The sequence below is a fragment of the Gemmata algarum genome, from assembly GCF_034097035.1.
Lineage (GTDB): Bacteria > Planctomycetota > Planctomycetia > Gemmatales > Gemmataceae > Gemmata > Gemmata algarum.
On sequence record NZ_JAXBLV010000174.1, the window covers coordinates 1 to 56,568 of the forward strand.

The window sequence follows — 56,568 nt, forward strand, 5'->3', positions numbered from 1 at the left end:
TCCTTCCCCCGGTCGCTCTGGTAGAACGGTTTGAACCAGCCCCCGATCTTCACGTCGGCGTCCGGACCCGTACTCCACGCGGCCCAGACCTCTTTGCCGCTTCCTGCATCGAGGGCCTTGACCCACCCGCGGACGCCGAACTCGCTCCCGCTGTTGCCGACCAGCACCTTGCCGCGCACGACGAGCGGCGACATCGTGAGCGTTTCGGCGATCTGGATGTTCGCGAACCGGGTTTTCCACAACTCATTGCCGGTTCCGGCGTCGCCCCCGCACACGTGACCGTAGAGGGTGGTGATGAACACGCGCCCGTCGGCGAACACGGCCCCGCGGTTGACGAGATCGCAGCACGCGCCCCCCTTCGCGAACGGCACTGGCTTCGGCTCGTACTTCCACTTCACCGCCGGGCCGGGCTTCGTCAGGTCGAAGGCGTACGGCACGTTGGGCCACGGGGTGACGACGAACATCGTGTCGCCGGCGACGATCGGGGCCGCCTCTGACCGCGGTGAATGCCCGTGTCGAATGTCCACGCAAGCTTCAGCGTTCCAGCGTTTCGGGTGCTGATCTGGTCGAGCTCACTGTACCGGGTGTTCGCGAAGTCCTTCGCAGCCATCGGCCAATCGGCCCCAACGGCGCGGGCCGCGAGCTTCTCTGGTGCATGCCGTGACGAGAGCGGGGCGTGCGGCACGACAAGTGCGCAAGCGAGCGCGGCTGTGACACAGCGGGCCAAGCGCATGGCCCCTGTTGCACGAGCGGCGTTGGAGACGGCCACTGCGCCCCCTTGACGTACGAACGTACACATGCGGCGACACGCAACATGCCGCAATTCGCTGCAACCGAAATGCCGCTTTCGGGTCGGGCACGTAAATATAATCGTTAGTCGCCTAAGTAACACTGTTTGCTTATTTATTTTCTTCGTGAACACACATCTTGTTAGATATTTGATGCATGACGAAACCATGAACGTGACAAACGTGCCATCCGTGCAAACCGGCCGGGAGCGCAAACGGACCGGCACAAGCACCCCGAAGCCGCGCAGCCGGACGCGCAAAAAGACACCGGCACAACTGGCGGCAGAGATCGAAGCGGTTGCCGCACATCGCGTCGAACTGGCAACCGCACGGGACGAGTTGGGCGCCGCGCGGAGAGAGGCCGCGGAAGCCGTTGAGCGGTGCCGCGAGGCCGAGACGCGGGTCGCCGCCGCGCGAGCCGACGCCGACGCGACCCGGCGGGTGATCGCGAAACTCGACGCTTCAACCAGCGCGACCCGCGGGCTCGCTGATGCGGTCCGGATGGAGCTCAACCGCTCGCGCGAAGGGACCGAGGAGATCGAGCGGCGCGCGGCCCGGTTGCGCGATTGGCTGTCCAACACACGCAGCGAGTTTGCCGCCATTGCGGTTGAAGCCGAGACCACACTGGACCAATTTCGCATAACCGTAAGCGAGCTGCGAACGTCCCGGCTGGCGCCGGAACACACCGAACCCGAAGTCGATCCGGAGGCGCCGCCTACGCCGGCGTTCGAGCTGCCAACGCGGCCCGCGTTGGCGCCCGACGAGCGCGCCGCCGACCTTCGCGTGCGGTTGATCCACCTGCTGAACAACACGTGGGCAGTCGAGAAGGAGTTGATCGGACTGTTTCAAACACTGGCCGACGAGTGCGGCGACCGCGGTGTGCGGGAACTGTTGGAGACCCAACGGGGTGACGCCGAGGCACGCCAGGAGACACTCGGCCGCCAACTGGAGGGACTCGGCGAGCGCCCAACCGGGGGACGTGGGATGTTGGGCCAACTCGTCACGCGCATCTGGGACGCGGTGCAGGCGCCTCGCGATCAACCAGACCGCGCCGCCCTCGCTCTACTAAAAGGGCTGTAACGCTTCATCCTTATGAACAACGGCCAAAATGTGCCGCAGTAATCTGCCATCACTGGACAGATTGAGCCACAAAATGGCTACGCGGACCCGTGGCTTGAGGCTTTCGACGCCGATCGTGGCTACCTTTGGCGAGTTAGTTCAGAACGCTGAAGCGTTACAAAGGGCTGAGTGCGACCGAATTTCTGGCCGGTTTGTATGACGCGGCGAACGCTTGCGCGGGCTCCCTCGGCAGCTCTCCAATCACCGAACATGCGGCCACAAGCTTTCGTGAACATGTGCTCCAGGATCACCCATTGATCGACCGTCAGATCAAATATATAAAACTTGCGTTTTTATGAACTATCGTTATGAATAAACACTATCTAGATTTCTCACCTACAGCACATTATGATAATTCAGATTTGCCGTACAGCCTCTCATGCTTTCCGCTTACCGGGAATTGCTGAGACACGAAGAAGGCGCGAAGCGGGCGAAGTGACACACCCGCTAGGTACCTGTCCGCAACAGGAAGCCAAGTCGTCCTGAGCGGTCCGCTCGCGCCTCACAGACCGATTAAACACAACAATAATTTATTAAAATTATAAAACATACATTAGAAAAAATAGTTGAAGAACGTCATCGCCTCAAATGCCCACGGGCGCGGGCCGGCTATGGGGACGCACATCGACGCGCTGAGCGTCGCCCGGTTGAAGCGGAAGTGCAGCCCACTGGTGATGTTCACTTGGTCCTGAAGGTACACCATGCCGGACGGGTTGCGGCCCGACAGCGGCGTGCGGACGTGGAATTCGACCATTGGCACGATGCTCGTCAGCAACGCCTCCGGCGCGCGGTAGACGTAGTACCCCATACCGACACTGTTGTTGAAGAGCGTCGGGTCGCGTCCGTCCGTCGGCACAACGAGGCTCGTGATACCCTGGAAGAACGCGCGGTCCATCACCCGGACGAACCCGAGCCAGGGTTGGAACAGCACCGAGTGCGGGGCCTTCGATCCGTCCGCCAGGATCACGTCGCCGCTCCCGGTCGGAACCGTCAGCGCCAGCCCGGCCGACACCACGTTCCCGATCTGCGCGTCGTTCACGAACGCGTACTTGAAGAGGAGCGTCAGGTCCCCAATGGTGTGTGAACTGCCTAACTCAGACGGGCCGTACTGCTGCTGGAACGGGAGCCGCATACCGAACGAAGCGTCCCCTCCCAGGAACACCTTTTCGAACCCCACGAGTTGGCGCTGCAGGTCGACCTGCCCCAGTCCGGGGTTCAGCTTTCCGCCGATGTCGTCGTAGAAGTTGAACCCGCCGTAGAACCGGTCCTGCGGACGCGGGTTGTCATTATCCGTGATCAGGACGCCGCTGTAGCGCGAGGCCAGCGTGAGCCGCACGAGGCGTGTCTGCGCCACACGGTCACTTACGATCACCGGGTCGTTCACGATCACCGGGGTGAGTGTCGTGGTGTTCGTGATGGTGGTCGTTGTGGTGCGCCCGCCCTGGGGGTCGGTTGTGGTTCCCGTGGTGGTGGTGCTTGTTGTCGTCGGGGTGAACCCGGTGACCCGCTGGGTGAACCCAACGACCCGGGGAACGGTGGTGAACCCGGTAGTGATACGGCGCGAGTAGTACACACCGCCGAAGTCGCCGTCGAAGTTCTCGTTGAACGTGCGCGGCGCGAGCCCCCCCGCCTCGGTCGCCTGCGCGAACGGGTCTACGAGCCGCCGTTCCAGCGGGTTCGGCGGCGACGGGTACGGCATCACCGGAGGGCGGTCGGGTGGCAGGCTCGGCATCCCCCCGGGCGGTGCGACCGGCGGGTCCATCTGCGGCACCGGCTCGGACGGTGCGGTCGGGATACTCGGGACGCCGGGCGTCAGCGGCCCGACGCCCGGAGGCGGGCACGGCACCGTCGCCGGGCGCGAGTGTTTGAACGGACCGCCGGCCGGGATCACCGAAGGGACGACGCGCTCCTGGGCGAGCGACGATGCAGTCGCAACCCCGATCCCGGCAAGAGCGGAGAGAAACACCCGGCGCATGGGAACGCTCCGTGACCGAGGGACGATGGAACCCCGAGAACGCGACGCGCCTGCTTTATCGGCACGGCACATATTCCCGGTTCAATCGTTCCTTCTCGCGTCTGCGAATACGCCGGTCCCTTCCTATTCCCGCGCGACGTGGATCGGGACCACCTTTCGAACGACCTTGTTCGGCTCGAACGGGAACCGCTCGGTCGGCTCCATACTGAAACGCCAGACGTAGCGAGACCCGTGCTTACTGCGTACGATCGTTGGAGCAGGGAGTTCCGTTTCCGAAACGAAAAGAACGAAGTGTTCAACCGCCGTCTTACCGCCACCGTTGATCCCCCCAATGACGAAGGACTTTCCATTGGGTTGCAACAGCCTCTGCGCCTGTCCGGGTTTAAGGACATTCCCGCCCAGCACCTCCTGAACGCGCACTTCGCCGTCGGCCTGTACCATGAGCAGCGTGAAATACACCTTCTGCTCGCACCACACCTCCAGCGTAAACGGCTCGTCGACCTTGACCTGCGTGACCGGCTTCGCGCCGACGATGAGATCGACCTTGAGTTTGAGCGGCGATTCTCGGGGCACCACGTCACCCGCGTACCAAGCCGACAGAGGCGGGATCGGCATGCGCCCCGGACCCGCACTCGGAACAGAAACCGGCTTCAACCCGGCAAACGGCCGTGCCACTGGCCCGCCCGGTGCCACGTCTGTGGGGTTCAAGCGCTGCAACGCGCTCAACGCAAACAGATCCGCGGCAAGCGGCGAGCGCGGCCCCCAACCGAATACGGCCTTCGGCGCCCAAGCCGGCGCCAGGAGAGACGACGAAAGCCAGTCGCCCCGCAGGTACGGGACCGCGGCCACCGCCACCCGGAGACCTAGGAGTTCCTTTAATCGCGCCGCCGGTAGTTCGTTCGGCCGAAGCGCGGTGGCGTATGGGTTCTCTCGTTCGATCAATACGTCGAGATGGGTCGGGTCAGCGTTCCGGGTCGGCTTGCGCCCTTCCATCAACTCGAACACGTAACCGCCCCGCCATTGCTGCTCGACGAGATCGAACCGGAACACGGTGCCCGCCTCGTCAACCGGTTCGAGCGCGGCGCCGGTTCGTGCGGACGAACTGAGCGCCAGCGCGATACGGAGATTGCGCTCCGCCGCGCCGAGGTCCGGGTGGGGTTCTCCGTCCCGCACGAGGTGCGCGAACGAGACGTACTGCTTCGTCTTCGACAGGTCGGGTTTGTTCTTGAGTTCGTCGGCGATAGTGCCGAGAATGTAATCCTCGTCGAACGCAAGCGGGTACCCCGGCGCCTTCGCGTCGATCCATTTCTTGAGGACCGCAACTTCCGCCGGCGTGGGCGCCGGCCGGTTGCCGGGCGGCATCGAGCCATCCGCGAGTAACTCGAGGAGCAGCGAGCGTTCCCCCGCCGCAGCGAGCGGGATCGGCTTCTTCTTCTCGCCGGCCACCTGCGCGTGGTCGAGCAGATTCGTGCGGCTCTTCCCGGGGTCTGTGCTGCCGGTGTGGCACTCGGCACAGTGCCGCTTGAGGATGTCCCTCGCCTTGATCGCAAGATCGCCGCGCCCCCGGTGGTCAAGCGGTTCAGTCGCGCGCACGCCTGCGGAAGCGAGAAGTGCCAACGCGACAGCACCTGCAATCGAGCGCATCGGATCACCTCGCTAGGTTCAGCGCTTGATGAGCGGGTCTTTCGGCAGGTCGCGCGGGAACGACGCGGGCGTTTGCGGCCCGCTCAGTCCCGCTCCCCGGAGCAGCGCGGGCAGTTCCGCGGAGACGTAATCGAACAGTTCGTCGGCCGACACGACCCCGTTGTTGTCGAAGTCCGCCTTGCGGTAGTCCTTGTCCTTGTCGAGCGCGTTGAGTACGGCACGCGTGAACAACCCGTGCTGGTACTTCGCGTGTTCGTAGGACCGCTGGCCCTCGTCGCAAGCGGCGATAATGAGCGGCCCCTGCCCGTTCGGCACGCATCGGCGGATCATGTTTGTGGTCGTGAGGCGGCCCGAGTGACAGGCGTCGAGCAGCACCACCTTCCGACAGTTGACCTTGGCGAGCGCCGCGAACAGCTCTTCCGCCGCGACCGCCGTTTCTGCCGGTTTCGCGGGCGAGTAGTTCGGCGCGCACAACACGAAGGCTCCCTTGTCGCCCGGCAACCCCGGTCCCGCTTTCGGAACCGGACCGTCGTTCGGCATGAGGATGTCGCCGTGGCCCGCAAAGAATACCACCAGCGTGTCGTCCGGTTGGGCTTGGTCGGCGATCGCACCCAGGGCGTCGAGGAACGTACCCCGCTTGGGGTCCAGGTACGTGTCGGCACTGGCCGTTTCGTACAGCAGGTTACCACCGGCGCATTGTTTCAGCAGCTTGCCGAGTTCGGCCGCGTCGTCGCGGGCGTGAAGTAGGTCGCCGAAGTTGCGCGCGCCCGCCACCTTCTGGCGGGTGCCGGAGTAGTCGTTCACACCGACGAGTACCGCGAACAGTCGCGCCGCCCGCGCGGGCCGGGGGTTAGGCACCCACTGCACCTCTTCGACCCGCCCGCCGGCCGAATTGACCGCCACCACCGTTAAACGATTCGGGCCGGCACGGAACCGGTTCGCCGGAATCGGGTACCGCTCCTCGAATGGCTTCCGCGGGTCCAGTTGCCGCCCCGCACGGGGCCATTCTTCGATGAGGAAGTCGTTGAGCCACAGCTCGACGCGCTCGGGCAATAGGTCGGGGTTGGTGCCGCGCGCCCGGACGGTGATCGTGACGGGCAGCCCGGCGTTCGTGACCTCGTGGTGCCCCAGGCCCAATCGCACCGGCGCGGGCTCGGACTTGTTGAACAGGTCGCGGGTCGGGTGCTCATTGCGGGCGGTTAGAAGCGCCGCCGCCACACCGGCATCCACCAGGGTCTCCATCACGTCGGGCCGGTGGAACAGCCGTTCAAACTGCTGGAGTTGGTAGAACTCCGGGCGCCCGCCCGGGTCCGGGGCGTTGACGTGCCACCCTACGAGCCGGTCCCCGTTGACCGTTTTGGTGTGGTAGTACGACCCGTGCCACATCCATACGACCCAGTCGTTCATGCGGCCGGCGCTGTCGAACGCCGGAAACCACTTCCAGGTCGGGCGCTGCCGGACGGTGGTGAGCGTCTCGCGGCGCGGCGTCTTCTCTCCGGCCGCAATTCCGAAATACAGCTCGATTCTGGGTTTGGGGGCCTTGAGCGCCGCGAGGGCGTCTTGCGGGGTGCCGACCGCCTTCAGCATCGTCCGGTCGAACACTCGGACCCGGTCCACGGCCAGGAGGTCGAGCACGTCACCCTTCCGCAGGCCGGCCTCCCACGCGGGCGAGCCGGTTTCGAGGGTCACAACCCGCACCGCCCCGTTGTGCTCCTCGAACGTCGCGCCGAGGTTCGGCGCGTCCTTCCAATCTTCCAGGGACCACGCCGCGACCGTCTGGTCGGTCCCCCCGGTGACGAACCAGGTCTGACTCCTCGCCGCCACGACCGATGTCACCTCGCCCGCGTGGCCGGTGTACACCTTCGTTCCGACGAACCCGCCACGGACCGCGCGCTCGGGAACCAGTTCGAACAGCGTGCAGCCGTAATAGTGCCCCATGATCACGCGGGTGGGCCGCTTCTCGGACGCGGGGAGGAACGTGTAGCAAGTCGGGGCCAGATCGCGGAACCGGTCGAGTTCGAGTCGGAACCTCTGCCTCTCGCCCATCTGGGTGCGTTCGACGAACCACTCGTACCGGTTATCCGAGTTCGGCACCACTTCCCACCCGTCGGCACTCCGGACCGGTCCGACCCACTTTTGGCCCTCGTCGGAACTCTCCTTCAGGCGCGACAGATCGAACCGGCTCCACGGGCCGCTGCCCCGCTTATTGGGGTCGAGCGAGCGGGCGTCCCGCGCGGTTTGAATGCCGACCATCTTTCCGTTTTCGGACAGATTAACCGCCCACGGGCGCCGCCCGCCGCCGCGCACCACCTGCGGTTTCTCGTCGGGTTTGTCGAGTTTCCGCAGCGTCACTTCATCGGCGTCGCCGCCCGCGATCGCGAGGCGCACGTCCGTCGGGTGAAAAGCGAGCGCCTCGGCCCGCCCGGTGTGGGTGATGATGTCCGGCTCCGCACCGGGCTTCGCGAGCGGGTCGGCGTAGATCCGAACCTCGTCGTTCCCCTCGGCGAAGAAGCGCGGCCCCTCCCCCTCCGGCGCGAGGGCGCGGCCCACCCCCACCGCTAGCGCGCGTGTCTTCGGGTGCCACGCCAAGCTGCGCGGGAACCGGTCCTTACCGAGTGCGAGGGGCACCGTCTGTTTGCCGTCGGCGCGGCACAGCAGCACCTTGGAGTCCGCACTGGCGACGGCGAGCCACCGCCCGCCGTCGATCCGCTCGACCCGGTACACCCGCGCGTCCACGGATTCGGCGGCGTTCACATTGAACAGTTCTTTCCCAGGCGGCGGCCGTTCCGGGGTGTCGGCAGCGGCGGCGTCGAACGCGCAAGCATACACCTGACCGCTTTGAGCGACCGAAACCAGGGTGCCGTTCTCGGAGAACCAGATCAGGCGCGGCCGATTGAACGGTTCCGACCCGACCGCTCGCATCGGCAGATCGTGCTTGCCGACGCGAACCGGCGGCGCCGCGGTGCGCCCGTCCTGATCCGGCTCGGGAAGTGGCTTCGGGTTCCAGAGCCAGAGGCTGCCGTCCGCGGTACCGAACCCGACCCGACCGTCCGCATGAAAGGCGACCGCCGTAACGATGTTAAAGTTCGCGTCCCCTTTGCGCACGAGCGGCCACGTCAGTGCGACCGTTTCGCCGGTCGCCCGGTCAAGCACCGCGACCGTACTGGGCTTCATCCCGTACCCGCCCACCACGACGTTCTTGCCGTCGGAGGAAATGTCGAGGGCCTGGATGCCGCCGCGCTGCTCGCGCCACGCCCGCCAGCGCAAGACCTGCGCCTTCGCGCGCTCCGTTTCCAGGCCGCTGCCGGTGTACGGCCAGACCCGCACCACCTTGTCGTCACCCGCGGCGACCAGTAACCGCCCGTCGCCCGAGAAGCGCAGAACGTCACAGGCGCCGAACCGCCCGCCCGCCTCGACCACGATTTCGGGCTCTTCGCGGGACCGCCGGTCGAACTGCTGAGCGCCCGCCTCGGGTGCAACCAAAAGAAGAGCGGAACAGACCAGTGTGGTAAGCAGGTTGGCCATAGAGCCCCCGGAGCCACAAACGGAACCAGGATACCATACGCGGGCGGGCGGGGGGAGCTTCGTGTACACTGGCGGAACAACTCCTGACCGGGACCGGGCCGATGTCCGACACGCTACCTAGCGACGACTGGAACCGACTCACCGCTCGCGCCGACCGGTTCCAGCACGCGCTTGTAAACGGCGGTGTGACCGACTTCGCGGAATTTCTGGACGGGTTGGTTGGCGTGGAGCGATTGAAGCTGCTAACCGAACTGGTCGCGCGCGAGCTGCGGCACCGCTGGGCCGGCGGAGAACGGCCGCGGATCGAGGAGTACCTCACCCGGTTTCCCGAACTCGCGCCTGGCGGGGCGGCACCGCCTGCGCTGATCATTGAAGAGTACCGCTGTCGAATCCAGGCAGGCGAGCACCCCGACCCGCTCCAGTTCCTCGACCGGTTCCCGGATCAGTTCGACGAGGTTCAGGCTGACCTCGTCGCCGCGGCAGCCTCTGGCACTGTTAAGGCGACATCCGCGCCGCAACTACCTCCGACCGCTCGCGGTATGGTGGAGGTGGCGCAGCAGTACGAACTGATCCGCGAGTTGGGCCGCGGGATGTTCGGCGAGGTGTGGCTCGCGCGGAAAAAGCCGAGCGGCATCGAGCGCGCGATCAAGATCCTCCACCAAGCTGCGGACCGCGAGGCCGGGCAGCGCGAGCTGGTGTCGCTCGAACTGATCAAGAACCTGCAGCACCCGTACATCCTGGCGACCGAAGACTTCTGGGTGACGGAGAACCGGCTCCACATCGTCATGGAACTGGCCGAGGGCACGCTCCGCGGGCGGCTGAAGCAGTGCCTCATCGAGGGCCACCCCGGGGTGCCCGCTGGGGAACTGTTCCGGTACGTCGCGGAGGCCGCTGAGGGGCTGGACTTCCTACACGCGCAGCACGTCGTTCACCGCGATGTGAAGCCGGACAACATCCTCATTCTGCACGGCCACGCGAAGGTCGCGGATTTTGGGCTGGCCCGCGCGCAGGCGCAAGGGGTCGAGTCCATGAGCCTCGCGGGGACGCCCGCGTACATGGCCCCGGAAATCTGGGGCGGCGAGGGCGGCGCGGCCAGCGACCTTTACAGCCTCGCCTTTGCCTACGTCGAACTGCGACAGGGGTGCTCGCCGCTCAAGCCGTGTCCGTTCGGCGAGCTGATGCTCGCTCACTACGAGGGCCGGTACGAGTTCAGCGAGGTAGTGACCGAGCCCGAGCGCGCGGTGTTGCGCCAGGCGCTGGCCGCGAAGCCACACGAGCGCTACCGGTGCTGCACGGATTTCGTCGCCGCGCTGTCGGTCGCACTCGGTATCCCGTTTGCCGCCACGGGCGGGCAACCCGCGGCCGTGCCACCGCTTCCGTCCCCGCCACTGAGCGGCGGTTCGGTGGCGGCGTTCGCCAGCAGTAGCCGGCCCGCCATCGACACCGCCACGGTGGGCGGCACCGTCGTCATTGATTCGCTGCCAAAGAAACCGCGCCCCAAACCGGTTCCCGAGCCCGCTGAACCGGAAGCTCTGGAGCCCGAACTCTTCGCAGAGCCGGAACCCTTTCCCCGCCGGCGCGGACCGCTGGTCGTGGCCGCCACTCTGGCGCTGGTCGCACTGGTGACGGTCGGTGCCTGGGCACTGTTCAACCGCCCGGGTGGCGTGCCAACATCCATCACACTAGCCCCACCGACACATCAGCCCCTCACACCTACTGATGGCACCATCGCACCGGCACCCAGGCCGGTCAACCCGCGCCCGCCGGCGCCGCAAGGTCCGAAATGGGTGTTCCCGGCGGGCACAACGCCCGATGCCGGAACGAAAGAAATCCCGCTCGTCGGGAAAACGGTCCCGGAGTGGGTCACTGCCCAGCACCACGGCAAAGCGGTGCGGTTCCGACTCATTAGCGGACCGCCAGGGCCGCCGGTCGCGTTTTACATCTCCGAAACGAAGGTCACGAACGCCGAGTATCGGGCGGGCGGCGACGACACTCCTGTCGTGAACGTCACCGCGACCGACGCGCAGGCATTTGCCCGGTCCGCCTTCAACGGCTCGCTACCGACCGCCGAGGAGTGGGACCACGCGGCCGGCTTCTATGAGCAGCAGGGGCAGGAAGGCCCGACCCGACGATCGGGCACCCCGTGGGTGAACCGGGCGACGGCCGGTCCCGTCCGGCGGCCGGGCGGCGCGGACATCAGCTACTCCGAGTTGCTCGATATGGCAGGTAACGGACGTGAGTGGACGCGCACGGTTCTCAACGACGGAAGCGGAAACGACGTGCGGGACGTGGCATCACCCACAGGCACCGAAAAGGTGGTGCTACGCGGGCGTAACTTCGCACTCGACCGCCCGCTCACGTTCAAAATGCTGGAAGCAGAACGAACCATCCAGCCCCTGACAGCGCCCGCGAACCGTCCGAGCCCGTTCACGAGCTTCCGTGTGGTACTCAAAGTGCCCTGACCGGGGCCCTCACGCCCGGTTCTTGCGCTCACGCCACCGGTTCAGGCTCACGTTCGCGACCAGCAGCGCCCCGATGAGCACATACTGCATTTCGACCGGAACGTTGAACAGGCTCACGCCGTTCTTGATAAGGATGAGGATCGCGACCCCGAGCATCGCCCCGACCACCCCGCCCTTCCCGCCCGACAGGCTCGCTCCGCCGATCACAACCGCGGTAATCACGTCGAGTTCGAGTTGCTCGCCCAGCGTCGGGTTGCCGCTGTTGCTATGGGCAAACATGATGACTCCGGCCCAGCCGGTGAGCAGCCCCGCGAGGGTGTAAACGAGCACCTTGGTACGGGCGACGTTCACCCCGCACAGACGTGCCGTCGCCTCGTTCGATCCGACGGCGTACAGGTGGCGCCCGAACACCGTGAGCCGCAACAGCACGACCGTCAGGAGTGCGAGTGCAACAAGCGACCACAGCCCCGGGTTGGTGAGCGACACACGACCGACGGTGTTCACCCATTCGGGAGTGCCGTTGAGCGGAAACGGCAGGGTCGCGCGTCCGGCGAGCCACACCGCGGCGCCGCGGGCGATCCCGAGCATCCCCAGCGTGGCCACGAACGGCGGTAGCTGGAGCTTCGTCACGAGCAACCCGTTTACGAAACCCACGAGCCCGCCCGCGAGCACCCCGCACACGCACGCCACAATCGAACTCGTGGGTGACGGGTCGGACGCGGTGTACATCGCGGTGTAGACGCGCATCGTGACGACGGTCACAAGGGCGACGGTCGCACCGACGGACAGGTCGATGCCGCCGCTGATGAGTACGAGTAGCATCCCCAGCGCGACAACCGCCGGTATCGTCCCCTCGTGCAGCAGCACGCGCAGGTTCCCGAGGCTCAGGAACGTGCCCAGGTCGCCCTTGATGCCGATGAGCGCGGTGAACAGCGCCAGCACAGCGGCGAAGCCGATCCACGGTCCCGCCGGGAGCTTGAACGCGGTGGAAGCAGGCGCAGGAGAGGTTGCCATCGGTACTTCGTTTGAGAGAACGCGTTACGGGTTCCCGGTCGCGGTCGCGATGACCGCTTCCGGGGTCCATTCGGAAACGGGGCGCACGGCCGAGAGCCGACCGCGGGTCATCACCGCGAGGGTGTCGCACACGCCGAACAACTCTGGCAAGTAGCTGCTCACCACCAGAACCGCCTTGCCACTCGCTGCGGCCTCGCCGATGAGGCGGTAAATGTCCGACTTGCTGCCGACGTCCACGCCCTTCGTTGGCTCGTCGAGCAGCAGTACGTCGGCACGCTGGTGGAACAGCCGAGCCAGCGCGACCTTCTGCTGGTTTCCGCCACTCAACTCACCGACCGGCTGCCCCGCGTCGCGAAACTTCACCCCGAACCGGTTCAGTACCTCGGCGACCGCCGCACTCAGGCGCGACCGCGACAGAAACCCGGCGGTCGCGCCTTCGTCGAGCCGGCTGAGGGCGACGTTGTCCGCGATCGGCAGTTCGAGCGCCAACCCCTCCGTCTTGCGGTCCTCGCTGACGAGCCCGAGCCCCTGCCGAATACGGTCGCGCGGCGTCGCTTGCTCTCCGCCGAAGGCACCAATTTTGACGCGCCCGGAGCGAACCGGATCGAGGCCGTACACCGCCCGAAGGAGTTCCGTGCGGCCCGATCCGATGATCCCGGCCACACCGAGAATCTCCCCACGACGCAGCTGGAGCGAAACGCCGGCGGGCAGTTGCTCGCCCGCCAGATCGGTGAGTTCCAGCATGGGTCCGCCGATTTCGTGCGAGGTGCGCGGGTACTGCTCCGCAACCGCTCGCCCGACCATCAGTTCCACGATCCGCTCGCGCGTGACTTCGCCCACCCGGCCGCTGCCGACGGCCTCGCCGTCGCGGAGCACCGTGAACCGGTCCGCAACCGCTTCGATCTCTTCGAGGAAGTGGCTGATGTAAACGACCGTTACGCCCTTCCCCTTCAGCGCCCGGACCAGCTCGAACAGGTGTTTGGCGTCTTCCTGGGTGAGGGCGCTGGTCGGCTCGTCGAGCACGAGCACCTTGACATCCGACAGCAGGGCGCGAGCGATCTCGACTACTTGCCGCCCGGCGGGCGAAAGCGTTGCGACGGGCGCGTCCGGGCGAATTTCCGGGTGACCGAGCTGCGCGAGCGCGGCGGCGACCCGCGTGCGGTTCGCCTCGCCCGACAGAAACCCGAAACAGTTTCGCTCCTGCCCGAGCGTGACGTTGGCCTCGACTGTTAGGTCCGGGCAGATCGCGAGTTCCTGGTAGATCATCACGACGCCGCGCTCGCGTGCGGCGTGCGGCCCGGTGGGAAGGTACGCCGTGCCGTCCAGTTCCATCGCGCCAGCGTCGGGCTGTTCGGCCCCGCTAAGCACCTTCATGAGCGTGGACTTACCGGCCCCGTTCTCACCGACGAGCGCGTGAACCTCACCCGGCAGCAGTTCGAGGTCCACCCCGCGGAGCGCGGCGGTGGGACCGTAGCTCTTGCGGATGCCGGTGAGCCGGAAGCGCGGCGCCATACGAAGAACCCCTCTTCCCCCCTTCCCATGAAACAGGGAAAGGCATCCAACCAAGAACGAGCCCGGCGCGAGCTCTGGAAACACGACAGCACAGCAACTAACCGGAGCGGGTACGAGGAAAAGCTCTTCGCACCCTTACTTCTTCGGCCCCTTCCGCAGTTCTCCCGTTGTCCGGCGCGCCTGGGCCTCCGGGTCGTACAGCCCGAGCGTGAACGCTGAGGTGACATTCTCCGCCGTGATGAGGTACTCGCCGGTCCCCTCGCTCATCTCCCGGCGTCCGTTGTTGATGTCTTCGCCGCGCAGGTGCCGCACACAGTACCACGCCGACAGGTACCCCATCCGGTACGGGTCTTGAAGAATGCTGCCGATGACGTCGCCCTGCTGGATCGACTGGAGCAGCGGCTTGCTCCCGTCGAACGCCATCAGCGCCACCTTCTGGTTGAGCCCCTGTGCCCGCAGAACGTCGGCGGTGCCCGACGCCGACGATTCGTTCGGCGCGAAGATGCCGTCCACTTGGTTCCCGAACTGGAGGATCAGTGGCCCGGCCTCGCGCATCGCGGAATCGCGAGTGGCCCCGGCGTACTTGTCGGTGGAGAGCCACTCCGCCCCGGGGCAACGTTCCTTCACCTCGTCCTCGAAGCCCCGCTCGCGGTCTTCCGTGGCCTGTGATCCGACCGCGTACCGGAAGAGGATGAGTTTCGGCTTATCCTTGCCGCGCCGCTGGAGTTCGCGGATCAGGTGCCGGCCCGCCAGTCGGCCGCCGTTGTAGTTGTCGGTGGCGACGTACTTGACAAAGTGGTTCGGGTCGTCCAGCCCCGAATCGATGATGACCACCGGCACGCTGGCGTCCGCCGCCCGCTTCACACACGCGGTCATGGTCGCACTGTGCTGCGGGGCGAGCACCAGCGCGCTCGCCCCCGTCGCCACGCGGCGGTCCACGATCCGGATCTGTTCGAGGGCGTCGCGCTCGCGCAGCGGGCCGTCGAAGATCACGCGGACCCGCGTGCCGTCCTCGGCCTCCAGGTCGGCGGCGCAGCGTTCGGCGCCCCGTCGCACCGACTGCCAGTGTTCGTGCGACAGGCCCTTCGGGATCACGACGATCGTGTACTCCTCCGCCGGCCGGGCGCAGCCGGACGCGATCGGAAGCACGGCCGCCAGCAGGAGATAGAGGTGAACACGCGCCATCGGGTATCCAGGGAGAGGGTGCGACGAGCGTAAACGCCCGGTGAGCCCGGGTCAAGTTGCGATCGCCGTGGAGTCGATAGAACTGCGTTAGCGCCACCGCGAGAACCGAAACCGTGCCGCCCGAGCAGCCGCCGATCAACCTGATTCGCGTGTTCGACTTCTACGTCACGCTGATGTTCGTCATCAGCCTCGTGCGCCGCTGGGACGTGTACCTCAACGCGGTCCGCATCCTGATCGGCGTGCAGGGCCGGTGGCCCAAACTCATCGCGCGGCTGTCCGAGCACAGCAGCCTCATCCTGAACTGGTCCTTCTTCCGGCCCGCCCTCCTGGCCCTGGTGCTGACCCTCGTTCAGCTCCTCTTCTCGCGGCTCATTTTCCCCCTGGCGGTGCTCACCGGCCCGCAGCTCCAGCGGGAGTGGTGGTGGGTGCCGGTCGTCCTCGTCCCGCTCCTGCCGATGCTGGCGGTGGACATCTACTTCGTGGTGCGGGTGAGCAAGTTCGACCACGACGAGACGGTCAAGTACCTGGACCAGGCCGAAACGTGGCTCGGCTGGAAAGGTCCGCTGGTGCGGGCCGTCACCCTGGGCTTCGTCGATCCCCACAAGATGGTCGACGAGGAGGTGAAAAAGAGCCTGGAGGGCTACCGCACCACGATCAACGCCTCGCTGTGGTGGGTCGCAGTGCAGATCGGGCTGCGGCTGCTGTTCGGCCTCACCCTCTGGACCGTGTGGGCGATTCACACCTACTAAGCTAAACGGGAGTCGCCCCGGGAGTTCCCTCATGGCCGAAGACCTCCGCACCGCGCTGAACCGCGCCCTCTGCGACGAACTCGACGCCGCCTCATCCCGAATCCATCACTGCGTCGGTCAGCTCACCGACGCCCAGGTGTGGTGGCGCCCGCCCGAAGGCACCAACGCCATCGGCAACCTGATCCTGCACCTGGCGGGCAACATCCGGCAAATGATCCACGCCAACCTCACGGGGGCGGCAGACACCCGCGACCGGCCGGCGGAGTTCGCGGCCCGCGACGCGGCCCCGAAAGACGCCCTTCTGGCAACGCTCGCCTCGGCCGTCGCCCTGGCCCGCGACGCCATCACCGCCGCGACCGACGAGCGGCTGACCGAGCGGCGGCGGGTGAACAACTTCGACTGGACCGGCATCGAGGCCGCGGTGCGCAGTGTCGCCCACTTCCGCGGGCACACGCAGGAAATCATCCACATCACCCGCACCGTCCTCGGCGACGCCTACCAGTTCGCCGGGGCGCGCTGAAAGGATGTCGCCGATGGGTGAGACACGGGAAGGACCGCCGCCGGCCCACCCCGACGAGGTGAACCGGCTCTGGGCGCACGGGATGCACGAGGAGCGCCTGTTCCACGACCGGCTCAACTACTTCTCGTTTCTGGAGATGGGCCTCCTGACCATTTGCGGGATCATGTACAACAAGGAGTCGGCGATCGGGTTCTTCCTGCCCATCACCGTCGTCGGGATGCTGTTCACGTTCCTCTGGTTCGTGATCCAGCGGCGGCACTGGGCCTACTGCGTCCACGTCAACGACCGCATCAAGCAGCTCGTGCCCGAGTACAAGGCCACGCTGGAGGCCTGTGCCGGGAAGCGCGGCGGGCTGTCGATCTCGGCCCCGCTCGCGCTGTCGGTCCCGGCCCTGTTCGCGCTGACGTGGGTCGCGTTCCTCACGTGGATCCTGTTCCGCGACCGACCGGCCCCGACCGCCGACGGCCTGACCGTCGAACGGGTCATACTGGTGCTGCTCGCGGGCGCGGTCGGGTGGCTCGTGTACCGCATCCGTCATTTGGAGCGCGCGGTGCGGTCGCTCCGACAAACGCGGAAGTAAGCGCATCCGGCACATCCTGACAAGCCCACATAACCCCGACATTTACCACCACCCATCTGGGAACGTGGCATTGGCGAACACCGCCTGGGCGTCGCGCAACAACTCGCGACGGCCGGCCGCGTCGTAGCGGTCCGAGAAGTGGAACAGGATCAGCCGACCGATCTCGGCCCGCGCCGCCATCGATGCGACCTCTTCACTCGTCGAATGCTTCACCGCGTCGGCGAGGTCCGCGTCGGTCGCGCGGTACTGGCTCTCGCACACCACCGTCGTCACCCCGCGGAGCCACGGCACGAGCATATCGGCGGTCGCCGGCGTGAGCCGGAAATCCGTTAAGTACGCGATCGACGCCCCCCGCGTCGTCACCAGCACTTCGCGTTGCAGTTCGGCGAGATCGTGAACCGCCCCGTTCACCTCAACGGTTTCGCCCGGTCCGGCCGTTGTCCCTCGTAATCGCTTCAGCCACGGACCGGGCGCCAGCCCCTTGGCGGCCAGCACCGCGGTGTCCACGTTCACCCGGTCGTGTTCACGCACCAAGTAGCCCACCGACGGCGTCCCGTGGTCGAGGAGCACGGCTTCGAGCGTGAACCCGTCCCCCTCGAAGATAGCGCGACCGTCCCGCGCCACTTCCGACAGCGGGTGTGCCGCGCGGAACGCCTCCTTGGTGAGGTAGCGCGTCGTGCGGACCGTCTCCGGCGCCACCTCCGTCACGAGCCATTCACCTAGTTGCTTCTCGTCCACGAGGTTCCACATGAACCCGCGGAACCGGTTCTGGATCACCTCCGCGCTGCCGTGCGGCACCCAGATGCGGTTCTCCTTCGACGTGCGGTCGAAGTTGACGCGGAAGAACAGGTCGAACCCCGCCACGTGGTCCATGTGCAGGTGCGAGAAGCACAGGTGATCGACCTCGCGCAGCTCGGACGGCCCGAGCTGGTGCGGGCACCCGTCGCCGCAGTCGAACAGCAGCCGCGTCTGGGACTGGCCGGTATCGACCTTCACGAACAGGGCGTTGTCCCGCTGCGGCCCGCCCAGCACTTCAAACGTCAGGGGCATGACCTTGACTCAATGCGCCAGAGAAAGAGCCAGTAAGAAGAAAGGCCGGGTTCACCGCAGAGAGCACGAGAGGGCGCAGAGAAAACAGGAGATACTTGGTAAGACAAGGCTTTTCACTTGTTCTTCTGATTTCATCTCTGTGCCCTCTGCGGTGAACTCGGCCTTATTTGGGGGAGCGTCCCGTCAGCCCGGGCGCTCCTCGAACCGCAGGTGCCGCACGGAGGTGCCGAAGTCGCGCAGCTCCATCAGGGCCGTGATCCCGAGGTCCAAGTGCTTGCGGACGTACATCTCCGTTACGGTCGCGTCGCTTTTCGAGGTCTTCACGCCCTCCGGCGTCATCGGGTTGTCGGACACCAACAGGAGGGCGCCTTTCGGGATGCGGTTCACGAACCCGACCACGTAAATCGTGGCGGTCTCCATGTCGATGGCGCTAGCCCGGATGTCGCGGAGGTACTGTTTGAACCGCTCGTCGTGCTCCCACACCCGGCGGTTGGTGGTGTACACGGTGCCGGACCAGTAATCGACGTCGTGCTTGCTGCTGGCCGCGGCCACCGCCGCCTGGAGCCGGAACGACGGCAGCGCGGGCACCTCCGCGGGCAGGTAGTCGTGGCTCGTCCCCTCGCCGCGGATCGCCGCGATGGGGAGGATGAAGTCGCCGACCTTCGTGCTCTTCAGCCCGCCGCACTTGCCGAGGAACAGCACCCCTTTGGGCTCGATGGCGGAGAGCAGATCCATGACCGTGGCCGCCATCGCGCTCCCCATGCCGAAGTTGAGGATGGTGATGTTCTCGGCCGTCGCGGAGGTCATGGGCCGGTCGCGGCCGACCACCTCCACGCCGTACCGGGCGGCGAACAGGTCCACGTAGTGGGCGAAGTTGGTGAGCAGGATGTACTTCCCGAACTGCTCGACCGGGCGCCCGGTGTACCGCGGCAGCCAGTCCAGCACGATCTCCGCTTTGGTCTTCATGACGCGAGCCTCCGGGAACCAAATTCGGCGAGCGGGCCGCCGGGCGCTGTCTCATCCCGTCTACCGTCGTTTCCAGTGAACCGCGAACCGAGGAGCGGCTTCCGACCCGCCCCGCTGATCGCTCGGACGCCCGCCCCAAATGCCACTGAAACCGACCGCCGTGTGCTGATCTGTATGCCCGTCTTCCGTGCCCGCGGCCACTCAAAACGGCCGCTCTTTCCGCAGCCGGGACCGCCGTCCGGTTGCCGTCCGCTCCCATTTGTTCCGTCGACTGATGCCATTTTGCCGTCCTGTATGCTCGTCGCGGGCGGCGATTGCCATCCCCGACGCGACCGAATTCGCCACAAACAATGACCCCAAATAAACTTGCGACATCCGACCCCGTAAGGCTTCGCCGTGTCCTGAGTGCCGCGCGTTCCGCATGTGCGGATTGTGCGACCGCATCGAGCGGTAGCGGGCGGGTCGTTCTCGGGTAGCGAACCGCCATCGTTCCGCCCGCAATTGGCCCGCTGATACCCCATCGCTTCCGCTCCCATCCCGCTCCCTCCCGTGCCCCCGAAGACCGACCAGCGAGGGCCGTTCGTCACGCCGACCGGTCATCGGGCTGCTGTACCCCCCGTTACACCTCGTGCCCCGCATCCCGACCGGCCCGTGCGCGAGCAGCGGTCGGGAAGTTGGAAGGGAGCCCGCGGGTAGCGACCGGCCATCGTTCCGACCCGGCGGACTACTGCTGCGGAAGCTCGGGGCAGTGCGCGGGTAGCGAATGGCATCGAATCGCACGCGTGCCTCCCGCCGCCGTTCCCGCATCGCCCATGAGGTTCGTCACCGGGTCGCCCGCCGGGAAGCCAGACCGGGGCTGTGTGGATCGCGGGTTGGCGTCACTCGACACCAACCCACAACCGACGCGCCAAGCACCGTTCCTCAATTACGGCTGATGGCAGGAGGCGCGCCGGCAGCGCGGATGAAGGGCACCCGATCCGGTTGAAGAGTAACGGTGCGCCGTGAAGGCGGCAGCACATGAGTTGTGTCACACTGGCATCACACAGGCCAGCTACAGAAGGAGACGGGTGGATATCGATCAGTGGGATTTCAGTAGCTTCAAGTTTGCGTGGCTTTGGCGATTGGGGAGACACGAACATGCCGAGGTCACACCCGCCTACGTCAGCAGGTGGGAGGCGGGGCCGTTAATCCGACAGTCGCCGGTCACCCTTTCCCGATCACCATATCCACCACCCAGCACCCACGCACGTGCAACTCCGCCGCCCGGCAGTGCGTCAGGATTGCTTCGTTGGTGCAGCCCGCATCCTGAAGCGCGTCGGCCAAGATCGGCATCGCGGAGAAGTCTCGGGAATCGTACATATGCGACGCCAGCGCCACGACCGTTGACGCCCGCCACGACGGATCGGCGGTTACGGTCCGAAACGGGTTGCCGAAGATGTCGCGGACGAGTTGAGCTTGAAGACGTCTCTCGGAAGTGCCGTTGCCGCAGGCGCTGGCGGCATGAATAGCCGACACTTCGGCGCTACCAATCAGCGTGTCGTCATCCTCGAATGTCCTGCCGGCCCCTGCCGCTACCCATACCGCACAAGCCGCGGAGCAGATCGGATCGCTCTCGGCTTTGGCGACTGCCTGCACTGCCGTGGCCTCATCGATAAGCCCCCAGATCCCGTCATCGGCGGCTTGCTGGGCCAACTCGGCGCTAACAAATGAAGCGTATAGGTGTGTGAGTCGTTCTTTCCGAACTGCTCGCACGTCGTCCGCTGCCGCTCGGCAACATGTGTCATCTCGGCTACGCCCGACGTTCTCTTCAATTGACTCGAGGGCTCGTAGGCAACGCGGATCGATCAGGTGCTCGCAGACACGACGGCAGCACTCTACGGCAAACCGCCGCAACCTCCGGTCGCTTGTCTTGCCGAGCAGGGTTTCCAGCATCGGACCTGGGTCATCGCACACCAGCCATTCCGCCTCAGTCATGGGCCGCCCTCTCCAACACCTTCCCAGATTTGAGCCCTGTCTTTCACCGATTTCTCCGGCTGCTAAACCGCAGTAACGTTTGGCTGACGCGATACATGACCGAGGGGGCCTGGCGTCGTCAGGTCTCGAACACCGAAATCAACACGCCCTGCACCTTCGCGCCTTCGGCCGTGCGGTTCCGGCCCGACACCGTGCAGTTCGCCCCGGCCGGGCAGATCGCCGTCTCGGCCCTCCAGTTGGTGGGCTCGATTTGCGGTTCAAAGACAGCAGTCTGGATGTCGGGGCGTCTTGACTGGCCGCCGCCCCCAAGGCGTCGGATGTTTGGAGCAGGTGCCGACCTCGAGCCCGCTTGCCGCACGACTCGCAGTGGCAGATGTAGACGCGGAACTTGCGGATCATTGGCTGGCGGGGATCTCGGTCTGGAACTGGTCCGCCGTACCGCTCTCAACGAGCCGGCCCCGACAGTGCGGGCACGCGTCCGGCAGGTGAGACTCATGGCACTCAGCGACCGTGTTTCGGCGGTGGTAGACGGTGGCCGTGCTTGTCGTGGGCGCCACCGGACTTGCGGCCCGGTGGCTTCGGGTGGGGCCTGGTTAGACCTTTACGAAAAGGGGCCACTTTACGCCGGCCCGCACAAACGCCTCGTCCAGCCGCCGGGTTATTCGGCAACTCGGGCCGTGAGTTCGGCGACCTGCTTGGACAGTTCCCGACAACCGGGACACGCGGGCTCGTCCATACCAGCATGTTACCAGCTCGGCCCCGTTCAACTGTACCGGCCGCCGGCTGAGGCGCTGAACGAGTACCTTTACTTTCCCTTCACCCGAACCATCGGCCACTTCACGCCGTCTTTTTTGATGAGCACAAGATCCGTGTCGGTCAGTTCCGAAATGACCAGAGTCAGGGGCTGCGATCCTCCCGGCCGATCAAACGTTTCGGTCAGTTCATCCTTCTCGACTTTGTAAACTCCATCCGACCTGTGTGTCTCGCCGTTCAGCGGGTACTCCATCACGATCTTCCCGTCCCGGGTGAACTCCAAGGTGCCAAGCTCGGGCTTCTCTTTTGGGGTCCACTTGCCCACCAACTTGGTGGGGTCGATCTGCCGGTTCTTCATCAAGTGCTTGGGGACCGGTGCGGCCTCGGCAGTTGAAAAAGCCAGAACGAGCCCGGCCAGTGGAATCCACCGCATGGGAACCTCCTGAAGAACGTCCGCAGCGTACCCGAGCCGCCGTTCGACCACCACCGAAATCGCCGATGCAACCCCGCCCCACTATTATATCAAACAATTAATTGCATATCGACACCCTACACCGGCCCTCGGCAGTACCCATCAGCCCTCAACACATCGGTAGTCCGACCCGAACCGTCTCTACAGAACTGAGTGAGTAGACGGGAGTCGAGGACTGAGGAACGAGGGTCTCGATACGCCAGTCTTACGCATTCCGTGCCTCTTTCCGTGCCAAACGGAGGGGGTAGAGGCTTTTCGAGTCACCGCTTGATCCCGTTGAGCGTCTCCAGAGCCACGAGCAGAGCCTGCGTCCCTTTTCTCGCAAACCCTTGAGCCCGAACGGCTTCGTAGAGCTGCTTCGCCAGCCCCAGGCCCGGCAGGCTCAGGTTCATCTTCTCGGCTTCCGCCAGGGCGATGCCCATGTCTTTAATGAAGTGCTCGACGTAGAACCCCGGCTCGAAGTTGCGGGCCAGCATCCGCGGCCCCAGCACCTCCAGCGCCTTGCTCCCGGCCGCCCCCACGCTCACGCTCTTGAACACCGTCTCCAGGTCCAGCCCCGCCTTGTACCCGTACAGCAGCCCCTCGCACACCGCGATCATGTTCGACGAGATCAGGATCTGGTTCACCATCTTGGTGTGCTGGCCGGCCCCCGCCGCGCCCTGGTGAACGATCGTCTTCCCCATGCAGGCGAACACCGGCTGAACGGCCTCCACGACCTCCTTATCCCCGCCGATCATGATCGACAGGGCCGCGTTCTTCGCGCCCACGTCGCCGCCGCTCACCGGGGCGTCCAGCGCCGCCACGCCCTTCGCCTTCGCCGCCTCGTAAATCTCCTTCGCCAGCGACGGCTCCGACGTGGTCATGTCCACCAGCACGGTGCCCGGCTTCGCGCCCGCGAGCGCCCCGTCGGCACCCAGGAACACCTCCCGCACGTCCTTCGGGAACCCGACGATCGCGAACACGATGTCCGCTTGCTCCGCCACCGCCTTCGGGCTATCAGCCAGCTTCGCGCCGGCGTCCACCAGCGGCTGCGCCTTGTCCGCCGAGCGGTTGTACACCGTGGCCGAATAGCCGCTCGTCATGGCGTGCTGGCACATCCACCGGCCCATCACGCCGGTGCCGATCCAGCCGATGCGGGTTTTTCCGGGTTGCGCGACTGGAATTTGCATTGCGTAAGTCCCGTGAAGGAAGTATGTATATCTGCTGCAACTTTCGCGATGGCCGAATTGCCAGGGCCGGTCTCACCCCCAGGCACGATGCCGGCGACTGGCGTTCATGTTAGTGAACCCACCGCTCTGCTGACACAACCGCACGCGAACGGAACACTCATTCCCTTTTCCCCTCGTAATGAGGTAGGAAAGGGGCGTTGCATACGTTAAAGGACCGCGCGCCGTGACCGCAAACGACATTCCGCAACTCGGTGCGCCGATCGTGCTCGTCCACGGGCTGTGCGGCTACGACCGCGTGACGGCGTTCGGCCGCCCGCTGAAGGACTACTTCCCCGGCATCCGCCCGCAGCTCGAAGCCAGCGGCAACCGCGTTCTGATGCCGCGCCTGAGCTGCACCCGCGGCGTCGCGGCGCGGGCGGGCGAGCTGAAGCGGTACCTGCTGGCGAACGTCCCGAACGGGCCAGTCCACCTCATCGGGCACAGCATGGGCGGGCTGGACGCCCGGTACATGATTAGTCAGCTCGGAATGGCCGACCGGGTGCGGACCCTCACCACCGTCGGCACCCCGCACCGCGGCAGCCCGTTCGCGGACTGGGGGATGAAGCGGTTCGCCGGCCTCCTCGCCCCGTTCTTCCAGTTCCTCGGACTCTCCACGCAGGCGTTTTTCGATCTCACCTCCGCGGCGTGCGCCCACTTCAACGCCGCCGTGCGCGACGTACCGGGGGTGCGCTACTTTTCCGTGGCCGGCGTGTGCGACGGCCCGCTGCTCGGGTCAGGGTGGCGGGTGCCGCACGAGATCGTCCGCCGGGCGGAAGGGGCGAACGACGGGGTCGTATCGGTCGCGTCGGCGACGTGGGGGGAGCACACCGACGTGTGGGACGGCGACCACCTCAATCTGGTGAACTGGCCCAACCGCGAGGCGCGGAAGCGCGGCGTCTGGGACTCGCTCGCCCCGGACTACGGCCGCATCATCCGGCGCATCGTGGCGTTTGAGTAGGAACCGCTCCGCCCCGACGACCGCTACACCTTCTTCTGCCGGGCGACTCGCCCGAACTGGCCGGCGCGCCACGACCGCGCCAGCACGAGCGCCGGCCGCGATTCCTTTCACACGCCGGCCGCTTTCCCCGCGGTCGGCGGCGAAGCCCCTCCGATTACGAACCTGCCGCCACGGAAGCGGCGCTTCCTCGGAAGGGTTTCCAACATGCGTTCACTGCTCCTCGCGGCCATCGGCGCGTTCGCCGTGTCCGGCACCGCCGCCGCACAACAGCCGCAGTACCAGCCGGCCCGCAACCCATCGCCGGCCGCCGCCGCCGCGACCCCGCTCCCGCCGTCCTCCGGCGCCACCGTCATCAGCGGCGGGGCCGGGTGCAGCAACTGCGGCACCACCACCGGCCCGGTTCGCGGGTTCGTGATGTCCGCCGTGTCGGCCCCCGGGTGCCAGCTCGGCTCCACCTGCAACAGCGGGTGCGGCAGCATCAAGAGCGACCTGGCGTTCCAGTTCGGCTCGTGCAAGAACTTCTTCTCGCCGTGCGGCCCGACCTGGGGCGGCTTCGGCCACAAGTGCCCGACCGGCCCGATGAACCAGCCCTGGGGCACCGGCTACGGCTGCCCGCGGGCCTACGACAGCCACGCGAACCACTAATCCGGTTCCGGGCCGCGCCCAGGAAGTCGGTCCAGGGGGCCTGATCCGCGGACCAACTTCCTGGGGCGTCGCTTTTGTAGGTGAGGCGCGACGGCCCGAAGGGGACACGTGTCCCGCTCCCGGGCGGTCGCGGTCGGTCAAGAACGCGCAGCACGCCCCCCGCCGCCTGCTTCGTTTGCCCAGCGCTCGGTGACGTGAGAGACGAGGGGAATTCGGTGTGCGGTTTGTTTGGCTTGCCGGTGAACCTCGGCGCGGTAGAATCTCTCTCAGACACAGCGGCCGTTACTCGAAAACGGTTGTGGTGATTCACCACCGGAGTTTCAGTCAGGGTCGGTCAGATTCAAGAACAGCGGGTGTAAAAGGGGTGTGGCCGGCAGTACACCACCCAACACCCTTGATTCAAGGGTTGACGCCACCTTAGCACAGCGGTAGTGCACCGCTTTCGTAAAGCGGGGGTCGTGGGTTCAAATCCCACAGGTGGCTCTTAAGTCCGATGGGCGCAACGCCCTGCAAATCACTGCGAACTGCTTCATTTTCAGCCTCGCCACCGTTCCCAGCGGTCGCGGGGCTGGTTGCATTTCCCGGCGCCGTCGCCCACTCAGAACGGTGCCCGCTCTTCCTGCGACTGCTTGACGGAGGGCATGGTTGCTCTCGGTTGGGTGGTGGTGAATCCGAACGACACGTGCCCCGAAGTGTCGAAGGTTCCCGCCGGCTGGGTAGCGGCCCTCCCGAACAACGGTCAGCAATGGTCGTGAGCGGTGCCCGGTATGCCCGTTGGACACCGCCCACGGCCGGCGGCGGGGTGAACGAACGCCGCGGTCGCTGGGTACCGCCGCGTTGCTCCGCACCTTCGAGCAATGGTCGTCGGGTCGATGGGGAAACGCGAGCTTGTGAAGCGGGCCGCGGGTTAGCTATCCTGATGCGGTGAGGAGTGATTGTCCTCACACGAACGCGGAGTTCTACCGTGGCAAATGCACACGAAACGCGCCCCCTCAACGAGCCGGAACCGGCGCCCGTCGGCGAGACCGATGCGGATATGGTTCGGCAGATCCGATCACAGCCGGGACCGGTGCGGACCGTTCCGGCCGCGGCCGTGAGTGAAGCCCTGCGGAAGCTCGACGCCCTCGCCGCGAACGGCCCGCCTGCGCCCGGGGACGTGGCGGCTGTTATCGCGGAAACCTTGAAGTGAGCGATATGGACGAACAGCCGGCGGCCGAACTCTACCGCGTCGTTTGGGATGAGCCCGCCGCACTGGCCTGCCTGAACGCTTGGAACGCACTACTTCCGCACCACTCCCTCGCGGTCACTCGTGCCGAGAACGTCATCAACATCTTGCTCAAGCACGCGCCGCTTCGGTACGCCGACCCGTTAACAGAGGGGTTGCTCAAGCTCGAAGTGAAGCCGCTCATCGCGTACTTCGAAATCGAACCCGCGCACGTTGTACGCATCAAAGCGGTCCGGTTGGTTCCCGCAAAGGATCAGCCCCACAACGTCTGAAAGACACGGTAGGTGTCTAACGCTTCGATCCGCTTCACGGCGTCGAACCAGTCCTGCCCCGTAGCCCGCACGCCGGGCAGAAACACTTCTTCGCAACCGACCCCTCGCCCCGCTTGCGATCCCCAAGCCGATGACCAGCCGGCTCTCGGCCCCTACCGTCCGTCCCACAGCGTCACACGTCGGGGCCGCTGTCAACCGCGCAGACGGGAAAACACCACCGGCACGAAAATTGTTACAAATTCGGACCACTGACTGGAGTCAGGACGGGCGCATAAACGGCCTCGTTTCGCGCCTCGTGCTAATCCTCAAAAGCTACCGCAGTAAATGTTGCCCGATTTTGGTTGGCATGTGAATTCCGGTTGACACATCCCATCCGTCGGGTACGTTTAGAAACACCCGTTCATCCCCGAGGATCGCGATAAACGCGATCGGCCAGGACGGCCGCGGATGCTTGGCTCCAGCCGCCCCCCACTATTGGCTGTGAGGCACCGCAGATGTCGAATTCAGTAAACGTTCCGCAACCCGCGGCCGCTGAACCTACAAACGGTTCCAAGTCCGGAACCACGCCCTTCCCCGCCGACCGCCGCAAGCGCAACATTCCCGTTGCGACGGACCGGCGGCGCGCGGAGAACGCCGCGGCCAAACGGAAGAGTAGTGAGCGGCGCCGGTTGATCGATCCGACGACGTGCGAGCGCGACTACTCCGACGACGAGACCGAGTTCATGAAGGCGATGGACCGGTACAAGCGCGAGAACCGGCGCCCGTTCCCGACGTGGAGCGAAGTGCTTGAAGTTCTTCGCTCGCTCGGGTACCGTCGCGTCGCGGAGACCACCGAGCTGCCCGGGCGCGGGGCCGGAAACGCTGTGGCGGGGGTGGATGCGTCCGTAACGACGCCGCCTCCCGCCAAGGGGTGAGCGCACGCCCGTCCGGTCAACTGCTTGCTGGCAAGGATGCCGCATCATGAAGGTTTTCGTCAGCGCCGGTGAGCCGAGCGGGGATTTGCACGGCGCGAACCTCGTTCGTGCCCTTCACGCCCAGGCCCCAGACACGCACGTCACCGCCTTCGGTGGCGACGGGATGCAGGCCGCCGGTGCGGACATTCTGTTCCCGCTCCCGAAGTTCGCAGTCATGGGACTGCGGGGCGTCGTCCAAGCGTTGCCCGCGCTGTTTCGCATCGGCAACCTCGCGATTCACCACATCCGCACGCAGCGGCCCGACGCGGTCGTCATGATTGACTACCCGGGCTTCCACCTGGAACTCGCCAAACGCATCCGCGATTTCGGTGTCCCCACCTACTTCTTCGTTCCCCCGCAGATCTGGGCGTGGCGGTCCGGGCGCGTCCGCACCGTGCGGAAGTGCTTCACGGGCGTTCTCACGGCGCTGCCGTTCGAGGACGAATGGTACCGGAAGCGCGGGGTGCAAACGCACTACATCGGCCACCCGTACTTCGACGAACTCGCGCGACAGCGCCTCGACCCCGATTTCCTGGCTCAGGAGCGGGCAAAGCCAGGGGCGCGGGTGACGCTGCTGCCCGGTTCGCGGAACAGCGAGATTGCCGCCAACGCGCGCACGATGCTCGCCACCGCGCAGAAGATCCACGTGGCCCGCCCGGACGTGCGGTTCCTCGTCGGGGCGTTCAACGCCACCCAGGCCGAAGCGGTCCGCGCGCTGCTGCCCGCCGGGTTGCCGGTCGAGATCCACGTCGGGCGCACGCCAGAAGTGATCGAACTCGCGGACGCGTGCCTCGCCGTTTCGGGTTCGGTCAGCCTCGAACTGATGTACCGCGCCAAGCCGACCGTCGTGATGTACTGCGTCGGACGGGTCGAGGGGTGGGTGCTGAAGCAGCTCATTAACGTTAAGTACATGTCTCTCGTCAACTTACTCCTCAACGAGCCGCTGTACCCCGAGTACCCCACTTGGCACGACCGCTCGGCCGAAATGGCGGGCGATATCGTGGGCTGGCTCAACGCCCCCGCGCGGCGTCAGGCGGTCGTCGATCGCCTGATCGCGCTACGGTCCCGGGCCGCGGTCCCGGGCGCGTGCGACCGCGCCGCCGCGTTCCTCGTGGGGAACACACCGCAGGCAGCGCTCCGCGCCGCGTGAACCGGCCCGATTCACGAACTCATCACCGCCTTTCCGTGTCCGTTCGTTATGATGAGCGGTGGCACACCTCACGGATTCGGAGCCCCCGGCATGGCCGAACAATTGTCGCCAGCCGTTCAAGACTATCTGAAAGCCATCCACATGCTCGGCGGCACCGATGAGGGGGTGCCGTCCGGGAAGATCGCCAGCGCGCTGGGGGTGAAGGCGCCCTCCGTCACCGGGATGCTGAAGCGGCTCGCGGACGCCGGCTGGATCGAGTACTCGGCCGGCGAGGGCGCGAAGCTGTCGCCGGGCGGGCGGACCGAAGCGCTGCGGGTGATCCGGCGGCACCGGCTCGTGGAGCTGTTCCTCACCAAGGCGCTGAAGCTCGACTGGAGCGAGGTGGACGCCGAAGCGGAAGCGCTGGAGCACGCCATTTCGCCGCGGCTCGAGCAGGCGATCGCCGATTACCTCGGCGAACCGCACGAGGACCCGCACGGGCACCCGATTCCGTCCAGCTCCGGGGTGCTCCAGGCGCGGAACTTGAAGCGGCTGTCCGAGTTCCGGGCGGGCGACATGGTGGTCGTGCGCGAGGCCCAGGACGACAACCCCGACCGGCTCCGCCGCTGGCAGCAGCAGGGGCTCACGCCCGGGGCCAGCGTTCACGTGCTCTCGTACCAGGAACTCGACGACCTGTTCGAGGTCGAAGTGGGCGGGCGCGTCATCCGCCTCGGCAGCGAGGGTCTGGACGGGTTGCGCGGCGAGGTCATTGTGACCCCGGCTGAAGCCCCCTAGCGCGCCGTCAACTTCCCTGAACACCCGACCGGTCCGGCGGTGCCGGTTTCAGCGGTCGCGTTAACAGTGCAGAAAAACCCTTCACTTCCGGGCTTTTCACGCATCGGTTTTTCCCCCCGCGCCGGTTGCCCCGGTCGGCAAGTGACCTACGGTTCTGGCACCTCCGGGCCGCTCGCCCGCGAACGCCCCGCACCTTAAAGTCGCTTTCCGTTCGATTGGGGAGACCACCCGTGTTCCAGTTACTCGCGTGCAACATCGCCTGCCTGACCATCGCCTGTCTGTATTACGGGTACCGCGACGTTTACCTCCAGCACCGCAAGCGCCAGCAGCTCAACGACCGCGTCGCCTACATGCTCTGGGTCGCCGCCAACCGGATCGACTGACCGGCCCCGCCGCGGGGCGTCTGCCCCGGTTCGTGTTGCGGTGTGCGCGGGGGCCGATTGACCGCACGGGCGCCGCCCGGTACGATCACATCAGACTCTTCTCAACCCGCCCACGCGACGAAACCAAAGGTTCGATGTTCACCAAGCGCATCATTCCGTGCCTCGATGTGGATCGCGGGCGCGTGGTGAAGGGTACGAATTTCGTCGGACTCCGCGACGCCGGCGACCCGGTCGAGGTGGCCCGGCGGTACGACGAACAGGGCGCCGACGAGCTCGTGTTCCTCGACATCTCGGCCAGTCACGAGGGCCGGGCGATCATGCTGGAGATGGTGCGCCGCGTCGCGGAGCAGATCTTCATGCCCTTCACCGTCGGCGGCGGCATCCGCACCCTCGACGACGCGACCCAACTCATCCAGGCCGGCGCGGAAAAGGTGAGCCTGAACTCCGCGGCCGTTCGCACCCCCGAGCTGATCGAGCAGGTGAGCCGGAAGTTCGGCAACTGCGCCACGGTGGTGAACATCGACCCGAAGCGCGTCCCGCGCGCGGAATTCCGCGCGCGGAATGAGAAGCTCGGAGCGGCGTTTACTCCGGTGACCGCGGACGCGGCCGACGGAGCGGTCTGGGAGGTTCACGTCAACGGCGGCCGGGTCCCCACGGGCCTGGAGGCCGTGTGGTGGGCGCGGCGGGTGGTCGAGCTGGGCGCCGGCGAAATCGTCCTCACGTCGATGGACGCCGACGGCACCAAGAACGGGTACGACCTCCCGATGCTGGCCGCGGTGAGCCGCGCGGTGAACGTGCCGGTGGTCGCCAGCGGCGGGGCCGGGAGCCCCGAGCACCTGCGGCTCGCGTTCGAGGCCGGTGCGGACGCGGCGCTGGCCGCCAGCATCTTCCACTACAACGAGTACTCGATTCCGGACACCAAGGCGTACCTCGCCTCGAAGGGCGTGCCCGTGCGCGTGTAAGCCCGCCGCGCGGCCGCGGAACTGATCGTGTCATCTCATTCTCGTTCGCCGAGGAGCCACCGATGCCCCCCGCTTCGCCGCCCCCGCCCCCCGCGCCGTACGTGCCGATCCCGATCAACTCGCCGGAGCCGGGGCTGAAGGTCGCCACCAGCGTGCCCGGCGAGCCGCAGATCAACCAGTTGTTCCGCACGGTGATGCTGCACAAGGGCTCGGACCTCCACCTGAAGGCCGGGCTGCCCGGGATGATGCGGCTCCGCGGCGTCATCCAGAAGATGAACACGCCGGTGCTGACGCAGGAGACGCTCGAAAAGCTGATCTACCCGATCCTCCGCGAGAAGGACAAGAAGATCCTCGACGAGACCGGCGGCGCGGACTTCGCGCACGTCATCGGGAACGACGAGGCCCGGTACCGCGTGAACCTGCTGAAGCAGCGCGGCAAGTTCGCGATGGTGGCGCGGCTGGTGAACCAGTCGATCCCGTCGTTCGAGAAGCTCGGCCTTCCGGCGACCATCGAGAAGCTGTGCCACTTCGAGCAGGGGATGGTGCTGCTGGCGGGCGTGACCGGGTCCGGCAAGTCGACGACGATCGCGTCGATGCTGGACTACATGAACATGAACGAGGCGCTGCACATCCTCACCATCGAGGACCCCATCGAGTTCGTGTTCACGGACAAGATGAGCGTGGTGAACCAGCGCGAGGTGTACCTGGACGTGTGCGACTGGCACACGGCGCTGAAGCACGCGGTGCGCGAAGACCCGGACGTGATCCTCGTGGGCGAGATGCGCGACTCGGAGACGTTCGAGGCCGCGGTCCACGCCGCGGAAACCGGGCACGTCGTGTTCGGGACGATCCACGCCTCGAACGCGTACAGCACCGTCGACCGCATCCTGGGGCTGTTCCCGCCCAGCCAGCACGGGGCGGTCCGCCAGTCGCTGGTGTTCAACCTGCGCGCCGTGGTGGCGCAGAAGCTGGTGCCGTCGTGCATCCCGGGCGTGCAGCGGGTGCCGACGAACGAGATCATGATCGTCAACCCGACGATCCGGGACATCATCCTGAAGGGCCAGGACGCGAAGCTGCTGGACGCGATCCGGGCGTTTTACAACGAAGGGATGATGGACTTCAACAAGAACCTGGAAGACCTGTGCCTCGGCGGGCGCATCGATAAGGCGACCGCGCTGGAGTTCTCCCCGAACCCCGAACAGCTCCGGATGGCCCTGAAGGGCATCAAGGTCGCGGCCAGCGGCCTCGTGTGATGTCGTTCGCGTGTGGGGGCGGGTCGATCGGCGATCCGCCCCCCACACGGTTCACGTGCTGACGGCGTCTTCACTTCTGCGCCCTGCACCACCGCGGACTCAAATCCTTTCTGAAGGGGCGGCGCGGTGACGCGCCAGTTGCCCCGATGGTGCCCTTTCACACTCAGCAGGAAAACGCGCTCTAGGGTTCGGTCGGACCCCTGGAGGCACGCACATGACAGACAGACAGGTTACGATGATCGCCGTCTTCATGGCCTGCATCCTCGTGGGCGGGGCGGTCCTTGTCACCCGGTTTGAAGCCGAGTTTCAAGCGCTGCTGGGCGGGAGCGGACAAAGCCGGGGCGGTGAACGCGACGCACCGAACGCGCCCGAGAAGCCGGGCTCAGGGGAGAAGTCGGACGGTGATGCCGGCCCGAGCAAGGGGGGCGGCGCGGGTGGAGGCAGCTCTGCGAGTGGCGGTGGCAGCGCCGCCGCAGCCGCTCCGGCCACGGCCTCTGGCGAACTCAAAAAAGACGCGAAATCCGATCCGAGCGCCAAGGCGAAGGCCGACAAGCCACGCGACGCGAAGGTGAATGCGCCCCCTGTGCGTAAAGGGCCTCTGCTCGCCCTGTGGGGGGTGCGCGTGTCGGCCGACGCGAACGCAGAGCGGACCGGCGATCTGCCCGAGAGCGTGGCGGTCGATAACGCCGGCTTCCGCGTACTGGTGCAGACCGCCCGCGCGGTTGACGTGTGGACGCTGGGCGACCCGGCGGCCGTGCGGGTCCGGCCGAAGGACGCGCGGGCGGCGTTAGTCGCTCCGAACGGGGCGCGGATGTACTTCGTTCGCGACGGCAAGCCCGGGTGGAGCCTGGAGACCTGCGAGGCAACCGGCAAGCGCGTCGGCGTGTGGGAGCCGGGCGCCGAACGGGCGCGGGCGTTTGGACCCGCTGGGTTTCACTCCACAACGCACGAACTGACGGTTGGCATCGGGACGGAGGACGGCTGCTCGTTCGACACCATTTCACCCACGACCGGCCAGCCAGAACCAAACCGGCGCCTCGTCCGGGGGACGGACGTGCTCCGTGCCGATCTCCTGTTCCCGCGCAAGAATAAAATGTTGCTCCACTTCCCGACCGCGGCGGGGAGCGACCGCCCGCCGGGACTGTACTCGCTCCTCACGGACGGCACCCTGAAACCAGTCGCGGCGGCTCCGGCGGACCCGGCGGCCCCCACTGCACCGTCGCGACCGGTCGTTTCCAACGACGGTCACCGGGCCGCGGTGCTGGACGGGGCTTCCGTTAAAGTCTGGGACCTCGACAACGATCGGCGGCTGTTCTCCTGGGAACTCCCCTCTTACCGACCGAAGGCGTGCTGGCTCACCGGCGGGCGGCTTGTGGTCGCCGCGACCGGCGGGCTCGAAGCCGGTGCGCCGCCGCGGACCATCCTCCAGATGTACGACCTCGACTCGTTCAAACGGGTGGGGCAGTTCCTGCCGAGCGACTACGCGCTGCCCGAAGCGGTCTTCGCGTTCAGCCCGGACGGCACCAAGCTCGCACTCGCCGACCGGGACGAGGCGGCTCTGGTGGACGCAAGCGTTGCGTTCGGCCCGTCGCGGTGACGGCCCGAACCGCCGCGGGCTCACCGTCTGCTACTCTTTCGCGAGCGAGTAGCAGATCAGCTCCTTGTCGTTCCGCACGAACACGCACTTGTTGGCGAACGCCGGATGCATCCACACTACCAGCCGGCCGCGGCCGGCCATCGTGTTGGTCGGGTCGATGAGGTGCGCCCGGTCCAACTCCTCGTACCCCTTCGGGGTGAGTTTCGCAATGATGAGGTCGCCCTGCTCGTTGAACAGGAAGTAGCGGTCCCCCTGCGGGATCAGGAACGCGAGCCCCCAGCGCTCCTTGTCGCTCGGCTCGTCGCTTTCGGCGATCGCTTTCGGGGTGCGGGCGCCGCGGGTCGCCTTCATGGACTCCCACACCCGTTTGCCGGTGTCGGTCTCGATGCACCGGAGCTGCCCGTAGCTGCACACGCCGTAAATGTGCTCGCCAACCACGACGGGCGTCGCCATGATCGAACTCAGGTCGGTGGTGAGGTCCGGGGTTTCGCCGCGGGCCTTGCTCTTCCACACCACGCTGGCCTTGTCCGCACCGACCTTGAGCAGCAGCGAGCCGTTATAGAACGAGGTCACGAACAGCTTGTCCGCGCCCACCTTGCGCGGCGTCGGGGCGGTGAGCGCGTACTTCACCTCGAACGGCACCCGCCACAGGAGCTTGCCGGTGTCGGGCTCCAACCCGACCACCGCCCGGGTGTGCCAGACGATGAGCTGGCGCTTGCCGCCGAACTCGTAGATCATCGGCGGGCTGTAGCCGAAATCGCCCTGGCAGTTCTGTGAGGCCCAGAGTTCCTTGCCGGTCTTCTTGTCGAACGCAACCACCAGGCGGTCGTTCGTCCCGCCGACGAGGCAGATCAGCTTGTCCCCATCGACGAGCGGGTGCGACGAGAAGCCCCACACCGGGAGGCCGGCGTCGTAGTCCTTCATGAAGTTCTTCGACCAGACCACTTTGCCGTCGGCGACCGTGACGGCTTTCAGGTCCCCCATCGCGCCGAGCGTGTACACCATGTCCCCGTCAACGGTGGGCGTACAGCGCGGCCCGGCGGCGTAGCTGATCGTGTAATCGACCGGGTAGTCCGTGGACCACACCGGTTTGCCGGTGGCGGCATCGAGGCACTGCACGCGCTCCTTGCCCGGCACCCGCGCCCCCTTCGCGAACCCGTCGCTGGGCACTTTCGCCTTTTCGGCCGGCACGAGGTCGATGACGAACACCTTACCGTTCGCGACCGCCGGCCCGGCGTACCCGACGCCGATGTCGGTTTTCCACGCGACCTTGGGGCCGCGGGCCGGGAACTTCTCGACCAGCCCGTCCTCGCGCCAGGTGCCGTCGCGCTGCGGCCCGAGCCACTGCGGCCAGTCCTCGGCGCCCACCGCCCCGGCACACACACCGAACGCGACAACGGTCAGCAACACACGCATAACGTCTCCGGTGCGAAAGCGGGATACCGGCGGCCACGGGCGAACGCGGAAGGCACGGACCAGTGACCGCTCACGTTCGACCGGAGCGGGGCGGTCCGGTGTCGGCCCTGCGGTCCGGACGTGAACCGTTCCGGTTCTGATCTGTGTTTTCTGTAACAACCTGTGGCCGCATTCGAGTCTTTATACCCGCGAGAACGGCCCGGCTTTCGGTCCCGTTGAAGCCGACTCGGCGTTGTCTTAAAGTAAGCTGTCGGCCCCGCGGCCGCCAGCACACTTACGAGCCCCGTCAGGCAGAACCACATGTTCGAAGGCATCACCAAATCGCTCGGCGACGCGCTCAAGAAGCTCCGCGGGCGCGGGCGGTTGACCGCCGAGAACGTGAAGGACGGCCTCCGCGAGGTCCGCCGCGCGTTCCTCGAGGCGGACGTCAACTTTACCGTCGCGACCGACTTCATCGCGCGCGTGGAGGCGAAGTCGCTGGGGCAGGACGTGCTGGCCCGGGTGGACCCGTCCGAGCAGATCGTTAAGAACGTTTACGAAGAACTCGTCGCCCTCATGGGGCCGGTGGACCACAAGATCCCCCAGCGCGCCGACCGGCCCGTCGTGCTGATGCTCTGCGGGCTCCAGGGGGCCGGTAAGACCACGACTGCGGCCAAACTGGCCCTCACCCTCAAGGGCCAGAACCGCAAGCCGATGCTCGCGGCAGCCGACCTCCAGCGGCCCGGGGCGGTCGAGCAGCTCCGCACCCTGGGCGAACAGATCGGCGTGCCCGTTTACAGCGAGGCGACCAACCCGGTCGACGTGTGCCGCAACGCCGTGGCCCAGGCGAAGAAGACGCTGTGCGACTGCGTCATCCTCGACACCGCGGGGCGGTTGCAGATCGACGACGCGCTGATGGACGAGCTGAAGCGCATCGACAAGCTCGTGAAGCCCGACGAGTGCTACCTCGTCGTGGACGCGATGATCGGGCAGGAGGCGGCCAACGTCGCCAAGACGTTCAACGACGCCCTGGAGCTGAACGCCTGCATCCTGACCAAGCTCGACGGCGACGCCCGCGGCGGCGCGGCCCTGTCGATCAAGGGCGTCACCGGGGTGCCGATCAAGTTCGTCGGGATGGGGGAGAAGGTCGACAAGCTCGAGGACTTCGTCCCCGAGCGCATGGCGGGGCGCATCCTCGGCCAGGGCGACATGATGGGCGTGGTCGAAAAGATCGCGAGCATCCAGCAGCAGATGTCGCAGGAGGAGCTCGCCGCCCAGCAGGAGAAGATCAAAAAGGGCGAGTTCACGATCGACGACTTCCGCAAGCAGTTCGAGCAGATCGCCAAGATGGGCATGAAGGACATGATCTCCCGGATGCCGGGGATGTCCGAGATGATCCCCGAGGGCGAGGACCCCGAGGTCGCGCTGAAGCGCGTCCAGGGGATGATCGACTCGATGACCAAGAAGGAGCGTGCCGACCCCGACATCATCGACACCCCGCGGCGGCGCCGCATCGCGAAGGGGGCCGGCGTCGAGCCGCACGAGGTGAACCAGTTCCTCAAGCAGTTCGGACAGGTCCGGGTGCTGATGAAGCAGATGGCGTCGATGTCGCTCTGGCAGCGGCTGAAGATGGTCACCGGGATGGGCAAAATGGGCGCCTTCCTGCCCGGCGGGATGGACCAGATCAAGACCAAGGGCGACACCGGGCACCGCAAGAGCGCCAAGGAGCGGGCCGAAGACCGGAAGAAGAAAAAGAAGCGAAAATAGCTCGCGGCACCGAAAGCCGTCCGTCCCAAGTCGTAAAGTCGATCCCAGGGGCCGCTCCGGCCTTCGACTTTACGACTTGGGACTTTACGACTTTCGACGACTTACTAAGATTCCTGTTCTGGGCAGAATGACGGCATCGTAGGGGATATCGACAGTGGCAGTTCGCATCCGGATGAAGCAGATGGGCCGTACCCACCGGCACTACTACCGCATCGTGGCCATCGACCACCGCCAGCCGCGCGACGGCAAGGTGATCGAGGAGCTGGGCACCTACGACCCGCACGTCAAGGAGAAGGGCGACCGCGTGACGCTGAAGCCCGCCCGCATCAAGTACTGGCAGAGCGTGGGCGCGCAGGCGTCCGAGCACTGCGCCGCGATCTTCAAGAACTTCATGAAGAAGTGGGAAGAGATCGAGGCCTCGGCGGCCGCCAAGGCGGCGGAAGACGCCGCCAAGAAGGCCGCGGAAGCCAGCGCGCCGACCGGCTGAGCTGAGTCCCGATGAACCGCACCATCAGGTTTGACGTTCTGACGCTGTTCCCCGGCATATTTGACGGGTACGTGCGTCAGAGCCTCCTTGAGGATGCGATTCAGGCCGGGATCGTTCAGGTCCATGCCTGGAACATCCGCGACTGGACCCAGAACAAGCACCAGCGTGTGGACGACCGACCGTTCGGCGGCGGCCCCGGGATGGTGCTGAGCGTGCAACCGGTCGTGGACTGTGTGGCGGCCGTGCGGGCCAAGGCGGAGCCGCCCGGCAAAGTGGTGATGCTCACCCCCGCGGGCGAGCGCCTCACGCAGCGGGTGGTCGAGCGGTTGGCCGGAGAGCCGCGGTTGCTGTTGCTGTGCGGGCGCTACGAAGGGTTCGACGACCGCATCCGACAGTTGTTGAACCCGATCGAAATTTCGGTCGGCGACTTCGTGTGCAACGGCGGCGAAGTCCCCGCGATGGTCCTGATCGACACCGTCATCAGGCTGTTGCCCGGGGTGCTGGGCGACGAACAGAGCGCCGCGGACGAGTCGCACAGCGAAGACGGAAGGTTGGAGTACCCGCAATACACGCGACCGCGGGTGTACGAAGGACTGGCCGTTCCCGACATCTTGCTGAGCGGGAACCATCAAGCGGTCGCAAAGTGGCGGCGCGAGCAGAGCGAACTGCGGAGCCGCGAGCGAAACAAACCGGGCGACGCCATTGCGCCGCCCGGGTCCGACAGCTAAGTTCAATGTGACGCGCGGCCGGCACGCGCCGCGGAAAGGGAAAGGTGGGGTATGATCTCGCCCCTCATGCAACTGATCGAAACCGGGACCGTTAAAAACGACATCCCGACGTTCCAGGTCGGCGACCGCATCGAAGTTCACCAGAAGATCCTGGACGGCGCCAAAGAGCGCGTCCAGGTGTTCGAGGGGGACGTGATCGGCCTGAACCACGGCGGCGCGCGGGAGAGCGTGACCGTTCGCCGGTTGGTCCAGGGCGAGGGCGTCGAGCGCATCTTCCCGATCCACTCGCCGCGCATCGCCAAGATCGTGGTCATCAAGGCCGGCTTGGTCCGTCGCGCCAAACTGTACTACCTCCGCGACCGCGTGGGCAAGGCGACCAAGATCCGCGACGACGTCAAGCGGCAGGCGAAGATCGACCAGGACCTGAAGGTCGCGGCGGAAGTCGCGGCGAAGGCGGCCCGCGAGGCGGCCGAGGCCCAGAAGGCCACCGGCGGCGAGAGCAAGTCGGCCGCGAAGAAGCGCGCCCGCAAGGAAGCCGAGGCCGCCAAGAAGAAGTAAGCCGTGCCCGGCACCGCACCCGCACCTGCCGACGACGAAAAGCCGCCCCCGGGCGGCTTTTCGCGCTGGCGGTGGTGGAAACGGTGGTTCGGCCGTCGCAGCGAGCGTGCCGCCGCGAAGTACCTCCGCGGGCTCCGCTATCGTTTGCTGGCTGCGAACGTGAACGATCGGGACGGTGAGCTCGATTTACTGGCGATTGACGGCGAAACGCTCGTCATCGTGGAGGTCCGCTCAACTTCCAGTGCCCGCCCCGACGCGATCGAACAAACCGCCGCCTCGGTGGGCCTCCGCAAGCAGCGGAAGATCACCGAGGCGACGTCGCGTTTCCTGGGCCGCCGACGCCTGCTGGGGCAGATCGCCGTTCGGTACGACGTGCTTGTGATCGCTTGGCCGGAGCACGCCCGCGAACCCGCCGTCCGGCACATCCGTCATGCTTTCGAGTCCACCGGCCGCTTCCAATTCTTTACTTAAACAAATCGATTTCACCGCAGAGGGCACGAGAGAACGCAGAGAAGAAGAGAAGAGAGAGTATTGCTCATTCTTTCTCTCTGTGCCCTCTCGTGCCCTCTGCGGTGAAATCGGTTTTGCGGAGTTAGTGATGTCGTTCCCCCCGGTTGACGAGCAACTTGCAGTCCTGACGCGCGGCGCGGCGCAGTTCGATGGGTCGATGCGCGAGGAGCTGAAGAAGAAGCTCGAAAAGAGCTTCACCAGCGGTAAGCCCCTCCGGGTGAAGTACGGCATCGACCCCACCGGGTTCGACGTTCACCTCGGGCACACCGTGCCGCTCCGCAAGTTGCGCCAATTTCAGGAGTTCGGTCACACCGCCGTTCTCATCATCGGCACCGCGACCGCGGCGGTGGGTGACCCCTCCGGGCGCGACGCGAGCCGGCAGGGCTTAACGACCGAGCAGATCGACAAGAACGCTCAGACGTACCTTACGCAGATCGCGAAGGTGGTCGATGTCAGCAAGGCCGAGGTGCGGCCCAACGGCGAATGGTTCTCGAAGTTCACCTTCGCCGACATGCTGAAGTTGCTCGGGCACACGACGATGCAGCGGATGATCGAGCGTGACGACTTCACGAAGCGCATCAAAGCCGGGGCCGCGATCTACCTGCACGAGTGCCTGTACCCGCTGATGCAGGGGCACGATTCCGTCGAGATCCGCGCGGACGTGGAACTCGGTGGCACCGAACAGCTTTACAACCTGATGGTGGGCCGCGACCTTCAGCGGGCCGCCGGCCAGGAGCCGCAGATTTGCCTCACAATGCCGATCCTTCGCGGCACGGACGGCGAGAAGAAGATGGGCAAGAGCGTCGGGAACTACATCGGGCTGAACGAACCGGCCAAGGACATGTTCGGCAAGACGATGCGGATTCCAGACGCTCTGTTAAAAGAGTGGTTCGAGCTACTTACCGATCGTCCGGAGGCGGAGATCGCGAGCATCGTCGCTGGCCATCCGAACGAAGCGAAAAAAATGCTCGCGTCGGACATTGTGACGTTCTACCACGGTCCCGGTGCCGCAGGTGAAACGGTTGCCGACTGGAACAAGCAGTTCAGCAACAGCGGAGCAAAACAGGACCCTGACAACATTGATGATGTCCGCATCCCAGCCGACAAGATCAAGGACGGTGCGATGCTGGCCGTTGACCTGATTGCCGAAACGAAGTTGACCGCGAGTAAAGGCGAGGCGCGGCGGAAGATCGAGGAAGGGGCGTTCAACTACGGCCCCGACCGCACCAAGCCCGCCGACGTGAAGGCGACGGTCCCGGTCGCTGACGGGCTGGTCGTGCGGTTGGGGCGGAAGATCCTGCGGGTGCGGCTCAACTGAGCCGCACGCGGGCCGTTCGACCGTATCCCGTTACTTCTCTTTCGGCAGCAGTTTCATGGCCGCGAGGCTCATCGTCCGCACACCCGTGCGGATGCTGGGCTCCGGCACCGGCGCGTAAGCGTCGGTGTGCATTCCTGGCAGGCGCGGCGCTTCGGGCTTCTGGGCCGCGTCGTACTTCTCCTGTGAAATGGTGCCGATGAAGTAAATGAAGATCGGCGTTTTGCCCTCCGAATACCGGCTGAAGTCTTCCGCCCCCATCACCGGCTTGCGGTTCCCGCGAACGCTCTCCGCACCCAGAATCTCGCGGAACAGCCCGCCGCACTTCTTCGCCAAATCGATGTCGTTGTAAGTCGCGGGCGTGAACTCATCGAGGCTCACCTTCACTTCCGGTGCGGGCGCGTTCGCGCCAAGAGCGGCGGCTTTGGTGATGCGGTCGATCGCCTTCAACACGCGGTTCCGCGTGGCGGTGGTCGTGGTGCGCACGGTTAGCTGAAGCTTCACCTCGTTGGGGATGATGTTGTGCTTGGTGCCGCCGTGGATCGAACCCACGGTCACCACAACGGGATCGAGCGGGTCGGTTTCACGACTCACAATCGTCTGCAAATCCAAAACAATTCGCGCGGCAAGAACAATCGGATCAATCGTCACATGTGGGGACGCACCGTGCCCCCCCTTCCCTTTCACCAGGATGTCGACGGTATCGGAGTTGGCCATCGCGAGTCCCTCGGAGAAACCAAGGGTGCCTACCGGATAAAGCGGGTCGGAGTGCAGCGCGAGGGCGTAATCGGGTTTCGGGAACTTGCTGTAGAGTCCGGCGTCGAGCATCTGCTTCGCGCCGGCGACGATCTCCTCCGCCGGCTGGCCGATGAACACCACGGTGCCGCTCCACTGGTCTTTCAACGCCGCAAGGACGCGAGCCGTTCCGACCCAGCTCGCCATGTGGATGTCGTGCCCGCAAGCGTGCATCACCCCCACCTCGACGCCGTCGCGGTTTTTCACGCGGACCTTGCTGGCGTAGGGCAACCCCGTTTGTTCGGCGATCGGTAAAGCGTCCATGTCCGTGCGAATCAGTACCACCGGCCCGGGGCCGTTCTTCAGCACCGCGACCACGCCGTTTCCGCCTACCTTTTCGGTGACATCGCAGCCGGTTTTCCGCATCTCGTCTGCGAGCCGCTTGGCGGTATTCACCTCCATGAGCGATAGTTCAGGGTGCGTGTGAATGTGCTGGTAAAGGGCCACGAGGTCCCTGATCTCGCCGGCCAGTTTCTTGTCCACGGCGGCGAGCCGGCTTTGAACCCACTCCGGTTCTGCGGGGTGTGGTTTCGGAACCGGTTGCGCCGGTTGTGGGATGGAGGTCGGCTGTGGTTCGAGGCCGGAAACGGTCAGCACCGAGAGCAGAACGGCGAGCGTGGCGAGCGGGCGGTGGGGCATGGTGGGGCCTTTCGGGTCGGGAGTGAGTCGGGCCGTCGGGGACGTGCGAAACCGGCGGATTTCGGGGTTCGAGGCCACTTGGCGAACGTAAAGTGGATGAGACACTCTGTGTTTGGGTCAATGGGAGAGGAGCATCATGATGTCCGCCAAAACGCTCACAGTCCAGCAGCGCAAGTCGATTTTCCACGCGCTCGTTGAAGTACAGGACTCCAAGACCTTGACGATTGCCGAGTCCAAAAAGCAGGTGGCGTCGCAGTACCACATCACGAAGGAACAACTGGAACTGATCGAGCGGGAAGGGGTTGCGAAGGATTGGCCGCCGCTGGCGTGAGTTAGGCGGCGTGTGGAATCCAGAGGGCCGGGGGCCGCGAAAGCGATTGGTGGCTTTCGCGGCCCCCGGCCCTCTAGATTCCATCCGCCGGCCGCGTGCGTCAGCTCGTGAAGCGATGCGGGAACAGGCTCATTTCGGCGCCGAAGACGAGTGACATGTTGATCGGCGTAAGAATCTCACTCGGCGGTCCCTGGCACTGAATCGCGCCTCCCCGCAAGCACAGCACGTCGTGCGCGTGGGCCTGGACCATGTTCAAGTCGTGCGACACGAGCAGCACCGTAACGCCGGTCTCGCGGTTGATCGTCGCGATCAGGTCGTAGAACTTTTTCAGCCCGCCGAAGTCGATCCCGGCCGCCGGTTCATCCAGAAGTAGCAGCTCGGGTTGCGGTTCGAGCGCCAGCGCCAGCAAAACGCGCTGGAGTTGCCCGCCCGACAGCCCCTCGACCGGTCGGTTCAGGCAGTTGTCCACATCGACGCGTTTCAGCATCTCCAGGCTTTTGGCCGCGGTCCGCTTCGAGATGCCGAAGAACAGCGGGCGCCGCGACAGCGTCAGCGCCAGGAAGTCCCCGACGGTTAGCGGGAGCCGGGCGTCGAGTGTGAGGCGCTGGGGCACGTACCCGATCGCCTCCGGGTACGGCTTGGAGTGGTCGTGCCCGCAGTGGAACTTGATCTCGCCCTTGTGCGGGTACTCGTTGACCAGGGCGCGCAGGAGCGTCGTTTTGCCGGACCCGTTCAGTCCGATCAGCGCCGTGATCGTGCCGCGCTTGATGTCCGCGGTCACGTTCCGGAGGATCGGCCGCCCGCCCAACTCGACGCTCAGGTTGCGCAGCGACACCAGCGGCGGCGCCGGCGCTTCGGGCTTGATCATTTCATCTTCTCGGCGAGCCGGTCAATGTTGTCGCGCATCTTCTTTTCGTACCAGTCCAGGGCCAGTTCGTCGGGGCGGACCGTTTCGAGCGGGTCGAACTCGACGAGCACCGGGTCCTCGACTCCGCTGGCCACAAGGTCTTTTCGCAGCGTCTCGCCCGAGGAGCTGGTCGAGTACTGCGGCTCGGTCAGGATCACGCGGACCGGAGAGGTCTTCCGGATGCAGATCCGGATCAGCTCTTTCATTTCCTTGTCGCTCGGCTCCTGCCCGGGCTTTTTGGTCAGCACCCCGCGGACGTTGAGCTGGAAGCACTCCTCGAAGTAGGCCAGCGAGTCGTGGAACGAGACCAGCTTCTTGTCCTGCTTGTCTTTGAACTTCTCGACGCCGTACGCCTTCACCGCGTTGAGCTTCTCAATGTAGGCCGCCGCGCGGGATTCGTACCCGGCGGCGTGCGCCGGGTCCTTGGCCTTCAGCTCGTCGCGGATGAACCCGACCAGCTTGGCCGCGTGCGTCGGGCTGAGCCAGACGTGCGGGTCCGTGTCGTGCTTGTGGTCCGCGCCGTGGTCGGCGTGCGTGCAGAACCCTTCGCACAGGTCCTTCTTATCGAGCTTTTCGCCCAGCTCGATGATCTTCATGTTCTTGTTGCCGGACCCGCTCCGCATCACCTCCGCCTTCTTCTCGTCGAGCCCGAGGCCCACCACGAAAAAGAGGTCGGCCTGGGACACGAGCGCGATGTCGTCGGCCGTCGGGTCGAAGTCGTGCGGCCCTTTCGAGGTCATCACGTTCTTGACGACCGCGTCGTCCCCCGCGACGCTCGCCGCGAAGCAGTAGAGCGGCGCGAACGACACCACCACCTTCGGCCCGGCGTGGTCGGCGGGCCAGTTTTGTCCGTTCCGGCCCGGCGCACCGCACCCGGGCACGAGCACCGCGCACACAGCAATCGCGGTCACCAGGCCGGCCGCCTTCAGCAGGAGCGCGCGGTTCATCGCGGGCCTCCGTTGAGAGGGATAACGTCGTAATACCGGGGCAATTTTACCGCGGACCCGGTTAGAAGACAAGTCACACGACGTCAGGAAGCGCGAACGAGCGGTCTCGGTTTCGGCAAAACTGGCGGTATCGGTCGTATGGGTCGCTCAGGCACGAGGCGGGGCTTCGCGTTCGCTGCGCGAATTAGGTTTGAGTTCGGCGGCGCCGGCGGCCGATGTTGCTCGGGTGCGAAGTACCGCGCGGAGGACGGTCGCGTGACGCAGGAGCTCAACGTGCTGGCCTTGATTAAAGGGACCGAGCGGTTCATCTTCGTTTATGACGATCACAGCAAAGACGAACTGATCGACGACATCCGCGACAAGGCGGCGGACCCGGCGGTGGCGCTGAACTGGTTCGACGCCTCGGTGCTCACCGAGCGCGTGCGGAACCCCGCCGCCGAGCCCGACCCCGCGGACCTGCTGGACGAATGATATTGGCGTTTGCTGTTGGAGCACGGCGGCCCCGACCGGACAATCGCGCTGCGGCCCGCGGTGGAATCACGCGCGCCGCGGCACCCCGGAGGCCCGGCCGATGACGCTCGAACAGGGGCTCGCAGACTTTCTCACGCACCTCGGGCTGGAAAAGAACTCCTCCGACAAAACGGTCAAGTCTTACCGCGAGGACCTCACCCAGGCGCTGGGGTTCGTCCGCGACCGGACGAAGAAGGGGCACGTCGCGGTGGGCGACTGGACCACGCGCACCGTGCGATCGTTCGTGTCCTGGCTGCACGAGCAGGGGTACGCCAAGAGCACCATCGCCCGGCGCCTCGCCGCGGTGCGGTCGTTCAGCAAGTACCTGTGCCGCGCGGGCGTGCTCGACGTGAACCCGGCCCTGGCCCTCCGCGGCCCGAAGCAGGACAAGAAGCTCCCCCACTTTTTGACACTGGCGGATGTGCAGAAACTGCTGGCCGCGCCCCCGGCGACCGATTGGGCGGGGCGGCGCGATCGCGCCGTTCTGGAGACGCTCTACGCGTCCGGCATCCGGGTTTCCGAGCTGGTCGGGCTGGACCTGCTGGCCGTTGACTTGAACGATGGTGTCATCACGGTTCGCGGCAAGGGTAAGAAGGAGCGGCTCGCGTTGCTCGGCCCGGACGCCGTGAAGGCGCTCACCACGTGGTACGAGGACCGCTCCGCCCTGCTGGCGCGAACCGGCCAAGAAACCGACGCGGTGTTTCTGAACAACAAGGGCGGCCGGCTCACGACCCGCAGCGTCGGGCGGCTCCTGTCGCACCACCTGAAGGCCGCGGGCCTTGACCCGCGAACCAGTCCGCACACGTTGAGGCACAGTTTCGCGACACACATGCTCGATGCCGGGGCCGACATCCGCGGGGTTCAAGAGCTGCTCGGCCACAAGAGTTTGGCGACGACACAAGTTTACACGCACGTGACCACTCAGCGCCTCCAGCAGAGTTACCAGAAGGCCCACCCGCGCGCATGAGCGCGGGCGGGAGGACGCCCTTCCGGTTGGGTGAGCCGCGACCGCACCAGCCCGGCGGTCGGCGGCGGAGCGTTTGTGCAGCGCCGTTACGCACCAGGGGTTCGCTTCATGTATTGTCCCGACACGCGCATGCGCGTCCTGTTCCCGCTCGTGACCGCCGCGGCGCTGTGGCCCGCACTTCCGGCGGTCGCGCAGCCGGTCCGGCCCGCCGCGCAGCCTCAAATCACGTGGTGGACGGATTACAACACCGCCCGCAAGGAGGCGCAAGACAAGGGACTGCCGCTGCTCATCGTCGTCGGAACGGAGAACTGTTTTTACTGCCGCAAGCTCGAGTCCGGGCCGCTCAAGGACCCCGCCCTCGCGCCGCTCCTCGCGTCCGGCTTCGTCCCGCTGAAGCTCGACGCCGCCAGATCGCCCGAGCTCGCGAAAGCACTGAAAGTTCAGCTTTATCCCACGACCGTTTTGGCCGCACCTGATGGCAAGATTCACGCCTTCATTGAAGGTTACATCGAGACCGCGCGGCTCGCCGAACAGATGAAACGCACGGTCACCGCGGTGAGCACGACGGACTGGGCGGCGCGGGACTTCAACGAGGCGTCGAAGGCGCTCGCGGCCGGCGACTACCCGCGGGCGGTGACGCTCCTGAAGGGCATCGCCAAGGACGCCGGCGAGAAGCCGGTGGGGGTGAAGGCGAAGCAACTGCTGGCCGAGGTCGAGCGGGGCGCCGCCGGCAAGTTGGCGGGCGCGAAGCAGCTCGAACAGCAGGGGCAGACCGCCGAGGCGATGGACGCGCTCGCGGAGGCCGTTCGCACCTACGCCGGCACGCAGGCCGCCGCGGACGCGGCGGTGGCGCTGGCGGACCTCGCCGATAAACCCGGTGTCGTCCAACAGCGCCGCCTCCGGGTCGCGCGGGACATGCTCGCGGCGGCCCGGGACGACTTTCGTGCCGGGCGCCTCTACGACTGTATGCAGAAGTGCGAGCAGCTTGCGCTGGCGTACCCCGAGTTGCCGGAGGCGAAGGACGCGGACCGGTTGCTGGGAGAGGTGAAAGGCAACCCCGAGCGGCTGGCGCGGGCGTGCGAGCAGATGAACGACCGCACCGCGGCGATGTACTTCGCGCTCGCCGAGTCGTGGTCCCAGAAGGGTCAGAGTGCCGAGGCCGCGACGTGCCTGAAGAAGGTGATGGCGCTGTGCCCGAACACGCGCCACGCCGATCTGGCACAAGCCGAACTCACGAAGCTCCAGAGCAAAACCGCTCCCGCCGTTCCGGCGAGCCTGACAAAACCGTAAGAGCCAATGGGATGGGTTCACTTATTACCATGAACCCATCCCGACCCGCACGGCCCCTGTGATACCGCATCCGGTTGGAGAGGAACGGTGTCCTGTAGCCGGCCTTTGTGAGGCCGGCGCGACAACATCCGCATTCTGCCAGCCTCGCATAGGCCGGTTCCAGAATACTGCGCCGCTACGGATCAATCGGGTTGGGTTAGATTCGGCTCACCGCCCGCTTGCTCACCGGAATCTCGTGCAACGGATGAACGGCGGGCTCGGATCGTTCACGTGACGTGGGTCTATCACCCGCGGCACATGTTCGGTTTGAAAATTTGGACCTGATTCGGTGGGAGAACGTTGCGCTCGGCCTTGGAGTGCCCCGGTTACCCGCCGCACGGGTTGCCCGAGGGGTGGCCGTCACATGACCCACTCCGGAGAAACGAACCAACGGAGCCGACCGCTGGCTTTGGCGGGATCGGCTCGGAACTCGATGCAAGCGACAGCCGCCTTGGCGAACGGAACCGCACCCGCCGAGGTGCCGAGCAGCCACTCGGCATAGGTTCCGAGGTCGGGCATGTGGCCCACCGCAACGACGAACTCGCCCGGCACTTCCCCCAAGAATTCAGAAAGCTTGTTCGGTTTGAGCTTTTCCGGCGCCAGCGTGTCGTGTGTGATCGGCCGGACATCCGGTTGCCACACGCTCAGCAGCCCGGTTGCCGTCTGGTAGGCACGCACGAACGGGCTGGACACGACGGCGTCCACCGGGAGTTTGAGCCGGGCGAACGCCTGGGCCATTGCGAGGGTCTGGGCGTTGCCGTTCGGAGTCAGAAAACGGTCGAAATCGCTCGCAGCGCCCGGGGTGCCGAGTTCCACCGCCTCCGCGTGCCGGACCAGATACAAAATCATCCCGCCCTCCGCGCCTGTCACGTGCTCGATGCGGGTTCACGGAATCCACATGCCTTCTGCCCTTCCGCGCGGCCGCCTCAGCTTCTACATTACAAGGAGCGCTTGAAGTCACACAGACCACAGGAGAAGTTCCCGACGCTCCGGCCCCGCAGCGCCCTCCCCCGCGGCACAACCGGACCGGGACACGCACCGTATCCATGAAGCGGAACGACATTCGGAACGTGGCCGTGATCGCCCACGTCGACCACGGCAAAACGACACTCGTTGACCAGATGCTCCGGCAGTCCGGGCTGTTCCGCTCGGAAGAGCTGGACAAACTGGTCGGGGGCCAGCACGGCCTCATCATGGACTCCAACGACCAGGAGCGCGAGCGCGGGATCACCATCCTCGCCAAGAACTGCGGCATCCGCATCGGCGACGTGAAGGTGAACCTGGTCGACACCCCCGGGCACGCCGACTTCGGGGGCGAGGTCGAGCGCATCCTGAAGATGGCGGACGGCGCGTTCGTGCTGGTGGACAGCGCCGAAGGGCCGCTCCCGCAGACCCGGTTCGTGCTCAAGAAGGCGTTCGCCGCCGGCCTCAAGCCGATCGTCATCATCAACAAGATCGACCGCCCGGACGCCCGCATCACGGACGTCCACGCGCTCATGTTCGACCTGTTCATTGAGCTCGGGGCCGACGACGACACCGCCAGCTTCCCGATCATCTACGCGAGCGGCCGGGCCGGGATCGCCACCACCGACATGGCCGTCGAGCCGAAGGACCTCAGCCCGCTGTTCGACGCGATCCTCAACAACGTCCCCGCCCCGGACGTGGATCAGGACGCGCCGCTCCAGATGCAGGTGATGGCGCTCCAGTACGACGAGTTCAAGGGCAAGATCGCCATCGGCCGCGTGTTCGCGGGCAAGATCCGCAAGAACCAGAAGGTCTCCGTCGTCAAGCAGAAAGACGGGACCGTGTTCCCGGACACGATCGTCCAGGTGCTGGAGTTCGACCGCCTCGCGAAGCGCGAGGTCGAGGAGGTCCGCGCCGGCGACATCTGCGCGGTCGTGGGCATCGACGACGCGGACATCGGCGACACCATCTGCGAGTTCGACAAGCCGAAGGCGCTGCCGCCGCTGACCATCGACGAGCCGACGCTGGACATGGTGTTCCGCGTGAACGACTCGCCGTTCGCGAGCCGCGACGGCAAGCCGCTCACCAGCCGCGAGCTGCGCGACCGGCTCGAAAAGGAGCTCCAGCACAACGTCGCGCTGCGGGTGGCGCCGGGCGAGCGCGAGAGCGAGTTCATCGTCTCGGGCCGCGGGCTGCTGCACCTCGGGGTGCTGCTCGAGACGATGCGCCGCGAGGGCTCCGAGGTGGCGGTGGGCAAGCCCCGCGTCATCATGAAGGAGATCGACGGCCAGAAGATGGAGCCCTACGAGCACCTCGTGGTGGAGGTGCCCGCCGAGCACCAGAACTCGATCATGCGGCTCGTGCTGGAGCGGTCCGGCGAGTTCCAGCGGATGGAGACGCACGGGAACACGATGCAGGTCGAGTTCCACATCCCGGCGCGGTCGCTGATCGGCCTGCGGACGCGGATGCTGACCGCGACGCAGGGCACCGCGATCATGCACCACAACTTCCTCGACTACCGCCCGGCGAAGGGGGCCGCGCCCGGCCGGGCGACCGGCGTGTACCTGTCGAAGAACACCGCGAAGATCACCGCCTACGCGATCGACGGCCTTTCGGGGACGCTGTTCGTGTCGCCCGGCGACGAGGTGTACGAGGGGCAGATCGTGGGCGAGCACGGCCGCGACAACGACCTCGTGGTGAACGTGACCGAGATGAAGCCGCTGACCAACATGCGGGCGTCCGGCAGCGACGCGAAGGCCTCCATCAAGCCCGCCGTCAACTTCTCGATGGAAATGGCGCTGGAGTACATCGAGGACGACGAGCTGGTCGAGATCACGCCGGCCGGCATCCGGATGCGGAAGATCCTGCTGAAGGAAGGCGACCGTAAGCGGTCGGGCCGCCAGAACAAATGACCCGACCGCGGTTCGAGCGGGCGCCGCGGCACCCGCTCGGCCCGCGTCTTGTTGGTAACTCGCCCACAACGCGACACGCCCGCTGACAAGTCGGCGGGCGTGTCGCGTTGTGGGTCACGACGCCGAGACGATCAGGTTGCGGCCGGGACATCGGCAACGACCGGTTCGTTTTCGGTTGATACGGATGTGGGTACGCTCCCGGTGACCTCGGACGGCGTCGCGCTGCCGTTCGGAGACGGTGCCGTTTGCGCGAGCGACCGCTCGGCCAACTTGGGGGCCTTTTCGGCTTTCGGTTTGCGCGGCTTCTTCTTCTTGACTTCCGCAACCTTCGCGGACTTTTTGACCTGCTCTTCCATGTCCTTACCGGGCTGGAACGTCACCACGTTCTTCGCCTCAACTTCGACCGCGGCACCGGTGCGCGGGTTTCGCGCTTTACGCGGTTTGCGCTGCTTCACTTCAAACACGCCGAAATTCCGCAGCTCGATCCGCCCCTCCGACACGAGCGTCTCAATGATCGCCTCGAAAGTCCACTGGACGATTTCTTTGGTGGCCAGTTGCGTCAGATTGTGCTTCGGAATCAGGTTCTTCTTGTTGGCTTTGTCGCAGATCGTCTTGACGATTTCTTTCTTGGTCACGAGCGGTGCCCCTGGTGGATCGACCCGTTTTCGTCAAGCGGGAACTGTCCTAAGTCTAGACAGCGCACAGAGTCGCGTCAAGGAAATAGGTCATCAGCGGTGCCGCACGATGGCGGCGCCGAGTAGGAGTAGGGCGGCGAGCAGCACGAGCACCAGTTCCGGCACCGCACGCAGAAGTCGGCCGAGTTGCGCCCGACAGGTGCGACCGCGTCTCAATCGCCGGGTGAGTTTGCGCAGCGCCGCACGCTCACGCTGGAGCAGGACGTGACCGCGGTGCCAGTCCTGGGCGACGGCCTCGCGCTGGGACGGAAGCAACCCGCGCACGGTACCCGGTGCGGATGCTTCGCGCACCAGAGCGAGCACTAGCCCCCCCGGTTGCGGGGCCGGACCGAGCACGAACGCCGCACCGGGAAACGCAACTCGTGCGTCCGTGAGAGCCTGGAGAAATGCGAACACCGCGACCGGCGTTGCGAGCGGCTCGCCGGGGGTGCCGAGAACCGGGCGCAGCGCGTCCCAGGCACGGCTCACCCGGCGCAGGGCCGCGAGCCGGCGGTAGATCGTTCGCCGTTTCAGCTTCGGAGGTTTTGGCGCTCGCCGCGCCTGCGCGGACGAGACGATACGCGCCACCGCAACGGGCCTCGTCTCGGCACGCTCGTCTGGTAGCACCTCACCGAACGGTTCGTCATCTGCGACGACCTCGTAGGGGAGGTTTTGCAGCCGGGCGGCCGAGCGCGGCGCGGGCTCGAGGGGCGGCTCGATCGGCTCGTCATCGACCACCTCGAACGGCGCCGGCGCGATTCCCAGGTGCCGGTCGTAAGCCGCGCGGGTGACCGGGTCGGTCAGGCACACGAGCGCCTGCGCCAGGCGGTTCATCCCCTCGGTCACCGCCTCGGGGTGGCGGATCTGGTGTGGCCGCAACAGTTCCATGCGGTCCAACACGCGAGCCTCGATCTCGCCAACGTCCCCTTCCCCGGGGGCAAACCCGAGCAGCGCGTAGTGGTCCGGCGGCCACACTCCGGGCGGGAGACCGAGCCAGCCGCGTATTGCAATTCCGAGTTCCAAGTTCCAGCTTCCGAGGCGGACTGCGGCCCAGGGCGTTCGCCGTTACGCACACGAATTTGGCTCGAACGGCGCTGCTATTGTGCGTCATGGACGCGGAGCGTGAAACCTGGAATCGGCACGACTGGCTGTTGAGGCGCACCGGCATCACCTGCGAACGCTGACGAATTTTGCTTCAACTCCGTCGTGCCTCACGGCATACTGAACGCACCCGCCGACCCACGCGCTCTTTCCCACCCCGCGCGAGCCCCGCTAATGCTCTCCCTTCTGACCCGCGAGCCCGTATGCCGTAGCGACCGCGTCACCCGGCGCGAGGCGCTCACGATGGGCTCTCTCGGCGCCTTCGGCCTCACCCTCCCGAAACTCCTCGCCGCCGGCGAAGGACCCACGGGAGGCTCACGCCCTCCGCAGGCCCGGAAGCCCAAGAGCGTCATTCTGCTGTTCCTGTTGGGCGCGCCGCCGCAGCAGGAGACCTGGGACCCCAAGCCGGACGCGCCCGCAGAAGCCCGCGGAGATATGGGTGTCATACGCACCGCGACGCCCGGACTATTGGTCGGCGAAACGATGGTGCGCACCGCGCGACTGACCGAGCGCATCGCGGTCCTGCGGGCCTGCCAGACGAACGACAACGCCCACTCCGCCAGCGGCTACTTCATGACCACCGGGCACGCGCACGTTCCGATGCAGGTCGAGAACGCGAAGCCCGGCGCGCCCAACGATTGGCCCTCTCTGGGCGCGGTGGTGAAGAAGGTGCTTCAGCCGCGGTGCACGCTCCCGGCGGCGGTCACGCTGCCGGAGCAGAGCGCGAACGACGGCGGGCTCACCTGGCCCGGCCAGGACGCGGGGTTCCTGGGCCGCGCGAGCGACCCGTGGCTCATCAACTGCGCCCCCGAGCTCGGCACCTTCGAGGTCCCGGGGCTGAGCCTGCCGGCGGACGTGCCGGCCCCGCGGTTCGACGGCCGCAAGGGGTTGCTCGACGCGCTCGACGGAGCACGTCTGGGCTCCGCGGACCGGAGTGGGGGACCGAAGCGGAGTGCCGACGCTCACACGCGCCGGGCGTTCGAGATGATCACGTCGCCGGCGGCGCGCAAGGCGTTCGACCTCGGCTCCGAAGAGCCCCGCGCCCGCGACCGGTACGGGCGCACGCGGTTCGGCCAGTCGTGCCTGCTCGCCCGGCGCCTCGTTGAAGCGGGGGTGCCGCTGGTGCGCGTGAACTGGACCCGCGTGCCGGACGCGCCCAACAACGGGCACTGGGACACCCACAGCAAAAACACCGAGGGCGTGCGAAAGCTCATGCCGGTCCTCGACACCGCCTACAGCGCACTGATCGAGGACCTGGCCGACCGCGGGTTGCTCGACGACACACTCGTGGTGTGGATGGCGGAGTTCGGCCGCACGCCGAAAATCAACGCGGCCGGCGGGCGCGACCACTGGGGGCCGTGCTTCTCGATCGCACTCGCGGGGGGCGGTGTGAAAGGTGGTGCGGTCCACGGGGCGAGCGACAAGCTCGCCGCATACCCCAAGGACGGCCGGGTTCTGCCGCAGGACATCCACGCGACGATTTATCACTGCCTCGGCATCCCGCGCGACACCGAAATCCACGACACCCAGGGGCGCCCGCTCGCGATCTGCCACGGCGAGCCGGTCCGCCAGATTCTGAAGTAGGGCGATGGACGAGCAGCACCGGCTCGCGTCGAGCGACCCGCGGGCGCGACTCGCTCATTGGAAATGCTGCTCGCCCCGAGTGAAGCGGGGCGGGACTGGAATACAACGACGGTACGAAATCCTCTTCACGTGTGGGAGCGGTCATGCAATTCGGGAAAGCGCTACGCGGCGGTCGGGAGACGGTGGTGGCCGTGGAGCGAGGGCTGGTGTACCCGCTCGATCTGGGCCGCAACCCCGCGGTCCGGACGCTGGCCGACCTGCTCCACGCGCCGGACCCGGTTGCGACCGCCCGCGAACTGCTCGACACTAGCGTTACCGCCGACCGGCTCGAAACCACACAGTTCCGGTCCCCGGTGGACCAGCAAGAGGTGTGGGCCGCGGGCGTGACCTACAAGCGGAGCAAGATCGCCCGCGAGGAAGAATCGGTCGGGGCCGCGCAGTTCTACGACAAGGTCTACTCCGCCCCGCGCCCGGAGTTGTTCCTGAAGGCCACGCCGGCGCGCGTGGTCGCCCCCGGCTCCCCGGTTCGCGTCCGGACCGACGCGACCTGGAGTGTCCCGGAGCCGGAACTCGCGCTGGTCATTTCGCCCGCCGGCACGATCGTGGGATACACGATCGGCAACGACATGAGCTCGCGCGACATTGAAGGCGAGAACCCGCTCTACTTGCCGCAGGCGAAGATTTATCGGGGGTCGTGCTCGGTCGGCCCGCTGGTGACCCCGGCCGCCCTGATGCCCGAACTTCCGGGCGTTGAAATTCGGTTGGTGATCGCCCGTGGCGGCAGCACCGCGTTCGAGGGGAGCACCACGCTGGCCCAAATGGCCCGGACAGTCGAGAGCCTCGCCGAGTGGCTGTTCAAGGAGAATGAGTTCCCGCACGGCGCGCTGCTGCTCACCGGTACCGGGATCGTCCCCCCGGACGATTTCACACTGAAATCGGGCGACGACGTGATCATCACCATTGCCGGCATCGGCACGCTGCGGAACCCGGTCGCATGAAGCCCCAGGCCGCACCACAGCGGGCCTTCTGGGCGAACGCGCTCGCCTGGAAGGGGACGTGTTTCGTCTCGCCAGCGCGGGGAATAATCGGCGCGAGCCGCTGACGTGTTGATGGTGGAATTCGCGCGACTCCACAGCGCGAACACCACTTGGCCCGTCCGGCACTCGCGCCAGGGCACTTACAGAGCGCTCGCGATATTGGTGCGGCTACTGACCAACGCATGGTGACCGCGGAGCAGTCGGCCGTCACCTCAGAACTTCCGGTCAGAAGTTGTGAGATCAGCAGGTCATAACGTCACAAGAATTTGCCACCACTGAATTTGTGACTTTACGACTTTCGACGAGCGGACTTGTGACCGGAAGTCCTGCGACCTACTTCCAGCTCCGGAACCACCGGCCGACCCGTTCGCCGAGCCACCACTTCGGCTCGCACTCCGGTCCGTAGCTCAGCCCGAACCGCTTCATCGCCAGATCCGTTACCCCGGACACCACTTCGCCCGGGTCGTCGGACACGATGAGCTGGTCCAAGTCTTCGGGGTTGATGGTCTTTTCATTCACCATCAGCCGGAGCTGATCGACCAGCGGCTTCCAGTAGTCCACGCCCATGAGGGCCACCGGGAAGTGTTCCAGCTTCCCAGTCTGAATCAGGGTCGCGACCTCGAACAGTTCGTCGAGTGTGCCGAAGCCGCCCGGCAGCACGATGAAGGCGTAGCTGTACTTCACCAGCATCAGCTTGCGGACGAAGAAGTACTCGAAGTCGATCCACGAATCGACGTAGGGGTTCGGCTTCTGCTCGTGCGGGAGCACGATGTTGCACCCGATCGAGCGCCCCTTGACGTCCTTCGCGCCCCGGTTCGCGGCCTCCATGATCCCCGGCCCGCCGCCGGTCATGACCGTAAACCCGGACTCCGCCAGGTACCGCCCGGCCTGGCGTGCCATCTGATAATAGCGGTGCTGTTCGCTGAACCGCGCGGACCCGAAGACGGTCACGCAGGGGCCGACGAAATGGAGCTTCCGGAACCCGTATATGGTCTCGCGAAAGATCTTCACGGCTTGCCAGAACTCGAACCGGCGGCGCTGCGGCCCCTGGAGGAACTTCTTCGCCTCCGGGGCCGCTTCACCGGCCTTGCGCAGCCACTCACCCGAGAGTTTGTGGAGGTCTGTTTCAATCACACGGTCTGCCATCGTGGGCACTCCCGTGGCAGACCGGACACCTGATCTGCCACGGGGTATTATTCGCGCGGGATGCCGGCCTCTTGCAGTAAATCCGCCGTGGCGTGGTACGCCTCCGTTACCCACTCGACGATCTTTTCAGGCTCGGGCGAGTATTCCAGCTCGACGCTGATCGCCCCGCTGATCCCCAGTGCGGCAATTTCCTTCAAATACGGTGCGAAATCGACCACCCCGCGGCCCGGCGGCAGGTCGCCGTGAACCTGACCGTTGCAGTCGCTGATGTGAACATGAACCGCCTTGCCCTTCAGCGCGCGCAGCTCTTCGGGCCGCGAGCCGGCGAGGTGCAGGTGCGAAACGTCGATGTTCGCCCGGACGGCGGGGTGGCCCACGTCGTCGATGAACCGCACCATGTTGGGCACGTTGTTCAGCAGCGACAGCTTGAACGGTTCCAGTTCCAGCGCGATGTCCAGACCCAGACCGGCGGCGCAGTCGCCGAGCGTTTTGAGGTGCTCGACGCCGGCGCGCCACTGCTCCGCGGGCGCGATGACCTGCCGCTCCCAAATGTACTCGCCGAGCACCAGCAGCAGGTTCTGCGCACCGAGTTCGTAACAGAAATCCAGGTACGCCTTGCAGCGCGACAGGTGGAACCGCTGGACGCTCGGGTTGAAGTCGATCAGCCCGACCGCGACGCACGCGACGCTGACGACCGGCAGCCCCGCCCGCTCGCACTCCGTGCGGATCAGCTTCCGCTCCTTGGCGCCGGTGTCGAGCGGGTCGGCGAAGATGTCGATGGAGTCGAACCCGATGGCCTTCGTCTGCCGGATGCCGAACGCGGTGCCCTTCCCCGCCTGCGCCCACGCCGAGTTTATCAGTCCGAGTTTCATAGTGCCGATCGCGTTAGGTGGAGAGGGCGCCCGGCCGGTCGCGCGCCCGGACCGCCACAGAGTAAACACAAAACGCGGAACCCCAAACACAAAACCCTGACCGCGCCGCGCGGCCGGTGGTAACTTGATCTGATGGCCCGCGCGCACCGGGCGGGCCCCACGGGTCGTCATTGATGCTCGAGCACCTCAGCGAGTCCGGTTACCACTACCTCGGCGTGTTCACCGCGCTGATCGCCTCGGCGTCCGTCGTCCCGGTCCCGGAGGAGTTGCCCGTCATCACCGCCGGCATCATGGTGGGCCACGGCGACCCGCCGCTGCGGTGGTACATCATGCTCCCGGTCCTGATGGCCGGGGTGGTGATCGGGGACGGCTCGCTGTACGCCGTCGGCCGCATCTGGGGCCGGCGGCTGCTCCAGGTGGGCTGG

The 56,568-nt window shown here is 66.1% G+C and carries 52 protein-coding genes and 1 tRNA gene (1 of these 53 only partly in view); 31 read left to right on the forward strand and 22 right to left on the reverse strand.

What is annotated here, in order from left to right; all coding sequences use genetic code 11:
• Positions 1–527, reverse strand: a 527-nt coding sequence (locus R5W23_RS13000) for an outer membrane protein assembly factor BamB family protein (RefSeq protein ID WP_320686681.1), incomplete at its 3' end; no start/stop codon positions are given.
• On the reverse strand, positions 416–799 hold the full coding sequence (locus R5W23_RS32885; protein ID WP_456320364.1) for a hypothetical protein: 384 nt from the start codon (positions 797–799) through the stop codon (positions 416–418). The genes R5W23_RS13000 and R5W23_RS32885, both read right to left, overlap by 112 nt.
• Here R5W23_RS32885 and R5W23_RS13005 point away from each other — a divergent pair.
• The gene (locus R5W23_RS13005; RefSeq protein ID WP_320686682.1) at positions 798–1,868 is read left to right on the forward strand and encodes a hypothetical protein; all 1,071 of its coding nucleotides are present in this window, start codon (positions 798–800) and stop codon (positions 1,866–1,868) included. The two genes, R5W23_RS32885 and R5W23_RS13005, sit on opposite strands and share 2 nt — an antisense overlap.
• A gap of 592 nt (positions 1,869–2,460) precedes the next feature.
• Here R5W23_RS13005 and R5W23_RS13010 read toward each other — a convergent pair.
• From R5W23_RS13010 to R5W23_RS13020, 3 genes are all read right to left on the reverse strand, one after another.
• On the reverse strand, positions 2,461–3,882 hold the full coding sequence (locus R5W23_RS13010; protein ID WP_320686683.1) for a hypothetical protein: 1,422 nt from the start codon (positions 3,880–3,882) through the stop codon (positions 2,461–2,463).
• A gap of 123 nt (positions 3,883–4,005) precedes the next feature.
• Entirely contained in the window at positions 4,006–5,526 is a 1,521-nt protein-coding gene (locus R5W23_RS13015; RefSeq protein WP_320686685.1) for a hypothetical protein, read from the reverse strand.
• An 18-nt stretch (positions 5,527–5,544) separates the two neighbouring features.
• Positions 5,545–9,051 carry a caspase family protein gene (locus R5W23_RS13020; RefSeq protein WP_320686686.1) on the reverse strand — a complete coding sequence of 1,169 codons (3,507 nt, stop codon included), beginning with the start codon at positions 9,049–9,051 and terminating at the stop codon, positions 5,545–5,547.
• Positions 9,052–9,152: 101 nt separating this feature from the next.
• Between R5W23_RS13020 and R5W23_RS13025 the strand changes: the two genes are divergently transcribed.
• Positions 9,153–11,513 carry a protein kinase domain-containing protein gene (locus R5W23_RS13025; RefSeq protein ID WP_320686687.1) on the forward strand — a complete coding sequence of 787 codons (2,361 nt, stop codon included), beginning with the start codon at positions 9,153–9,155 and terminating at the stop codon, positions 11,511–11,513.
• 9 nt (positions 11,514–11,522) lie between these two features.
• Here the strand turns inward: R5W23_RS13025 and R5W23_RS13030 are convergent, their stop codons facing one another.
• The 3 genes from R5W23_RS13030 to R5W23_RS13040 form a co-directional block, all read right to left on the reverse strand.
• Positions 11,523–12,527 (reverse strand): ABC transporter permease, encoded by a 1,005-nt coding sequence (locus R5W23_RS13030; protein ID WP_320686688.1) that lies wholly within the window; start codon positions 12,525–12,527, stop codon positions 11,523–11,525.
• Positions 12,528–12,551: 24 nt separating this feature from the next.
• Positions 12,552–14,039: a sugar ABC transporter ATP-binding protein gene (locus tag R5W23_RS13035; RefSeq protein ID WP_320686689.1), complete on the reverse strand. Its 1,488-nt coding sequence runs from the start codon at positions 14,037–14,039 to the stop codon at positions 12,552–12,554.
• A gap of 135 nt (positions 14,040–14,174) precedes the next feature.
• Entirely contained in the window at positions 14,175–15,224 is a 1,050-nt protein-coding gene (locus R5W23_RS13040; protein ID WP_320686690.1) for an ABC transporter substrate-binding protein, read from the reverse strand.
• A gap of 113 nt (positions 15,225–15,337) precedes the next feature.
• On the opposite strand from R5W23_RS13040, the gene R5W23_RS13045 reads away from it, so the two are divergent.
• From R5W23_RS13045 to R5W23_RS13055, 3 genes are read left to right on the forward strand one after another with little or no spacing between them, the layout of a single operon-like run.
• Entirely contained in the window at positions 15,338–15,973 is a 636-nt protein-coding gene (locus R5W23_RS13045; protein WP_320686691.1) for a hypothetical protein, read from the forward strand.
• 31 nt (positions 15,974–16,004) lie between these two features.
• Complete coding sequence (locus R5W23_RS13050) at positions 16,005–16,493, forward strand: DUF1572 family protein (protein WP_320686692.1); 489 nt, start codon at positions 16,005–16,007, stop codon at positions 16,491–16,493.
• Positions 16,494–16,506: 13 nt separating this feature from the next.
• Positions 16,507–17,073 carry a RipA family octameric membrane protein gene (locus tag R5W23_RS13055; RefSeq protein ID WP_320686693.1) on the forward strand — a complete coding sequence of 189 codons (567 nt, stop codon included), beginning with the start codon at positions 16,507–16,509 and terminating at the stop codon, positions 17,071–17,073.
• 42 nt (positions 17,074–17,115) lie between these two features.
• Here the strand turns inward: R5W23_RS13055 and R5W23_RS13060 are convergent, their stop codons facing one another.
• The 5 genes from R5W23_RS13060 to R5W23_RS13080 all read right to left on the reverse strand — a co-directional run bounded on the left by R5W23_RS13060 (position 17,116) and on the right by R5W23_RS13080 (position 23,457).
• The gene (locus R5W23_RS13060; RefSeq protein ID WP_320686694.1) at positions 17,116–18,123 is read right to left on the reverse strand and encodes an MBL fold metallo-hydrolase; all 1,008 of its coding nucleotides are present in this window, start codon (positions 18,121–18,123) and stop codon (positions 17,116–17,118) included.
• A 183-nt stretch (positions 18,124–18,306) separates the two neighbouring features.
• On the reverse strand, positions 18,307–19,089 hold the full coding sequence (locus tag R5W23_RS13065; RefSeq protein ID WP_261189613.1) for an AMP nucleosidase: 783 nt from the start codon (positions 19,087–19,089) through the stop codon (positions 18,307–18,309).
• A 1,203-nt stretch (positions 19,090–20,292) separates the two neighbouring features.
• A complete protein-coding gene (locus R5W23_RS13070; RefSeq protein ID WP_320686695.1) occupies positions 20,293–21,063 on the reverse strand; it encodes a hypothetical protein in 771 nt (256 codons plus the stop codon).
• A gap of 805 nt (positions 21,064–21,868) precedes the next feature.
• Positions 21,869–22,303: a hypothetical protein gene (locus tag R5W23_RS13075; protein ID WP_320686696.1), complete on the reverse strand. Its 435-nt coding sequence runs from the start codon at positions 22,301–22,303 to the stop codon at positions 21,869–21,871.
• A 245-nt stretch (positions 22,304–22,548) separates the two neighbouring features.
• Positions 22,549–23,457, reverse strand: coding sequence for an NAD(P)-dependent oxidoreductase (locus R5W23_RS13080; RefSeq protein ID WP_320686697.1), 909 nt, complete (start codon positions 23,455–23,457; stop codon positions 22,549–22,551).
• Positions 23,458–23,680: 223 nt separating this feature from the next.
• On the opposite strand from R5W23_RS13080, the gene R5W23_RS13085 reads away from it, so the two are divergent.
• From R5W23_RS13085 to R5W23_RS13140, 12 genes are all read left to right on the forward strand, one after another.
• A complete protein-coding gene (locus R5W23_RS13085; RefSeq protein WP_320686698.1) occupies positions 23,681–24,454 on the forward strand; it encodes a lipase family alpha/beta hydrolase in 774 nt (257 codons plus the stop codon).
• A gap of 204 nt (positions 24,455–24,658) precedes the next feature.
• On the forward strand, positions 24,659–25,099 hold the full coding sequence (locus R5W23_RS13090) for a hypothetical protein (protein ID WP_261189620.1): 441 nt from the start codon (positions 24,659–24,661) through the stop codon (positions 25,097–25,099).
• A gap of 411 nt (positions 25,100–25,510) precedes the next feature.
• A tRNA-Thr gene (locus tag R5W23_RS13095) sits at positions 25,511–25,582 on the forward strand.
• A gap of 481 nt (positions 25,583–26,063) precedes the next feature.
• Positions 26,064–26,288, forward strand: coding sequence for a hypothetical protein (locus R5W23_RS13100; RefSeq protein WP_320686699.1), 225 nt, complete (start codon positions 26,064–26,066; stop codon positions 26,286–26,288).
• Positions 26,285–26,596: a hypothetical protein gene (locus R5W23_RS13105; RefSeq protein ID WP_320686700.1), complete on the forward strand. Its 312-nt coding sequence runs from the start codon at positions 26,285–26,287 to the stop codon at positions 26,594–26,596. The genes R5W23_RS13100 and R5W23_RS13105 overlap by 4 nt, the downstream gene beginning before the upstream one ends.
• Positions 26,597–27,264: 668 nt before the next feature.
• On the forward strand, positions 27,265–27,510 hold the full coding sequence (locus R5W23_RS13110; RefSeq protein WP_320686701.1) for a hypothetical protein: 246 nt from the start codon (positions 27,265–27,267) through the stop codon (positions 27,508–27,510).
• Positions 27,511–27,556: 46 nt separating this feature from the next.
• Positions 27,557–28,699, forward strand: a complete 1,143-nt coding sequence (gene lpxB / locus R5W23_RS13115) for a lipid-A-disaccharide synthase (RefSeq protein WP_320686702.1) — start codon at positions 27,557–27,559, stop codon at positions 28,697–28,699.
• 90 nt (positions 28,700–28,789) lie between these two features.
• Entirely contained in the window at positions 28,790–29,473 is a 684-nt protein-coding gene (locus R5W23_RS13120; protein WP_320686703.1) for a metal-dependent transcriptional regulator, read from the forward strand.
• 230 nt (positions 29,474–29,703) lie between these two features.
• Positions 29,704–29,856 carry a hypothetical protein gene (locus tag R5W23_RS13125; RefSeq protein WP_010041382.1) on the forward strand — a complete coding sequence of 51 codons (153 nt, stop codon included), beginning with the start codon at positions 29,704–29,706 and terminating at the stop codon, positions 29,854–29,856.
• Positions 29,857–29,990: 134 nt separating this feature from the next.
• Positions 29,991–30,818: an imidazole glycerol phosphate synthase subunit HisF gene (gene hisF, locus R5W23_RS13130; RefSeq protein WP_320686704.1), complete on the forward strand. Its 828-nt coding sequence runs from the start codon at positions 29,991–29,993 to the stop codon at positions 30,816–30,818.
• Between the two features lie 62 nt (positions 30,819–30,880).
• Positions 30,881–32,071 (forward strand): type IV pilus twitching motility protein PilT, encoded by a 1,191-nt coding sequence (locus R5W23_RS13135; protein WP_010041379.1) that lies wholly within the window; start codon positions 30,881–30,883, stop codon positions 32,069–32,071.
• 214 nt (positions 32,072–32,285) lie between these two features.
• Positions 32,286–33,668, forward strand: a complete 1,383-nt coding sequence (locus tag R5W23_RS13140) for a WD40 repeat domain-containing protein (protein WP_320686705.1) — start codon at positions 32,286–32,288, stop codon at positions 33,666–33,668.
• A 30-nt stretch (positions 33,669–33,698) separates the two neighbouring features.
• Here the strand turns inward: R5W23_RS13140 and R5W23_RS13145 are convergent, their stop codons facing one another.
• Positions 33,699–35,084: a PQQ-binding-like beta-propeller repeat protein gene (locus R5W23_RS13145; protein ID WP_320686706.1), complete on the reverse strand. Its 1,386-nt coding sequence runs from the start codon at positions 35,082–35,084 to the stop codon at positions 33,699–33,701.
• A gap of 300 nt (positions 35,085–35,384) precedes the next feature.
• Between R5W23_RS13145 and ffh the strand changes: the two genes are divergently transcribed.
• The 6 genes from ffh (at position 35,385) to tyrS (ending at position 40,431) form a co-directional block, all read left to right on the forward strand.
• Positions 35,385–36,830: a signal recognition particle protein gene (gene ffh / locus R5W23_RS13150; protein ID WP_010041376.1), complete on the forward strand. Its 1,446-nt coding sequence runs from the start codon at positions 35,385–35,387 to the stop codon at positions 36,828–36,830.
• A 154-nt stretch (positions 36,831–36,984) separates the two neighbouring features.
• On the forward strand, positions 36,985–37,317 hold the full coding sequence (gene rpsP / locus R5W23_RS13155; RefSeq protein WP_261190091.1) for a 30S ribosomal protein S16: 333 nt from the start codon (positions 36,985–36,987) through the stop codon (positions 37,315–37,317).
• Between the two features lie 23 nt (positions 37,318–37,340).
• Complete coding sequence (gene trmD / locus R5W23_RS13160) at positions 37,341–38,045, forward strand: tRNA (guanosine(37)-N1)-methyltransferase TrmD (protein ID WP_407936123.1); 705 nt, start codon at positions 37,341–37,343, stop codon at positions 38,043–38,045.
• Between the two features lie 51 nt (positions 38,046–38,096).
• Complete coding sequence (gene rplS / locus R5W23_RS13165; protein WP_010041370.1) at positions 38,097–38,603, forward strand: 50S ribosomal protein L19; 507 nt, start codon at positions 38,097–38,099, stop codon at positions 38,601–38,603.
• A gap of 3 nt (positions 38,604–38,606) precedes the next feature.
• Positions 38,607–39,074, forward strand: a complete 468-nt coding sequence (locus tag R5W23_RS13170) for a YraN family protein (RefSeq protein ID WP_320686707.1) — start codon at positions 38,607–38,609, stop codon at positions 39,072–39,074.
• A gap of 127 nt (positions 39,075–39,201) precedes the next feature.
• Positions 39,202–40,431: a tyrosine--tRNA ligase gene (gene tyrS / locus R5W23_RS13175; RefSeq protein WP_320686708.1), complete on the forward strand. Its 1,230-nt coding sequence runs from the start codon at positions 39,202–39,204 to the stop codon at positions 40,429–40,431.
• 30 nt (positions 40,432–40,461) lie between these two features.
• Here tyrS and R5W23_RS13180 read toward each other — a convergent pair whose 3' ends face one another.
• The gene (locus tag R5W23_RS13180) at positions 40,462–41,862 is read right to left on the reverse strand and encodes an amidohydrolase (protein WP_320686709.1); all 1,401 of its coding nucleotides are present in this window, start codon (positions 41,860–41,862) and stop codon (positions 40,462–40,464) included.
• A gap of 136 nt (positions 41,863–41,998) precedes the next feature.
• On the opposite strand from R5W23_RS13180, the gene R5W23_RS13185 reads away from it, so the two are divergent.
• On the forward strand, positions 41,999–42,193 hold the full coding sequence (locus tag R5W23_RS13185; protein ID WP_109570900.1) for a hypothetical protein: 195 nt from the start codon (positions 41,999–42,001) through the stop codon (positions 42,191–42,193).
• Between the two features lie 100 nt (positions 42,194–42,293).
• On the opposite strand, the gene R5W23_RS13190 is transcribed toward R5W23_RS13185, so the two are convergent.
• On the reverse strand, positions 42,294–43,061 hold the full coding sequence (locus R5W23_RS13190) for a metal ABC transporter ATP-binding protein (protein WP_320686710.1): 768 nt from the start codon (positions 43,059–43,061) through the stop codon (positions 42,294–42,296).
• The gene (locus R5W23_RS13195) at positions 43,058–44,047 is read right to left on the reverse strand and encodes a metal ABC transporter substrate-binding protein (RefSeq protein WP_320686711.1); all 990 of its coding nucleotides are present in this window, start codon (positions 44,045–44,047) and stop codon (positions 43,058–43,060) included. The genes R5W23_RS13190 and R5W23_RS13195 overlap by 4 nt, the downstream gene beginning before the upstream one ends.
• Positions 44,048–44,302: 255 nt before the next feature.
• Between R5W23_RS13195 and R5W23_RS13200 the strand changes: the two genes are divergently transcribed.
• From R5W23_RS13200 to R5W23_RS13210, 3 genes are all read left to right on the forward strand, one after another.
• Entirely contained in the window at positions 44,303–44,518 is a 216-nt protein-coding gene (locus R5W23_RS13200) for a hypothetical protein (protein ID WP_261188786.1), read from the forward strand.
• Between the two features lie 100 nt (positions 44,519–44,618).
• Complete coding sequence (gene xerC, locus R5W23_RS13205; protein ID WP_261188787.1) at positions 44,619–45,524, forward strand: tyrosine recombinase XerC; 906 nt, start codon at positions 44,619–44,621, stop codon at positions 45,522–45,524.
• A 129-nt stretch (positions 45,525–45,653) separates the two neighbouring features.
• The gene (locus R5W23_RS13210; RefSeq protein ID WP_320686712.1) at positions 45,654–46,814 is read left to right on the forward strand and encodes a thioredoxin family protein; all 1,161 of its coding nucleotides are present in this window, start codon (positions 45,654–45,656) and stop codon (positions 46,812–46,814) included.
• A 399-nt stretch (positions 46,815–47,213) separates the two neighbouring features.
• Here R5W23_RS13210 and R5W23_RS13215 read toward each other — a convergent pair whose 3' ends face one another.
• Positions 47,214–47,702, reverse strand: a complete 489-nt coding sequence (locus R5W23_RS13215; RefSeq protein ID WP_320686713.1) for a SixA phosphatase family protein — start codon at positions 47,700–47,702, stop codon at positions 47,214–47,216.
• Between the two features lie 197 nt (positions 47,703–47,899).
• Between R5W23_RS13215 and typA the strand changes: the two genes are divergently transcribed.
• On the forward strand, positions 47,900–49,729 hold the full coding sequence (gene typA / locus R5W23_RS13220; protein ID WP_320686714.1) for a translational GTPase TypA: 1,830 nt from the start codon (positions 47,900–47,902) through the stop codon (positions 49,727–49,729).
• Between the two features lie 131 nt (positions 49,730–49,860).
• Here typA and R5W23_RS13225 read toward each other — a convergent pair whose 3' ends face one another.
• Both R5W23_RS13225 and R5W23_RS13230 read right to left on the reverse strand, forming a co-directional pair.
• Positions 49,861–50,364, reverse strand: a complete 504-nt coding sequence (locus R5W23_RS13225) for an HU family DNA-binding protein (RefSeq protein WP_320686715.1) — start codon at positions 50,362–50,364, stop codon at positions 49,861–49,863.
• 93 nt (positions 50,365–50,457) lie between these two features.
• On the reverse strand, positions 50,458–51,426 hold the full coding sequence (locus tag R5W23_RS13230) for a hypothetical protein (protein ID WP_320686716.1): 969 nt from the start codon (positions 51,424–51,426) through the stop codon (positions 50,458–50,460).
• A 252-nt stretch (positions 51,427–51,678) separates the two neighbouring features.
• Here R5W23_RS13230 and R5W23_RS13235 point away from each other — a divergent pair, with 252 nt between their 5' ends.
• Positions 51,679–53,088, forward strand: a complete 1,410-nt coding sequence (locus R5W23_RS13235) for a DUF1501 domain-containing protein (RefSeq protein ID WP_320686717.1) — start codon at positions 51,679–51,681, stop codon at positions 53,086–53,088.
• Between the two features lie 143 nt (positions 53,089–53,231).
• Positions 53,232–54,086, forward strand: coding sequence for a fumarylacetoacetate hydrolase family protein (locus R5W23_RS13240; RefSeq protein WP_320686718.1), 855 nt, complete (start codon positions 53,232–53,234; stop codon positions 54,084–54,086).
• A 372-nt stretch (positions 54,087–54,458) separates the two neighbouring features.
• Here R5W23_RS13240 and R5W23_RS13245 read toward each other — a convergent pair whose 3' ends face one another.
• Both R5W23_RS13245 and R5W23_RS13250 read right to left on the reverse strand, forming a co-directional pair.
• Positions 54,459–55,271, reverse strand: coding sequence for an LOG family protein (locus R5W23_RS13245; RefSeq protein ID WP_261188796.1), 813 nt, complete (start codon positions 55,269–55,271; stop codon positions 54,459–54,461).
• Between the two features lie 47 nt (positions 55,272–55,318).
• On the reverse strand, positions 55,319–56,143 hold the full coding sequence (locus R5W23_RS13250; protein ID WP_320686719.1) for a sugar phosphate isomerase/epimerase family protein: 825 nt from the start codon (positions 56,141–56,143) through the stop codon (positions 55,319–55,321).
• Positions 56,144–56,316: 173 nt separating this feature from the next.
• On the opposite strand from R5W23_RS13250, the gene R5W23_RS13255 reads away from it, so the two are divergent.
• Positions 56,317–56,568, forward strand: the 5' end (the start) of a protein-coding gene (locus R5W23_RS13255) for a DedA family protein (protein WP_320686720.1). 576 nt of this gene lie beyond the right edge of the window; the window shows 252 of its 828 coding nt (coding positions 1–252); its start codon is at positions 56,317–56,319; its stop codon lies beyond the right edge, outside the window.

Excerpts from the sequence above, each read along its gene's own strand:
- R5W23_RS13005 (WP_320686682.1), top strand. The coding sequence starts at position 798 with ATGCGGCGACACGCAACATGCCGCAATTCGCTGCAACCGAAATGCCGC.
- R5W23_RS32885 (WP_456320364.1), bottom strand. The coding sequence starts at position 799 with ATGTGTACGTTCGTACGTCAAGGGGGCGCAGTGGCCGTCTCCAACGCC.
- R5W23_RS13010 (WP_320686683.1), bottom strand. The coding sequence starts at position 3,882 with ATGCGCCGGGTGTTTCTCTCCGCTCTTGCCGGGATCGGGGTTGCGACT.
- R5W23_RS13015 (WP_320686685.1), bottom strand. The coding sequence starts at position 5,526 with ATGCGCTCGATTGCAGGTGCTGTCGCGTTGGCACTTCTCGCTTCCGCA.
- R5W23_RS13020 (WP_320686686.1), bottom strand. The coding sequence starts at position 9,051 with ATGGCCAACCTGCTTACCACACTGGTCTGTTCCGCTCTTCTTTTGGTT.
- R5W23_RS13025 (WP_320686687.1), top strand. The coding sequence starts at position 9,153 with ATGTCCGACACGCTACCTAGCGACGACTGGAACCGACTCACCGCTCGC.
- R5W23_RS13030 (WP_320686688.1), bottom strand. The coding sequence starts at position 12,527 with ATGGCAACCTCTCCTGCGCCTGCTTCCACCGCGTTCAAGCTCCCGGCG.
- R5W23_RS13035 (WP_320686689.1), bottom strand. The coding sequence starts at position 14,039 with ATGGCGCCGCGCTTCCGGCTCACCGGCATCCGCAAGAGCTACGGTCCC.
- R5W23_RS13040 (WP_320686690.1), bottom strand. The coding sequence starts at position 15,224 with ATGGCGCGTGTTCACCTCTATCTCCTGCTGGCGGCCGTGCTTCCGATC.
- R5W23_RS13050 (WP_320686692.1), top strand. The coding sequence starts at position 16,005 with ATGGCCGAAGACCTCCGCACCGCGCTGAACCGCGCCCTCTGCGACGAA.
- R5W23_RS13055 (WP_320686693.1), top strand. The coding sequence starts at position 16,507 with ATGGGTGAGACACGGGAAGGACCGCCGCCGGCCCACCCCGACGAGGTG.
- R5W23_RS13060 (WP_320686694.1), bottom strand. The coding sequence starts at position 18,123 with ATGCCCCTGACGTTTGAAGTGCTGGGCGGGCCGCAGCGGGACAACGCC.
- R5W23_RS13065 (WP_261189613.1), bottom strand. The coding sequence starts at position 19,089 with ATGAAGACCAAAGCGGAGATCGTGCTGGACTGGCTGCCGCGGTACACC.
- R5W23_RS13070 (WP_320686695.1), bottom strand. The coding sequence starts at position 21,063 with ATGACTGAGGCGGAATGGCTGGTGTGCGATGACCCAGGTCCGATGCTG.
- R5W23_RS13080 (WP_320686697.1), bottom strand. The coding sequence starts at position 23,457 with ATGCAAATTCCAGTCGCGCAACCCGGAAAAACCCGCATCGGCTGGATC.
- R5W23_RS13090 (WP_261189620.1), top strand. The coding sequence starts at position 24,659 with ATGCGTTCACTGCTCCTCGCGGCCATCGGCGCGTTCGCCGTGTCCGGC.
- lpxB (WP_320686702.1), top strand. The coding sequence starts at position 27,557 with ATGAAGGTTTTCGTCAGCGCCGGTGAGCCGAGCGGGGATTTGCACGGC.
- R5W23_RS13120 (WP_320686703.1), top strand. The coding sequence starts at position 28,790 with ATGGCCGAACAATTGTCGCCAGCCGTTCAAGACTATCTGAAAGCCATC.
- hisF (WP_320686704.1), top strand. The coding sequence starts at position 29,991 with ATGTTCACCAAGCGCATCATTCCGTGCCTCGATGTGGATCGCGGGCGC.
- R5W23_RS13135 (WP_010041379.1), top strand. The coding sequence starts at position 30,881 with ATGCCCCCCGCTTCGCCGCCCCCGCCCCCCGCGCCGTACGTGCCGATC.
- R5W23_RS13140 (WP_320686705.1), top strand. The coding sequence starts at position 32,286 with ATGACAGACAGACAGGTTACGATGATCGCCGTCTTCATGGCCTGCATC.
- R5W23_RS13145 (WP_320686706.1), bottom strand. The coding sequence starts at position 35,084 with ATGCGTGTGTTGCTGACCGTTGTCGCGTTCGGTGTGTGTGCCGGGGCG.
- ffh (WP_010041376.1), top strand. The coding sequence starts at position 35,385 with ATGTTCGAAGGCATCACCAAATCGCTCGGCGACGCGCTCAAGAAGCTC.
- rplS (WP_010041370.1), top strand. The coding sequence starts at position 38,097 with ATGATCTCGCCCCTCATGCAACTGATCGAAACCGGGACCGTTAAAAAC.
- tyrS (WP_320686708.1), top strand. The coding sequence starts at position 39,202 with ATGTCGTTCCCCCCGGTTGACGAGCAACTTGCAGTCCTGACGCGCGGC.
- R5W23_RS13180 (WP_320686709.1), bottom strand. The coding sequence starts at position 41,862 with ATGCCCCACCGCCCGCTCGCCACGCTCGCCGTTCTGCTCTCGGTGCTG.
- R5W23_RS13185 (WP_109570900.1), top strand. The coding sequence starts at position 41,999 with ATGATGTCCGCCAAAACGCTCACAGTCCAGCAGCGCAAGTCGATTTTC.
- R5W23_RS13190 (WP_320686710.1), bottom strand. The coding sequence starts at position 43,061 with ATGATCAAGCCCGAAGCGCCGGCGCCGCCGCTGGTGTCGCTGCGCAAC.
- R5W23_RS13195 (WP_320686711.1), bottom strand. The coding sequence starts at position 44,047 with ATGAACCGCGCGCTCCTGCTGAAGGCGGCCGGCCTGGTGACCGCGATT.
- xerC (WP_261188787.1), top strand. The coding sequence starts at position 44,619 with ATGACGCTCGAACAGGGGCTCGCAGACTTTCTCACGCACCTCGGGCTG.
- R5W23_RS13210 (WP_320686712.1), top strand. The coding sequence starts at position 45,654 with ATGCGCGTCCTGTTCCCGCTCGTGACCGCCGCGGCGCTGTGGCCCGCA.
- R5W23_RS13215 (WP_320686713.1), bottom strand. The coding sequence starts at position 47,702 with ATGATTTTGTATCTGGTCCGGCACGCGGAGGCGGTGGAACTCGGCACC.
- typA (WP_320686714.1), top strand. The coding sequence starts at position 47,900 with ATGAAGCGGAACGACATTCGGAACGTGGCCGTGATCGCCCACGTCGAC.
- R5W23_RS13235 (WP_320686717.1), top strand. The coding sequence starts at position 51,679 with ATGCTCTCCCTTCTGACCCGCGAGCCCGTATGCCGTAGCGACCGCGTC.
- R5W23_RS13240 (WP_320686718.1), top strand. The coding sequence starts at position 53,232 with ATGCAATTCGGGAAAGCGCTACGCGGCGGTCGGGAGACGGTGGTGGCC.
- R5W23_RS13245 (WP_261188796.1), bottom strand. The coding sequence starts at position 55,271 with ATGGCAGACCGTGTGATTGAAACAGACCTCCACAAACTCTCGGGTGAG.
- R5W23_RS13250 (WP_320686719.1), bottom strand. The coding sequence starts at position 56,143 with ATGAAACTCGGACTGATAAACTCGGCGTGGGCGCAGGCGGGGAAGGGC.